Genomic DNA, 45,294 nt, shown 5'->3' with positions numbered 1-45,294 from the left:
CCCCGGAACAACCCCGCCCGAACCCGCCTCGAATGATCAATCGACCGGTACTGCAAGAGGTCGACGCAGCGACGCCGCCGCGGGCCGGCTGAACCCCGGCAACCAGTGCCTCAGCGGTCGCGAGGGTCCAGGCGCTGCACCAGGTCGAGCACCCTGATCGCGTGGGCCTTGTCCAGGGGCTCGTTGCCGTTCCCGCACTTGGGAGACTGAATACAACTGGGGCAGCCGAAGGGACAGCCACAAGCGGAAACGGCCTCTCCGGTGGCCCGGATCCACGTCGGAAAGGCGTCGTAGCCGCGTTCGGCGAAGCCGGCGCCACCCGGGTACCCGTCGTAGACGAAGACGGTCGGCAGACCGGTTCCCGAATGCAGATTGCTCGACAATCCACCGATGTCCCAGCGATCGCAGGTCGCGACCAAGCCGAGCATGCCGATGGCCGCGTGTTCGGCCGCATGCAGTGCTCCGGGGAACTTGTCGACGGGCACGCCGGCGGACACGAGCGCTTCGGGTTCGACGGTGTACATCACCGCCTTGGTCTCGAGTACTTCTTCGGGTAGGTCCAGCGGCACCGAGTCGAGGATCTCGCCGGAGAGCGCCTTGCGCAGATAGGCGACGACCTGATCGGTGACCCGGACCTCGGCCAGTGCGATCGTGAGCGGTCCGAAGGTCTCAGACCGCACGGTACGCAGGATCTCGACCTCGCTGTCCTCGCGGACCGAGGTGGTCCAGTCGGGCTCTTCCGGATGCGTCAATGCCAGCCCATCGTGCAGGTCCAGTTCATCGACCACGAAGCTCTCGCCTTGATGCAGGTAGACGGCACCGGGATGGACGGTGCGGGTGGCGCGGCCACCGTCGACGGTGCCCAGTAACCGGGAGGTGGTGGTGTCGACGATCAGGATCTGGCCGCCGATCCCGCCGCGGATATCGATGTCGGCGTGCGGGTCGAGTCCGGGCGCCGGATACCAGGCGGCTTTGCGCCGTCGCAGGAGCCCGTCGGCGGTCAGCTGGTCGACCAGTTCGGTAGCGTCCCAGGCTGTGACCTCGGCGCCGGTGAGGGGGGCTTCGGTGGCAGCACAGAGCAGGTGGGGGCCCAGAATGTACGGATTGGCCGGATCGGTCACCGTCGCTTCGACGGGACGGTCCAGCAGTGCGGCGGGGTGGTGGACCAGGTATGTGTCCAGCGGGTCGTCGCGGGCCACCAGGACGACCAGTGAACCCGCGCCGCGGCGGCCGGCCCGGCCGGCCTGCTGCCAGAATGAGGCGACCGTTCCCGGGTAGCCGGCGACGATCACCGCATCCAGGCCGCTGATGTCGATGCCCAGCTCCAGCGCATTGGTGGTGGCCACACCCAGCAGATCACCGTCGGCCAGTGCCTTCTCCAGCCGGCGCCGGTCGTCGGCCAGATAGCCCGCACGATAGGCCGCGACGCGATCGACGAGGGCCGGTGCCGCATCGGCCAGCAGCTGCTGTGCGCGCAGCGCCGTGACCTCGGTGCCGCGGCGACTGCGCACGAAGCACAGTGTCCGAGCGCCTTCGATGACGAAATCGGCGAGCAGGCGAGCGGCCTCGGCTCCGGCCGGCCGGCGGAGCGGAGTCCCCTGATCGCCGTGGCTGTTGTCCACGAAACCCGGCTCCCACAGCGCGACGGTCCGTTCGCCGTGCGGGGATGCGTCTTCGGTCACTGCCACCGCAGGCTCGCCGATCAGGCGGGACAGGGCCTGTTCCGGGTTGGCGACGGTCGCGCTGGCGCCGATGACGACCGGATCGGCGCCGTACCTGCGCGCCAGTCGCAGCAGGCGCTGCAGCACCAGGGCGGTGTGGGAGCCGAACACGCCTCGGTAGTGATGACACTCGTCGACCACGATGTAGCGCAGCCGGGCCAGGAACTGCCGCCATCGGGCGTGTGCCGGGTTGATACCGATGTGCACCATGTCTGGGTTGGTGAAGATCCACCGTGAATGCAGGCGGGCCCACTGCCGCAACTCCTGCTCGGTGTCGCCGTCGTACATGCACGGTTGCAGATGCGAAAAGTCCTTCCGCCCCGTGATCAACCGGGAGACCGCCCGTAACTGGTCGGTGCCCAGGGCCTTGGTCGGGGAGAGGTAGAGCGCTGTCGCGTTCGGATCCTCTAGGAACGTGGTCAGGATCGGCAGCTGGTAGGCCAGCGATTTCCCGGAGGCGGTCCCGGTGCAGATGGACACGTGCCGCCCGGCGACGGCGTGGTCGGCGGCCTGGACCTGGTGCTGCCACGGCTCGTTGATGCCGTGGTCGTTCAGCGCCTCACGCACCCGCGGATCGACCCAGTCGGGCCAGCGGCCGAATCGCGCCGTCTGGGTGGGGATGACGGCCAGATGCGTCAGCGGACTCTCGGTGTCCGGGTGTTCACCGGCGAGGGTCCGGCCGAGAAGTTCAGTACCGTAGGTGGTCTGTTCCATCACACCCCCTGGTTAGCGTCACGACCGAGTATCCATTCTAGGTCGCTGCGCCGACCGTCTGCCCCTCCCGCGTATCGTCAGGAGGGTGAGCCAGATGTCGCTGTTCTCCGCTGAGACGGAAGACGCCTCGATCGACGACCTGGCCGGTTTGCTTGCCGCACAAGGACAATCGGTTCATACCCCGGTCGGAGCACGAATCTCGGTCGTAGTGCCCGACACGTGGCGGGCACAGGCCATCTGCCTCGATATCGAGGAGACGGGGATCGAGGCCGAGGTGGGTCGTTCCGACGAAGGGTCGCCCCTGGCGCGGACCGAAGCCAACCCTCGGCTGACGGCCCTGCACCGCCGGTGGTCGGCCGGTGCGGTCAAAACCGTCCCGGACGGCTGGACACCGTCCCCGCGAGCCCTGCGGCTCTGGGTCCTGGCGTCGGGACGGCCCGAAGGAGTGCACTACGTCCTGGGCCTGGACCCGCACGCGCCGGACACCCACGGGCCGCTGGCCACGGCCTTGATGCGGGTCGGGATCGCCCCGACGCTGGTCGGTGCGCACGGACGGCATCCCGCGCTGCGGGTGACCGGTCGCAAACGGCGCAACCGGCTGTTGGAGACTGTCGGTGGGCCGCCGCTGGATCCCGATGCCGAAGCGGCGTGGCCGACGCAGGCGTGAACACGGCGGCCTGCCCGTCGGCAGACACTGCCGCTGACCTGTGATCCAGCCCGCATACCGGGAAGTTTGGCGGTGTCGGAACACATTCGATGTGCAGAAGACCCTAGACATAAGGTACAACGGCAACGAATAGCGATTCTTTTTACCGAAGGGCACCCGTGGCCGCCACCGACACCGCCTCCCCCGCCGTGCGGCGACTCGTCATCGTCGAGTCCCCGACCAAAGCCCGCAAGATCGCGGGCTACCTCGGCGCCAACTACATCGTGGAATCGTCCCGTGGCCACATCCGTGACCTTCCGCGCGGGGCAGCCGATGTGCCGGCCAAATACAAGGGTCAGCCGTGGGCACGTCTCGGGGTCAACGTCGACGAGGGGTTCGATCCCCTGTACGTGGTGTCGGCGGACAAGAAGTCGACCGTCTCCGAGCTGAAGGCGCTCCTTAAAGACGTCGACGAGCTCTACCTGGCCACGGACGGTGACCGCGAAGGCGAGGCCATCGCCTGGCACCTGCTCGAGACGCTCAAGCCGAAGGTGCCGGTCCGGCGGATGGTCTTCCACGAGATCACCGAACCGGCCATCCGTGCTGCCGCCGAGAATCCGCGCGACCTGGACATCGATCTGGTCGACGCCCAGGAGACCCGGCGCATCCTCGACCGGTTGTACGGCTACGAGGTCTCCCCGGTGCTGTGGAAGAAGGTCATGCCGAAGCTGTCGGCCGGCCGCGTGCAGTCGGTGGCGACCAGAATCATCGTCGAGCGTGAGCGCGAGCGCATGGCATTCGTCTCGGCGGACTACTGGGACATCGCCGCCACCATGGATGCCGGTGCCGAGGCGAGCCCGCGTACGTTCGCCTCCCGGCTACTGTCGGTGGACCAGGCGCGGGTGGCCACCGGCCGCGACTTCGGCTCCGACGGCAAGCTGCGGAAGAACGACGGCGTCGTCGTTCTCGATGCGGCGAAGGCCAATGCGCTCGTCGCCGGACTGCAGGGAGCTCAGCTCACGGTCAGCTCGGTCGAGGAGAAGCCGTATACCCGCCGTCCCTATGCGCCGTTCATGACCTCCACCCTGCAGCAGGAGGCCGGCCGCAAGCTGCGCTTCTCGTCGGACCGCACCATGCGCACCGCGCAGCGGCTGTACGAGAACGGCTACATCACCTACATGCGTACCGACTCGACCACGCTGAGCGAGTCGGCGATCACCGCCGCCCGCACCCAGGCGCGGGAACTGTACGGCCCCGAGTTCGTACACTCGAGCCCCCGCCAGTACAACCGCAAGGTCAAGAACGCGCAGGAGGCGCACGAGGCGATCCGCCCGGCCGGAGACGTCTTCAAGACCCCGGGGCAGCTGGCCTCGTCCCTGAACACCGATGAGTTCCGGCTGTACGAGCTGATCTGGCAGCGCACCGTCGCCTCCCAGATGGCCGACGCCAAGGGCACCACGATGAGCCTGCGGATCAGCGGCACCGCCAGCACCGGGGAGAACGTCGTGTTCTCGTCGTCGGGACGCACCATCACCTTCCCGGGTTTCCTGTCTGCCTACGTCGAGGGCGTGGAGGACTCGGCCGGCACCAAGGCCGACGACGCGGAGAACAGGCTGCCGAACCTGCAGGAGGGCCAGGCGCTGACCGCTTCGCAGCTGACCCCGGACGGTCACTCCACCAACCCGCCGGCCCGCTACACCGAAGCCTCGCTGGTCAAGGTCCTCGAAGAGCTGGGAATCGGTCGCCCGTCCACGTACGCCTCGATCATCGGCACCATCCAGGACCGCGGCTATGTGGTGAAGAAGGGCAACGCCCTGGTGCCGTCGTGGGTGGCGTTCGCAGTGATCGGACTGCTCGAAGGCTACTTCGAGAGCCTGGTGGACTACGATTTCACCGCGGCTCTGGAGGACGACCTGGACCTGATCGCCAGCGGTGACGCCGACCGCACCCGCTGGCTCAGCGAGTTCTACTTCGGCGACGCCGGCAACGAAGACGACGGCGCCGCCCACGTCATCGCCCGCCTGGGCGGGCTCAAGAAGCTGATCGGCGTGAACCTGGAGGGCATCGATGCGCGCGAGGTGAACTCGATCAAGATCCTCGACGACCGGGAGGGCCGCCCGGTGTTCGTCCGGGTCGGCCGCTACGGCCCGTACCTGGAGCGCAACGTCGCCGCCGAGGGAGCCGAACCGGATCTGCAGCGGGCGAACCTGCCCTCGGACATGACCCCCGACGAACTGACCGTCGACGTGGCCGAGAAGCTGTTCTCCACCCCGCAGGAGGGCCGGGTGCTGGGCGTCGATCCGGTCACCGGGCACCAGATCGTCGCCAAGGAGGGCCGGTTCGGCCCGTACGTGACCGAGGTCCTGCCGTCCGAGGACGAGGACGGCGACGACGATGCGTCGGCGCCGGCCACCATCCCGCAGGGGCCGACCCCGCGCGACGGCGGCGAGACCGTGCCCACCGGTGGCCCGGCGGGCGAAGAGATCGTCGCCCTCGACGATGTGCCGGCCGCAGGCTCGGTCGCCACCAAGGCTCCGGCCAAGAAGGCGGCGAAGAAGACCGCCAAAAAGGCGGCGAAGAAGGCCGGGCCCAAACCTCGCACCGGTTCGCTGCTGCGCACCATGGACATCGCCACCGTCACGCTCGAGGACGCGCTGAAACTGCTCTCGCTGCCGCGGGTGGTCGGGGTGGACCCCGAAAGCGGGGAGGAGATCACCGCGCAGAACGGCCGCTACGGGCCGTACCTGAAGAAGGGTGCCGACTCGCGTTCGCTCACCACCGAGGAACAGATGTTCACGGTGACGCTCGACGAGGCGCTGAAGATCTACGCCGAACCCAAACGCCGCGGTCGTGCCGCGGCGGCACCGCCGCTGCGGGAGCTCGGCGTCGACTCGGCCAGCGGCGAGAACATGGTGATCAAAGACGGCCGGTTCGGACCGTACGTCACCGACGGCACCACCAACGCCAGCCTGCGCAAGGGCGACGAGGTCGCCACCATCACCCCGGAACGGGCGATGGAACTGCTGGCTGACCGCCGTGCCCGCGGACCGGTGAAGAAGGCTGCCAAGAAGACGGCGAAGAAGACCACCGCGAAGAAGACGGCGGCGAAGAAGACCGCGGCCAAGAAGACGACGGCCAAGAAGACGACGGCCAAGAAGACGACGGCCAAGAAGACCACCGCGACCAAAACGGCGGCGAAGAAGACCGGCGCCAAGAAGACGGCCGAGTAGACCGAGACCGAGTGACCTGCTGCGGTGATCCGCAGCAGGTCACTCGTCGTGGGAATCGCTCTCGCTGACGAGCACGACGTCGTCGACATCGGCGATGACGTCCGGAGCGATCTCGATGAGGTTGGGCCGGGCCAGCAGCGTCTCGATACCGCGCCCACGCAGTTCCACTCCTTCACCGATCGTCCAGTGGTCGGCCTCGTCGTCTGAGGCCAGGAACACCGCGCGCGCCGAGCCCAGCACCCGGGTCGGCTCGTCCTTGGCCAGCTCGGTCAGTCGCGCGGCCTCGTTGACCGGATCACCGATCACCGTGTACTCCAGGCGCGCCTGTGCGCCGATGTGACCGGCGACGGCTTTGCCCGCCGAGATCCCGATGCCCATGTCTACATCACCCAGGCGACGGGCCAGTTCGATTCGCAACTCGCGGCCGGCGGCCAGCGCGGCCCCGGAGAAGTCCGGCAGATCCAGCGGCGCCCCGAAAATCGCCAGGGCCGCATCACCCTGGAACTTGTTGACGAAGCCGCCGTGCCGGCCGACCACCTCGACGACCACCTCGAAGAACTTGTTGAGCAACTCGACGATCTCGCGTGGTGGGCGGTCCACCGCCAGCCGGGTGGATCCGACGATATCGACGAACAGCACACCCACGTAGCGTTCCTCGCCGCCCAGTTCGGTCCCGGTCTCGATGGCCCGCCGCGCGACGTCTTCGCCGACATAGCGGCCGAACAGGTCGCGCAGCTGCTGCCGCTCCCGCAGATCGTCGACCATCTCGTTGAATCCGGCCTGCAGCAGACCGATGTCGGTGCCGTCGTAGATCTTGACCGCGACGTTGAGGTTGCCGGCCCGGATCTGGTTGAGCGCCATCCGCAGTTGTTTGATGGGGTCGGTGATCGACCTGACCAAGCGGAAGAACGAGAGCAGACCGAACAGGATCGCCGCGCCGGACAGCCACAGGATCGGCCGCTGAAGTTCCAGTGCGCTGGCCTCGATCACCGAGGTGCGCTGCAAGATGATCAGCACGATGATCACCGCCATCGGCATCGCGACGCCGACCAGCCAGAACACGAGAATCCGCAGGGCGATACCCGGTGCTTTGGCCTTCTCCGGTTCATTGGCCATCGCCGCGACGCTGATCGGGCGCAGGACCTTCTCGAACTGCTGATAGCTCATGACGGAGGTGACCACGGCGCCCGCAAAACTGGCGATGGCGACCACGATCGCGTCTTTGAACGATTCGCGCAGGTTCAGCACGGCCAGCAGCGCGCCGCCGATCAGCCACAGTCCTCCGTTGACCAGGGTCAGCAGCATCGGTAGCTGCAGTGCACGCCGCCGCGCATCTTCGTCGTCGAGCCGGGAGCGGCGACGATGCCACAGCAGCACCGGCATCGACAGCTGCACCGACGCCCACATGCCCACCACCAGCGCGATCGCCAGATAGACGGCGAAGGCGATCTGATTCTGGGTGTTGATCTCGTTGAGCACCACGCTGTCGGTGGTGGGCATACCGAAGCGCAGGAATCCGAAGGTGAACAGCGCTCCGATCAGATTCGAGCGCAGCATGTCCAGGACCAGTATCGGCCAGGGTGTGTGCGCCAGCCAGCGCAACGTGTGCGTTGCCCTGGTGAACTGCGACCGATGCTGGACCACATGACAACGGTACCGGGGTGCTTGCAAGAGTTAAACGTTTTGCCGGGAGTGTGCGTGTCTGAACTGCGCCTTACTCTGGGTGCTGTGACCAAAGTCTTTGAGGGGCTGATCGGGCAGGAGGCGCTGGCCGCCGAATTGACCGCCGCAGCCGGTGCGGCGCGTGGTGTGGCAGCCGGACTCGACCATGCCGAGTCCGGGGCGATGTCGATGTTCGGTGACGAGGCGCCCGAGGTGGGGAGCGGATCGGCGATGACCCACGCCTGGCTGTTCACCGGTCCGCCGGGCAGCGGCCGGTCGGTGGCCGCCGCCAGTTTCGCCGCGGCGCTGCAGTGCACCGACCCGCAGGTGGTCGGCTGCGGCGAATGCCGCTCGTGCACCACCGTGCTGGCCGGCACTCACGGCGATGTCCGGCACATCGTGCCCGAAGGACTGACCATCTCGGTCGCGCAGATCCGCGAGATCGTGCAGCTGGCCGCACGCCGGCCGACCACCGGCCGATGGCAGATCGTGAGCGTCGAGGATGCGGACCGGCTCACCGAACAGGGCGCCAACGCGTTGCTCAAGGCGGTCGAAGAGCCACCGGCTCGCACGATCTTCCTGCTCTGTGCCCCCTCGGTATCGCCGGAAGACATTTCGGTGACGCTGCGCTCGCGCTGCCGTCACGTGGCGCTGACGGCGCCGGCGGTCGAGGCCATCGCGCAGGTGCTGACCGTGCGCGACGGTATCGAACCCGATCGGGCCGCCTGGGCGGCTTCGGTGGCCGGCGGGCACATCGGGCGGGCGCGGCGGCTGGCCGTGGACGAGACCGCCCGTGCGCAACGGGAACAGGCGCTGTCGTTAGCTCGGGCGGCGGCTCGCGAAGGCGAGATGTACGCGGCCGGGGAACTGCTGGTCAGCTCCGCGAAGAAGGCCGCCGACGAGATCGCTGCAGAACTCAACGCTCCGGAAGTGGAAGAGCTGATGACGGCGCTGGGAGCCGGAGGCACGGGTAAGGGCACTGCCCGCCCGCCGCGTGGGACGGCCGGGGTGGTGAAGGAACTCGAGAAGCGGCAGAAGGCGCGGCACACGCGGATCATGCGAGACACACTGGACCGGGCGCTGGTGGATCTGGCGGCGCTGTTCCGGGATGCGCTCGTCCAGTCGATATCCGCGCCGGTGACCATGATGCATCCGGACAAGACGGAGACGCTCACCGCACCGATGGCCTCCTATGCCGCGCCGGAACGATTGCTGGGATGTGTGGAAGCGGTCCTGGAGTGCCGCACGGCGCTGGACAAGAACGTCAAGCCGCGGTTCGCGGTGGACGCGCTGATGGTGCGGTTGAGCAATGAGCTCTCGCGCCGGTCTCGGCCGGCGTGACAGGCCGCGCGGCGGCTCTGGAAACGGGCATCCCAGCCTCTGCGGATCCGGTTCTGCCGATATCGTCGTCGTCTGCGCTCGAGGTGACCGGATTAGAGTTGTGCCATGACCTCGCAGATTGATGGACCCGTCGAGGCTCCCGCACTCTTCGATCCAGACAAGCTGGGGGTCACACCGCAGACAGAACGTGGTCGCCGGACCCGCGCGGCGCTGATCGCCGCGGCGCGGCGAGTCTTCGAGCGAGACGGCTTCGTCGACTCTCGGCTGGTGGACATCGTCGCCGAGGCGAATTGCTCGATCGGGAGCTTTTACACCTGGTTCGAGAGCAAGGACGAGATCTTCGCTGCCGTCCTCCAGGAAGCACAGAGCGACATGATGCATCCGGGTACGGGCCGCATAGCAGCAGCGGCAGATCCCGTCGAGATCATCGCGGCGAGCAATCGCGCCTACTTCGAGGCGTACCGCCGGAATGCGCGACTGAACCATCTGCTTCAGCAGGTCGCCGCCGTCGATCCGCGGTTTCGGGCGTTGCGGATCGCCCGCAGCAATGCCTTCGTCGAACGCAACGCGCGGGCGATCGCGGACCTGCAAGCGCGGGGACTGGCAGATCGGGGTGTCGAGGCGACGATGGCGGCCAAAGCGCTCTCGGGAATGATCTCCCGCCTGGCGTATGACACCTACGTCATCGAGATCGACGCTGCTGTCGGGGCGCCCGATGCGGAGGCCGTGGCGACGACCACTCGGCTCGTGGACACAGCCACCCGGATGTGGACGAATGCGCTGGGCCTGACGACACCGGACCTGCGCGCCGACTGAGGCCGCCGGGCTACTCAGCGCGCGAGGTTCACTCCGCCGTCGACCACCAGCGTGCTGCCGACGACGTAGTCGCCGGCATCGGAGGCGAGGTAGACCGCGGCGGCGGCCATGTCCTCGTCCCGGCCGATTCGTCCGGCCGGAATACCGGCCGAGACCTCGTCGGCGTTGTCGCGGGCATCCTTGTTCATCCTCGAGGCGAAGGCCCCGGGTGCGATGGCCGAGACGATGATGTTCTCAGGCGCCAGGCGCACCGCCATCCGTTTGGTCAGGTGAATCAAGCCGGCCTTGCTCGCGTGGTAGCTGTAGGTTTCCAGCGGATTGAGGGACAGCCCGTCGATGGAGGCGGTGTTGATGACCTTCGCCAGGTGCCCCCGGCGGCTCCCTGCGCGGAGGAGCTCCTTGGCCGCCTGGGTCAGGAAGAAGGGCGACTTCACATTGAGGTCCATCACCTTGTCCCAACCCGCCTCGGGAAACTCATCGAAATCCTGACCCCATGCGGCGCCGGCGTTGTTCACCAGGATGTCGAGGTGACTCTCGTGCTCGCCGAAGGCCTCGAGGAGCTGGGTGATTCCCTCAGTAGTGGACACATCGGCGGGGAGAGCCACGCAGTGCCCCGAGGTCGAGAGCTCGCGTGCCGTCTGCTCGCACTCTTGCGCCTTGCGGGAGGAGATGTAGACACGGGCACCCTGGGCCAGGAATCCCTCGGCGATCATTCGGCCGATGCCGCGCGACCCGCCGGTGATCAGGGCGACGCGGCCGTCGAGTGAGAACAGAGAGTTGATATCCATCGAGTTCCTTCTCCTGGGCGGCCGGGAGGTGCCGCCGCGACTATGTGCTCCCACGATCCTAACCTGAATTCAGATTCAAGTTGTGGGCAGCCGAGCGTTGCGTGCCCGAGTGGGGCTGATCGTGCAGGTGTTCGCGGCAGCGTCGTTCTCTCCGGCGCCGATCGCTCAGTCGTCGTTCTCGCCGGTGGCGCCGGCATCCTCGTCGGAGGTGTGGTGAGCCAGAGGGTCGTCGCCCCCGGCCCCCTCCAGGACGGTCAGTTCGTTGTCGACGGCGGCCGAAACGGCGTGGGCGGCGTCTTTGATCTTGTCGGTGAAGTCGGACATGAGTCCTCCTGACTCGGACGTCGGTGGCGCCCACGCGGCGGGGCGGTCTCCTCGACTATAGGGAGTGTCCGGTCCGGTCGGAGTCGGTCACCACTCGTCGAGGGTGGTGTAGCCGTCCTGGATGGCGCGGGCGAACAGGGACATCTTGCGTTTGGCCGGACGGCCGGCTGCGCGGTACTTCGCGCGGATGCGAATGATGTGGGTGCTCACGGTCGACGGACTGATGAACAACTCCCGGGCGGCCTCGTCCTTCGACTCGGCACGCAGCCAGGCCAGCAGGACCTCGACCTCGCGGTCGGACAGTGCCGGACGCGACGGCGCGGCCGATGCGGAGGGGTGCGCCGGGATCGAATGCAGCCGACGCGGGAGTGTCTGATTTACCGGGTTCTGAACCGGCTGATGATCAGCGAGCACAATGGACTCCTGCAGACGAAGGGGCGAGGTAGTCTCATCCTGGTGTGCAGGCCGACAGCCGGCGCATCAAAACTGCACCGATCGGTAAGTCGATACACTTTTCGATACGCTGACCTGGGGCTATGGCGAGAGGGTCGATGGTCGCGGTGAAGACTCCGGACGCTGTCCACACCCGGGAAGACCTCGGAACGGCACTGACCGAATTGCGACTGACCGGCGATCTCAGCGTTCGCGAGGTGGCCGCCGAAGCCGATGCGCTGCTTGGGACCGTGGCCGGCTGGTTCGCCGGGCAGCATGCGCCCACCAGGGCCAGTCGCGAGATGTTCGAGCGTGTGCTCGCCGTCTGCGGGGTGACCGAGAAGGCCGAGCAGGAGCAGTGGTGGGCGGCCGTGGAGCGGACCGGGCGGCGGCGCGGACGCCGCCGGACGCCGACGCCCGCCCCATACCGGGGGTTCGACGCCTTCACTGTCGAAGACCATGACCGTTTCTTCGGTCGCGACGATGTCGTCGCCCGGGCGGTGAACCTGGTCCAGCGGCAATCGGCGGCCCGCCGTGCCGATCTGGCCGAGGACCCGAACGCCGATCCGTTGCGCCGGGCGGTGGTGATGGTCGGTGCGTCCGGGGCCGGCAAGTCTTCGCTCGTGCGCGCCGGGCTGCTTCCGCTGACCGCCGACGGCGAGGCGCTGGCCGGAATGTCCGCGGTACTTCTGGTCCCCGGCGATCAGCCGTTGGCCGCCCTCGAAGCGGCCCTGACGGAGCTGCGGGCGGCCGGTGGCGGTTCGCCGGCCGACGCGGCCGCAGGCGGATCCGAGTCGACCGCAGGGCTGCTGGTGATCGACCAGTTCGAGGAACTGTGGACCCAGAGCTCGGCGCAGACCCGGAGGGAGTTCCTGGTCGGGCTGACCACCGGGCTGGCCGGGCTGCCGGTCGTACCGGTGATCACCCTGCGCGCAGACTTCTATGCCCAGGCCACCGAGTTCGGGGGATTGGCCGAGGCCTTCGCCGAGGCGCAGGTGGTCATGCCCAGGATGACCGAGGCCGAGCTGCGCGAGGTGATCGTGCGTCCGGCCGAAGCCGCCGGAGCCGCCGTCGACGATGAACTGGTCGGCATGCTCCTGGCAGATCTGGCCGCCCCCGGTTCGGGTGGGCGCGTCGATGCCGGCGTCCTGCCGCTGCTGTCCCATGCGCTGCGCGCCACCTGGGAGGCCTCCGACGGACGGCGGCTGACCGTCGGTGATTACGTCAAGACCGGCCGGATCGGCGGGGCCGTCGAACAGACCGCCGAAGAGGTCTTCGCCGAGCTGCCCGCCGATGAGCAAGAGATCGCCCGCGAGGTGCTGCTGGCGCTGGTGAACGTCGACGAGGACACGGTGACCCGCCGACCCCTCTACCTGGACGAATTGGCCGGGGGGCCGGCGGACCGGGTGGTGGAGACCTTCGCCGATGCGCGTCTGCTGACCGTCGAGGCCAGCCGTGTACAGGTGACGCACGAGGCGCTGCTGACCGCGTGGCCGCGGTTGACCGGCTGGATCGACGCCGATCGGGAACGGCTGCTGCTGCGGCGCCGGCTGCGGGCACTGGCCGAGCCGTGGGAGGCCGACGGCCGCCCCGACGACCTGCTACCGGGCCGGGTCCGCCTGGAGATGTTCGCCCCGCTGGACGAGGACGACGACTCCGAGGCGGTCATCGACCGGTCCGGCCGGGAATACCTGGAAGCCGGCCGGGCGCAGGTGGCCGCCGACGTGCAGGCGGAACGACGACGGGCCCGGCAGCTGCGCCGGTTCGCCTGGTCGGCAGCCGCCTTCGGTCTGGTGGCGGTGCTGGCAGCGGTCGCGGCGGTGGTGGCCGGCGCCAACGCCGTACAGCAGCGCAACGATGCCGAACGCTCCCGGAACGAGACGCTGAGCCGGCAGCTGGCCATCCAGGCCGGGCAGATGGCGCCACGCGATCCTCTGCTGGCCGGCCAGCTGGCGATGATCGCCTATCGGCAGGCACCGACCGTGGAGGCACGTTCGGTGCTGATCGACACACTGGCCGACGGAGTGCCGAACCGCTTCAGCGGCGACGGCGGCTCGTTGCTGTTGGCCCGGGCCGGATCGCTGATCGCGGCAGCCAGTAACAGCGGCCAGGTGCGACTGTTCCGGGTCTCGGCGGACGGCATCGAAGAACAGATCGCCGACTTCCGCGGTGCCGAAGGCGCGGAGACGTACCTGGGCGGAGTGGCGTTGAGCCCGGACGGTTCCCGGCTGCTGCTGGGCGGTCACGGGCGGATCGACGTCTGGGACATCACCGATCCGCAGCAGCCGCGCCGGCAGGGTGCCGTGCCTGGGGTCCGCGGGGATGCCAATGCGCTGACGATGAGCCCGGATGGACAGTATCTGGCTGCCGCGGAACTCGGTGCCGGTCTGCAGGTCTGGCGCGCCGCCGGCGACGGCTGGCTGCCGGTGCGGGTGGACGGGCCCGTCGGTGATCTGGCCGGTGCCGTCGCCTTCTCCCCGGACAGCCGGGCGCTGGCCAGCAGCACCGTCAACCAGCAGATCGACCTGTGGGACGTCGCCGGGGACACGCTCACCCCGACCGGCCAGATCGGCCTGGGCTGGCGCGACAACCAGCTGGCGCAAGGCCTGGTCTACACCCCGGACGGCACCCGCCTGATCGCCGCCCTGCGCAGTCGCAGCGTCGACGTCTTCGATGTGGCCGATCCCGCCGCACCGCGACAGGTGGAACAGCTGACCGGGCACACCAGCTATGTCTCGGCGGTCGCGCTGTCCGAGGACGGCAGATCGCTGGTCAGCACGGGGGCGGACAACACCATCCGCCTCTACCGGCTCGATGATCCGGGCGCCGCACCCCGGGTGATGCCGACGGCGGCGAACTCGTCGTCGGTGCTGATGGTCGGGGACCGGGTGATCGCCGCCAGTGACGACGGCCGCGTGCAGGATTGGCCGCCCGCGACCGAGCGGACCGTCGTCGGGCGCAAGACGGTGTTCCAGATCCCCGTCGACGAGGCCGCCGGGCGCCTGCTCGCCGCCGACACCGAGATCGACGGGCGCATCACCCAATGGACGATGGGCTCCGGCGGGTTGCAGCGCGCCGGCCCGGACCTGCTTCCGCCGCCGGGGACCGTCTTCTCCGGGGCGGTGGTGCAATCGCCGGACGGGCGCTCCGCCGCCCTCGGCTCGGTCTCGGGCACGGTGTACTTCGCTGACTACAGCGATCCGGGGCACCCGGCGCTGGTCGGTTCACTGGCCGGGCATCCCGGACTCAACGAGACCGTCGCGTACAGCCCCGAGACGGGTCTGGTGATCACCGGCGGTACCGATCAGCGGATCCTGACGATCATGGATGCCTCCGATCTGCGAGCCCCGCGCATGGTGGGGACCTTCGATCCCGGTAGCGGCGTCTGGTGGGCCTCGTTGAGCCCGGACGGCAGACGGGCGGCCGTGGCCACCAATGCCGGTCAGGTGCGGTTGCTGGATCTGAGTGATCCCGCGGCACCGCGCGCCTTCCCCAATCCACTCGACTTCGACGGCTCGGCCCTGGCCGTACGCTTCGACGCCTCGGGCGACCGCCTGGTCGCCACCTCCGAGGACAAGACGGTGGCCGTGGCGGACATCTCCGACCCCGAGCGGCCCCGCCGGATCGCGACGATGTCCGGGCCCGCCGGGCAGCTCTACAGCGCCGCCTTCTCCCCGGACGGCACGCGGGTGGTGGCCGGCGGCGGCAACTCGGAGATCTGGGTGTGGCGACTGACGGATACCGGTGCGATCGACGAGGTGGTCCTGCGTTCCTTCCCCGGCACCGTTTTCGACGTCCGCTTTGTCGACGACGACCGGATCCTGGCCGCCGGTGAAGGCGGTCTGGTGGAGGCGTGGCAGCTGGATCCGGCGGGCCTGGTGGCGCATGAGTGCGCGCGCCCCGGGGATCAGATCAGCGAAACCGAGTGGGCCACCTATGTGCCCGGGGTCGCCTTCAACCCGCCCTGTTGACGGCCGCCCCCGGGAATCGGCGATCGTGGGCCGGAAGCCGCCGATCAGAAGAGGGTCAGAGCCGGTTCGGTGATCGCCGGCGGCCGTGACCGGCTGACCAGATCGGCAGGGGCGGTGCGGACCGGCCGGGCCAGGCCGTGCCGGGCGACCAGCGGCGCCATCTTCTCCCGCAGCCGGGCCGAATACTCCGGGCGCACGTAGCCGCCGCGGCTGTACAACGAGCGATAGTGACGCAGCAGGGCCGGGTGGGTCCGGCCGAGCCAGTCGAAGAACACCTCCCGGGTGGCTCCGCGCAGATGCAGGGGCAGTGCGGTCACCCGGGCGGCGCCGGCGGCGGCCAGCGCGCCGAGCAGCTCATCGAGCTGGGCGGTGTCGTCGGTCAGATACGGCACCACCGGTGCGACCATGACGTGCGGAGCGAAACCGGCCTCGGCCAGCGCCCCGACCAGTTCCAGCCGGGCCCGCGGCGACGGCGCCCCGGGGTCGAGCTGTGTGGCCAGGGCGTCGTCGAGCATGGCCAGGGAGACGCCGAGCTGGACGTCGACGGCCGCGCGGGCGGCGCGCAGCAGCGGCAGATCGCGGCGGAGCAGGGTTCCTTTGGTGAGGATGGAGATCGGGGTGCCCGATTCGGCGAGCGCCGAGATCACCCCCGGCATGAGCCGGTAGCGGCCCTCAGCCCGCTGATAGGGGTCGGTGTTGGTGCCCAGCGCCACCGTCTCCCGGCGCCAGGACCGTCGCCGCAGCTCTTTGCGGAGCACCGCCGCCACGTTCAGCTTCACCACCAGCTGGGAGTCGAAGTCGCCGGCCGGATTCAACTCGAGGTACTCGTGGGTGGGCCGGGCGAAGCAGTACCGGCAGGCATGGCTGCAGCCGCGCATCGTGTTGACGGTGTACTTGAACGGCAGCTGCGCCGCCTCGGGCAGCGCGTTCAGGGCGCTGCGCGCGAGGACCTCGTGAAAGGTGATGCCCTCGAAGTCGGGCGTGGTGGTGGTGCGCACCAGCCCGGCCCGGTCCAGACCGGGGAGTCCGCCATCGTCGGCGTCGGCCGTTTGCGCCGCCCATCGCATAGCCTCAATCCGAACATACGTTCGCATTGAGGTCAAGCGTCTGTGCTCGCAGCCGCCTCGCCGGGTGCGCCGGTGGGCTGGTGAGCGGCGTTCCCGAAGCACTGGACGACGCTGTCGTCGTTGGTAGCCTCGCATCGTATGGCCGCCACGACTGTCTCCCCGCACGGAATCGTCCGGGTGCCGCACTGGCACTTGACGCCGCCCGGCACCGCCTCCGGGATCGGGAGCGTGGCCGACCGCGGCCCGGTGGCGGTTCCGGACGCGCGGCAGCGATTTGCGCTCGGCGGGCTCTCCCGGTCGCTGCACTTTCTGCGGCATCAAGGTGATGTGCTCTTCGCCGATGCGGTCCGCGCCGGTGAGCGGGACGACGGTGTCCTGCGCTACGCGCTGCGCGGCGCGCCCCGGCCGATCGCCGTGCTCTACCGCCCCGATCACATCAAGCAGCTCATGACCGCCGACGAGGCCATCACGCCGTCGTCGACCCGGCTGTCGCCGCTGGCACCGATCGTCGGGCCGGACTCGGTGCTGACCGCTGTCGGAGAGCGGCACCGGCAGCAGCGTGCGCTGCTGCTGCCCCGCTTCCACGGGAAGGCTGTGGCGGCCTACCAGGCCAGTATCGAGCGGGCGACCGAGGCGGGTCTGCGGGCCTGGCCGACCGGCACGCCGGTGCCGCTGACCGGTATCGCCCAGCAGATCACCCTCGAGGTCATCATGTCGGCGATCTTCGGGATCGCCGACCCCTCCGAGGTGACGCCGGCCGAGAAATCGATGGGCGCGGCGATCCTGCGGCTGATGCGCCTGTCCAGCACCCCGCTGGGCACGATGACGCAGGTGATCAATATGCGCAGCAGCAGGCCGCTGGGCCTGCTCAAGCTGACGCTGGCACTGGTGGACCGGACGATCTACCGGGTGCTGGCCGAGCGTCGGGCGGCCGGTGATCACGATTCCCGCGACGACATCATGGCGCTGCTGCTGTCTGCGCAGACCGCCGACGGCGAACCCCTGTCCGACAGTGAGATCCGCGATGAGCTGATGACGCTGCTGCTGGCCGGGCATGAGACGACGTCCAACACGGTGGCGTGGATGTTCGAGCGCCTGACCCGCAATCCGGCCGTGTACGCCCAGGCCCGGGAGGCCGCGCGCGACGGTGACGACGCCTATATCGAGGCCCTGGTCAACGAGACCATGCGAGTGCGCCCCGTGGTGCCGTTCGTCGGCCGCGAACTGCTGGCGCCGTTCGACTTCGGCGGCCACCGGGTTCCGGCCGGGCACACCGCACTGGTGAGCATCCTGCTGCTCCATCACCGCGATGATCTATACGCTCAGCCCTTCGACTTCCGCCCGGAGCGCTTCCTCGGTGTCCGGCCGAACCCGCATGAGTTGATGCCCTTCGGCGGCGGGGTCCGCCGGTGTCTGGGTGCGCCGCTGGCGGTGGCCGAACTGCAGACCGTGGCCCGCGAGATCCTGCGGCGGGTGCAACTGCGGACCCACGACCGTCCGGGTGAAACCCCGCGGTACAGCAACGTCACGATGATCCCGGCCCGGGGTGGACTGGTCTACGCAGAGTCCATCGACTGAGCCGCATTCATCGATCGAGCCGCATTCATCGGTCGAGGGGCGGAACCGCGCAGCATGGTCAGGACGGGCACCAGCCGGCGAGGCTGCCCCCGGCCAGCGGCCCGATCGGACGTCCGTCGGTCATGTCGCCGACGCACAATTCCGAGAACCCGGGCGATGCATAGGTCACCGGATCGACGGGGATGATGTGACCGGTGCCGAGCCTGGGCGACGACGGATTCGCGATCGGCTGCGTGGTGAAGGCCTCCGGCAGCGGGGAGCCAATGAAGCCGTACCGCAGGGTGCCGGGCTTACCGTCGCGCGGAGAGTGCAGCCTCTTGAGCACCGGCAGATAGAAGATCGTCGGCCGCGGCGAGTTGACCAGTTCCTTCTTCACGGTCACCCGCTCGTAGACCTGCACTCCCACGGCGAACAACTGGTCGTAGACGAAGTCGCCGAGTTGGTCCACCTGCTGCGGCGGGGCGGCGGGTAACGGCGGCTGGGCGGCCGCCTGGGGGCTGCCGCTGAAAGCCACGCTCAGGGAGACTGCGGTGGCGGCTACGCCGACAACCGCGCGGCGCCGGGCTGCTGCCATCATCAGAAGATCCCTCGTCGTTGCTTCTATTTCACCCTCGACCCGATGGTGGCATCGACCCTACGCCGAAGCCCGGCCGTTCGCAGGGGCGGAAGCCGACGCCCACCGACGCCGTGGTGAAGCCGCATTGTCCGGCTCGAACCGTGCCCATAGTGTGCCCGGCCGACAAATAGAGCCGGTTTTCCGAACGAGGAAAACCGGCTCTAGCTGCATTGATCTGAGCCGCCTAGGAGAATCGAACTCCTGACCTATTCATTACGAGTGAATCGCTCTACCGACTGAGCTAAGGCGGCGTCGCCGTCGCGCACGACAGCGCTCACGATGGTACCGAGCCGCTGCGGGCTGGGGCAAAACGGGGTCGTCGCCGGTCAGTCGGAGCGGGCCATCCCCTCGGCCCGTGCGGCCCGGGCGACCGCCTGCGCGACCGCCGGGGCCACGCGTGTGTCCAACGGGAGCGGGACGATGTGATCGGCGGTCAGGTCGTCGCGCGCCACCTCGAAGATGGCCTCGGCGGCCGCCAGTTTCATCCCCTCGGTGATCCGCGCCGCGTCGACGTCCAGGGCGCCGGCGAAGATCCCCGGGAAGGCCAGCACGTTGTTGATCTGATTCGGGAAATCGCTGCGGCCGGTCGCCACCACTGCGGCGTATCGGGCGGCCACATCCGGATGGACCTCCGGATCCGGGTTGGACAAGGCGAAGATCACCGCATCGTCGGCCATCCCGGCGAGAGCCTCCTCGGGCACGGTGCCGCCGGAGACCCCGATGAAGACATCGGCGCCCTCGAGCGCCTCGCGCAGACCCCCGGTCAGCCCGCGGGGATTGGTCCACCCGGCCAGTTCCACCTTGTGGGCGATCAGGCCGGTGCGGTCGGGGCCGAGGATGCCCTGGGAGTCCAGCACGACCAGGTCGCCGACGCCGGCGGCCCGGAGAATGTCCGCACAGGCGACGCCGGCCGCGCCGGCGCCGGAGATGACGACTCGCAATCCGAAGGTGCTGCGGTCCAGGAGCGTCAGCGCCCCCTTGAGGGCGGCCAGGACGACGATGGCGGTGCCGTGCTGGTCGTCGTGCATCACCGGACAGTCCAGCGCCTCGATCAGTTGCTGTTCGATCTGAAAGCAGCGCGGGGCGGAGATGTCCTCCAGGTTCACCGCGCCGAAACTGGGGCGCAGCCGGATCACCGTCTCGACGATCTCGTCCGGGTCGGTGGTGTCGAGGACGATCGGGATCGCGTTCAGGCCGGCGAAACTGCGGAACAGGGCGGCCTTGCCCTCCATCACCGGCAGCGCCGCGCGCGGTCCGATGTCGCCGAGGCCGAGGACGGCGGTCCCATCGGAGACCACCGCGACCAGCCGGCCGGTCCAGGTGTAGCGGTCGACGAGCGCAGGATCGGCGGCGATGGCGCGGGAGACCTGGGCGACGCCCGGCGTATAGGTGATCGACAGATCACGTTTCGTCTCGATCGGAGCCGCGAGCTCGACGGTCAGTTTACCGTCGCGGTGCGCCTGGAAGATCTCGTCGTCGGTGATGGAAACACCTGCTCGGCCGGTTCCGGTACTGGTCAAAGCTTCCTCCCTCGGCGGCGGCGCCGGACGCTAACGGGCGGCGCCGGACGCTAACGGGCGTCGTCGGACGTCTCGATTCTTTCACCGCCGCGACGATCTGGGCCGGGGTTGCGCGGGAATGGACTGGACGAACGCCCTCCGGGCACGTAAAAATACATCTTGTGTCTAAGACGTATTCTGCCGCCGAGCGAGTGTACGACGAGGTCAAAGAGGCCATCTTGACCTGTGAGCTCCCCGGCGGCGAGCTGATCAGCGAGGGCGAGGTGGCCGAGCGCTGCCAGGTCAGCCGCACCCCGGTCCGCGAAGCCTTTCTGCGGCTGGCCGCCGAGGGCTGGATGCGGCTCTACCCCAAACGGGGAGCACTGATCGTGCCGGTCGGCGAGCGTGAATCGCGCGAGGTGCTCGAGGCGCGTCTGCTGGTGGAGTGCCACGCGGTGCGCGACATCGTCGCCAGGCCCGCCGCGATCGGACCGCTCGTGGATCGGTTGCGCGCCAATCTGGCGTTGCTCGAGGGCGCTTCCGGCGACGATTTCGCGCGGATCGACACCGAATTCCATCAGCTGATCGTCGAGGCCGGGCGCAACAGCATCCTGCAGGACTTCTTCACCTCCCTGGGGGAACGGCGCCGCCGGATGACAGCGGCCAGCATGCATCGGGACGCCGGGGTCACCGCGCGGATCCAGCGTGACCACATCGCGCTGGCCGATGCGGTCGCCGCCGGTGACGCCGACCTGTTCGCTCGGCTCCTGCGTGAACATCTGGCCGGAGTGCACGAGGTTGTCGAGGTGGACCGGTGAGCCGGCTGCGCGGCTGGTCCGCGGTCGCCCTGGCGGTGTTCACCGCAGCCTGGGGCGGGAACGAGTTCACACCGCTGCTGGTGATGTACCGGCAGACCGACCACGTCTCCGGGGTGGTGGTCGATGCCCTGCTGTTCACCTACGTGCTCGGCATCGTGCCGGCGCTGCTGGTGGGCGGTCCGCTCTCGGACCGGTTCGGGCGCCGCCCGCTGATGCTGCCGGCTCCGCTGTTCGCGGCGCTGGGCTCGGCCCTGCTGGCCGCCGGGGCGAACTCGGTTCCGCTGCTGGCGATCGGCCGGGTGTGCAGCGGCATCGCGATCGGCCTGGCGATGGCCGTGGGCGGCAGCTGGATCAAGGAGCTGTCCGACCGCGACGGGGCGGGAGTGACCGCCGGTGCCCGTCGCGCCGCACTGAGTCTGACGGCCGGCTTCGGGCTGGGCGCCGGAGTGGCCGCACTGCTGGCGCAGTGGGCGCCGTGGCCCAACCAGCTGGCCTACCTGATCAATATCGCGATGTCGACGGTGGCCTTCGTCCTGCTGCTGCCGATCCCGGAGACCCAAACCGGCACCCGTGAGGGGCGGCTGCGTGACGATCTGTCCATCCCGTCGGTGCGCAAGCCCGCCTTCTGGTTGCAGGTCGCCCCGGCCGCACCGTGGGTGTTCGGGACCTGTGCGGTCGCCTACGCGGTGATCCCCGCGTTGCTGACCCCGCACACGGATGGGTGGCAGATCGTCTTCGCCGGAATCTGCTGCGTCGTCGGGCTCACGGCGGGCTTCTTCGTCCAGACCCTGGGCCGCCGCATCGACCGGCCGGGTTCACCGCGGGCGATGGTGGTGGCACTGGTGCTGGTGGCGGTCGGCATGCTGCTGGCCGCCTACTCCGCGCAGATCCTCACCATCCCGATGGGTCTGATCGCCGCCGCCGTGCTGGGCACCGGATACGGCATGACCCTGATCTCCGGACTGCTGGCGACCCAGCGACTGGCCGGACCCAATGATCTTGCGGGCCTGACCGCCGTCTTCTACGGGCTGACCTATCTGGGCTTCGCGAGCCCGGCGATCCTGTCCTGGCTGCACCAGAGCTACGGCTTCGGCTACCCGGCGATGCTGACCTTCGGGGCCGTGGTCGCGTTGGTCGGGCTGGTGGTGGTGCTGTTGGCGCCGCGCCGGGCACCGGTGGCTGCACCGCTGGGCAGCGGACGCTTCCATGAGGAGGACGTGCTCGAACGGGCGCCGGCCTCGTCGTAGTCCCGGGGTGCGATCAGTCGGGGTATCCGTCCGGGTTCTGCGACTGCCACCGCCACGAGTCGGCGCACATGTCGTCGACCGTCCGGGTCGCCTGCCAGCCGAGTTCGGCGTTCGCCTTGGCCGGATCGGCCCAGTAGGCGGCCTGGTCGCCGGGCCGGCGCGGGACGATCCGGTAGGGGATCTCCCGTCCGCTGGCCCGGACGACGGCGTCGGCCAGCTGCAGCACCGACACCCCCTGACCGGTGCCCAGGTTCCACGCCGACCAGGCGTCCTGGATCCGGCCGAGCCGATCGAGGGCCGCGATGTGCCCGGCGGCCAGATCCTCCACATGGATGTAGTCGCGCACGCCCGTGCCGTCGACGGTGTCGTAGTCGTCGCCGAACACCGAGAGTTCCTCGCGCCGACCGACGGCGACCTGGGTCAAAAACGGCATCAGGTTGTTGGGGAATCCGCTGGGATCCTCCCCGATGCGCCCGCTGGGGTGAGCGCCGACCGGATTGAAATAGCGCAGCACCGCGATCCTCCAGCGCGGATCGGCAGCGGCCAGATCCGCCAGCACCTGCTCGATCATCACCTTGGTCCAGCCGTACGGGTTGGTGGCACAGGTCGGCATGTCCTCGGTGCGCTCCCGGACCGGATTGTCGCCGTAGACCGTCGCCGAAGAGGAGAAGACGAAGGTGCGCACCCCGGCGGCGTCCATCGCCTGCAGCACCGACAGGGTGCTGTCGAGGTTGTTCCGGTAGTAGTCCAGCGGCCGGGTCACCGATTCGCCGACCGCCTTGAAACCGGCGAAGTGGATCACCGCATCGACGGCTTCGTCGGCGAACAACCGTGTGGTGGCTGCCGCATCGGTGAGGTCGATCCGGTGCACCGGGATCGACTGTCCGGCGAGTGATTCCAGACGCCCGATCACCGAGGGTTTGGCGTTGCTGAAGTCGTCGGCGATCACCGCCTGGTGACCGGCCTCGAGCAGTTGCAGGACCGTGTGCGAGCCGATGTAGCCCGCTCCGCCGGTGACCAGAACTCGCATGTGTACTCCTGACAGAAAGACGCTAGGGCAGAGCGGGACTAGAGGGTGTGCTGGGTCTTCGCGTACGAGGCTTCCACGCCGGCCTTGACAGGCTCCCACCACTGCCTGTGCGTTGCGTACCAGTCGATCGTGTCGGCAAGGCCGGACCGGAAGTCGGTGTAGCGCGGCGTCCAGCCCAGTTCGGTGCGCAGGCGGCTGGCATCGATGGCGTACCGCCGGTCGTGCCCGGGCCGGTCGGTGACGAAGTCGAAGGCATCGGCGGGCCGGCCCATCAACTCCAGGATGTCGCGCACCACCGTGAGGTTGTCCACCTCGCCGTCGGCACCGATCAGATACGTCTGCCCCAGTGCGCCGCGGTCGATGATGGTCCACACCGCATCGTTGTGGTCGTGCACGTGGATCCAGTCGCGGACGTTGTGACCGTCCCCGTACACCTTGGGCCGGATGCCGGTCAGCACATTGGTGATCTGCCGGGGAATCAGCTTCTCCACATGCTGGTAGGGCCCGTAGTTGTTGGAGCAGTTGGAGATGGTCGCGGCCACCCCGAACGAACGCACCCATGCCCGCACCAGCAGATCGCTGCCGGCCTTGGTGGCGCTGTACGGACTGGAGGGGTCGTAGGCGGTGGCCTCGGTGAACCGGGCCGGATCGTCCAGGTCCAGGTCGCCGTACACCTCGTCGGTGCTGATGTGATGCAGCCGCACCCCGTGTCGTCGTACCGCCTCCAGGAGGGTGAAGGTGCCGACCAGGTTGGTGTCGACGAACGACGACGGGTCCTCCAGCGACCGGTCGTTGTGGGATTCGGCGGCGAAGTTCACCACCAGATCCGCAGCGGCCACCAGCGGATCGACCACGATCGCGTCGGCGATGTCGCCGCGCACCACCCGGATCTGTTGCGCCACCGGATCCAGGGTGTGCGGGTTGGCCGCGTAGGTGAACTTGTCCAGCACCGTGATCTCGACGTCGGGCCTGGTCGCCAGGGTGGACAAGACAAAGTTCGCCCCGATGAAACCGGCTCCGCCGGTCACCAGCATTCGCATGGTCCCACCTTCTGTTCGCGTGCTCGGATCCGGTGCCCGACTCTACCGATAGGCTTTGCCCATGCGCGGAATCATCCTGGCCGGCGGTACCGGGTCGCGGCTGTACCCGATCACCCAGGGGGTGAGTAAACAGCTGGTCCCGGTCTACGACAAACCGATGGTCTACTACCCGTTGTCGACCCTGATGCTCGCCGGCATCCGCGACATCCTGGTGATCACCACCCCGCACGACCGCCCCGCCTTCGAGCATCTGCTCGGCGACGGTTCCCGGTTCGGGATCACGCTGTCGTATGCGGTGCAGGAACACCCCGAAGGGCTGGCGCAGGCCTTTGTGCTCGGTGCCGAGCACATCGGCGACGATTCGGTGGCGCTGGTGCTGGGGGACAACATCTTCTACGGTCCCGGGCTGGGCAGCCAGCTGCAGGGGTTCGGCGACGTCGACGGGGGAGCGATCTTCGCCTACCGGGTCGCCGACCCGTCGGCGTACGGCGTGGTCGACTTCGACGCCGACGGCACCGTGCTGTCGCTCGACGAGAAGCCTGCCCAGCCCAAATCGAACTACGCGGTGCCGGGTCTGTACTTCTACGACAACGAGGTGGTCCAGATCGCCCGGTCGCTGACCCCCTCCGGGCGCGGTGAATACGAGATCACCGATATCAACGCCGAATACCTGCGCCGGGGAAAGCTGCGGGTCACCGTGCTGCCGCGCGGCACCGCCTGGCTCGATACCGGCACCTTCGATTCGCTGCTGGATGCGGGTAACTTCGTCCGCACCGTCGAACAGCGGCAGGGACTCAAGATCGCCGTGCCCGAGGAGATCGCCTGGCGGCTGGGCTATCTGTCCGACGACGAGCTGCGCACCCGGGCCCGGGAACTGGCCAAGTCCGGGTACGGCGGCTACCTGCTCGACATCCTCGACCGCGGACTGGAGCTCTGAGGATCCGGTGCAGATACGCGAACTGTCCATCGCTGGCGCGTGGGAATTCACCCCGGCCCAGTACGGGGATCCGCGCGGGGTCTTCCTGGAGTCGTTCCAGGCCGGGCCCGTCGCCGAACTGACCGGGCACCGGTTCACCCTGGCGCAGGTCAACACCTCGGTGTCGGCGGCCGGGGTGATTCGCGGGGTCCACTTCGCCGACGTCCCGCCGGGGCAGGCCAAGTACGTCACCTGCGCGAGCGGGGCGGTCCTGGACGTCGTAGTCGATCTGCGGACCGGCTCACCGACGTTCGGTGCCTACGACGCGGTCCTGCTCGACGACGCCGACCGCAAGGCGGTGTACCTGTCGGAGGGCCTGGGCCACGCGTTCTGTTCCCTGCAGGACGGGTCCACGGTCACCTATCTGTGTTCGACCGCCTACAACCCGGCGGCCGAACACGGCGTCCATCCGATGGACCCGGATCTGGCGATCGCCTGGCCGACCGTCGGACGAGACGGTGCTCCGCTGGAGTTCGAACTCAGTGCCAAGGACCAGATCGCGCCGTCGCTGGCCGAGGCCGCCGACAGGGGGATTCTGCCCCGCTATGGGCAGGTCACGGCGTATCTGCGCGGACTCGCCGACGACGACTGAGAGCGATTCGGCACCGGCGACCCCGGAGCAGAGACCGGTCGATCAGAATCAGGGCGCCGGGTACGGCGGCAGCGTGGGGACAAAGACCCAGTCGCGCCAGAACTCGGTCAGCGACTCGTCGGTGTACGTCCCGGCGAGGGCGATGAAGTCCTCGGTGGTGACGCAGCGGTACCGGTATTTGTCGGTCCAGCGGTGCAGGAGCTGGAAGAAGGCCCCGTCGCCCAACCGCAGCCGCAGCGCATGCAGGGTGACGGCGCCGCGTTTGTAGACCCAGTCGTCGAACATCTCGCGGGGACCGGGGTCGGTCAAGGGCGTCGTGACCGGTTCGGACTGCAACTTTTCGTAGTAGTGCCGGGCCCATTCGTCGGCGGAACGACCGCCGCTGCGCTGACTCCACAACCATTCGGCGTAACATGCGAAGCCCTCGTTGAGCCAGATGTCGCGCCAGCGGGCCAGGGTCACCGAGTTGCCGAACCACTGGTGCGCCAACTCGTGGGCGATCAGCCGTTCGCTGTCGCGGGTGCCGTCGCAATGGTTGGCGCCGAAGGTGGCGAAGGTCTGTGCCTCCAGCGGGATGTCGAGGTCGTCGTCGACCACCACCGCGGTGTATCGGGGGAACGGATACGGGCCGAACAGTTCGCTGAAGACCTCCATCATGGCCACCTGGGCGGCGAAGCTGCGATCGAACTGCTCGGTGAGCCTGCGCGGATGCAATGCGCTGATCGGGACCGGCCCGGCCGCCAGTTCGCGCCGGGTGTACTCGCCGATCTGGATCGAGGCGAGATAGGTGGCCATCGGCTCGACCTGTTCGTAGACCCAGGTGGTCTGTGCGGCACTGCGCTTCTTGTCGATCAGCACCCCGTTGGCCAGCGCGTAGTACGGGCTGTCGGTGGTGATGGTGATCTGGAACGGCGCTTTGGCCTCGGGGTGGTCGTCACAGGGGAACCACGACGGTGCGCCGTTGGGCTGATTTCCGCACAGCACCCCGTTGGACAGTTCCTCCCAGCCGACCTCTCCCCAGGGGCTGCGGACCGGCCGCGGGGTGCCCCCGTAGCGGACGGTGACCGTCATCGCCGCACCCGGCGGAATCGCGACGGCCGGGGTGACGGAGAGTTTGCCGCTGCGATGGGAGTAGCGGGCGGCCTTCCCGTTCACACCGACGCGGTCGACGCGCATGGCGCCGGCCAGATCGAGGGTGAACCGGTCGAGCTGCTGATACGAGGTCGCCGTGATCGTCGCCGTGGCGCGCAGCCGATTCGCATTGACCCGGTAGTCCAATTGCAGATCGTAGCGAGAGACCCGGTATCCCAGGTTGCCGTTGCGGGGCAGATACGGATCGAGTTCGTGGGAGGTCCCGCTCAGGGTGGGGGTGTGCGCGGTGCTGCGACGGGATCTGCTGGGCACGGCCCAACCGTACCGGGGTGTGGCCGGGCCGGAGGCGTCTCGGGGCTGCCCTGGGGGTCACCCGCGCCGAACCGGACCGCTACCGCGGCCACGGCGCGATCGGATTGCCCTGCCAGCGCGTGTGGGCGGGCACATGGTCCCCGCGCATCACCAGTGACCCGGGACCGACCGTCGCGGCCTGCCCGAGCCGGGCGGCCGGCAAGGCGACGCTGTGCGGTCCGAGGGTCGCCCCCGGTTCCACGATGACGGCGTCGATGGCCATCACCCGATCGTGGAACAGGTGGGTCTGCACCACGCAGCCGCGCTGCACATTGGCCCCGTCGCCGAGTTCCACCAGATCGGCCTCGGGCAGCCAGTACGACTCGCACCACACGCCGCGACCGATCCGGGCGCCCAGGGCGCGCAGCCACAGGTTCAGGACCGGCGTTCCGGTGGCGGCATTGGCGAACCAGGGGGCGGCGACCGTTTCGACGAAGGCATCGGACAGTTCGTTGCGCCAGATGAACGAGCTCCACAGCGGATGTTCGCCGGCCCGCACCCTGCCGATCACCAGCCACTTGGCGGCGGCCGCGACGATGCCGGCCACGATGCCGGCCGCCAGCAGAATCAGGCCGCTGACGGCGGTGGCCACCGCCGCGTTCTGGGCGGTCGCCACCCACTGCAGCGCGAGCAGCACCCCGGTGCCGATCACGAACGAGGTCCACACCGCGGTCAGGCGCAGGGTCTCGACCACCGACCGGGCGATCCGCAGACGCAGCGACGGGGCGAAGGTTCGGGCGTCGTCGGTGGTCTCGGCGGTGCGGCGCAGCCGCTGCGGAGGACTGCCCAGCCAGCTGGAACCGGACTTGGCCTTCTCCGGTGCGGCCGACAGCACCGCCACCAGACCGCCCTTGGGGACTTTGCGGGCCGGGGCCACCATGCCGGAGTTACCCAGGAAGGCGCGTTTACCGACGCGGGCCTGCCCGATCCGCATCCAGCCGCGGCGGAGCTCGTAGGAGGCGACCATGGTGTCGTCGGCCAGGAACGAGTCGTCGCCCACGACGGTGAACTTGGGGACCACCAGCGCGGTGGAGATCTCGGCGCCCTTGCCGATCCGGGCACCCAGGGCGCGGAACCACCACGGAGTCAGCAGGCTGGCGTACAGCGGGAACAGGTAGGTGCGGGCCGAATCCATCACCCGCTCGGTCAGCCACATCTGCCAGCCGATCCGGCTGCGGACCGGGTACCAGCCCGGGGCCAGGCCGATCGATGCCAGCCGCACGACGAGCAGTGTGCACAGCGCGAAGGCCGCCAGAGCGGCCAGAACGCCGGCCGGACTCAGGGCCAGTGCCCGCAGGGCCGCCGTACCCAGGTCGCCGGCGCCCAGCGCCCAGGAGAAGGTGACCACCAGACCGGCGGCCAGGGCCAGCAGCGGGATTCCGGCGATCAGCAGCGCGCTGAGCGCATAGACCGGAACCCAGCCGCGGCGGGCCGGCGGCGGATCCGCGGGGCCGCGAGAGGGGGCTTTACCGATCCGGGTGGCCGGGGATCCCGCCCAATGCTGTCTGGCCTTCACCTTGTGCAGCACCGTCGAACCCGGGTCGACGACGGCGCCGCGGCCCACGACCGCCCCGGGCAGCAGCACCGAACGGGCACCGACGGTGGCCGCCGATTTGATCTCGATCGTGCCCACCTGCAGAACATCCCCGTCCAGCCACCAGCCCGACAGGTCGACCTCCGGTTCGATGGCGGCCAGGTCGCCGATCGTCAGCAGCCCCGTGACCGGTGGCAGTGAATGCAGGTCGACGCCCTTCCCGACGGTGCCGCCCAGCGCCCGGGCCAGCACCGGCATCCACGGTGCGCCCGACATGTTGTGCACCCCGCTGGCCTCCATCAGCCGTTCGGCGGTCCACAGGCGCAGATGCATCGATCCGCCGCGCGGGTAGGCGCCGGGCCGCACATTCGACAGGAGCAGCCGGGCGCCGCCGGCGGCGATCAGCAGCCGCCCGAACGGGGTGACGAAGAGCCCGAACGCGACCGCCAGGAGCCACCAGGGGATCGCCACCAGCCACGGTGCCGGATATCCGAGGGCGTCGGCGACGATGCGGCCGATGTTGTTGGCCACCCCGAGCCAGGTCATCCAGGCCACACCGGTCAGGGTGGCCAGCGGGAGGGCGGCCGCGGTCTGCACCATCCCGGTCCAGGGCGGGATGGGTGTCACCTCGCGGACGGAGACCTGGGCCGGCGGGGCCAGCGAGTCCAGCAGCTCGGCCAGTGACCCCAGGCGAGGATGGTCGTACAGTTCGGCGACCGTGATCTCCGGATGCCGGGTACGCAGGGCGCTGACCAGCTGCGCGGCGGCCAGTGAGCCGCCGCCTTCGGTGAAGAAGTCGGCGTCGGCGCTGTGCACCGGCATACCGAGCACCTCGGTCCACTGCGCGGCCAGCCAGGCCTGGGTGGGGGTCAACTCGTCGGCCGGCGCGCCGTCGGGGGCGGCGGGCGATTCGGCACCGGGCACCGGCCACGGCAACGCGTCGCGGTCCACTTTCCCGGAGGTGCGGGTGGGCAGGTCATCCAGCAGCACCAGGCGGGGCACCATCGCCGCGGGCAACTCGTCGCGCAACCGGTGCTGGGCAGCGGTCAGGTCGAACGCCGAATCGGTGGACGCCACATAGCCGATCAGCATCGCGTTGCCGGCGGCGTTCTTGCGGACCGCGCAGGCGCCGCCGCTGACACCCGGCAGGTTCTGCAGCGCGTTGTCGATCTCACCCAGTTCGATGCGGCGTCCGCCGATCTTCACCTGATCGTCGGCCCGGCCGACGAACAGCAGGCCCGCGCGATCCAGCCGCACCACATCGCCGCTGCGATAGGCGCGGTCCCAGCCGAGGGATTCCAGGGGGGCGTACTTCTCGGCGTCTTTGGCCGGATCAAGGTAGCGCGCCAAGCCCACGCCGCCGATCACCAGCTCGCCGGTCTGCCCGATCGGAACCGGTTGCCCGTCGGCGTCGACCACGGCCAGGTCCCAGCCGGCCAGCGGCAGCCCGATCCGCACCGGTTCACCGCGGCGCATCTGCGCGGCCGAGGCGACGACGGTCGCCTCGGTGGGGCCGTAGGTGTTCCACACCTCACGATCGCCGGTGGCCAGGCGGTCGGCCAGCTCCGGCGGGCACGCCTCACCGCCGAAGATCAGCAGCCGCACCGCCTCCAGCGCCTCGGCCGGCCACAGGGCCGCCAATGTCGGGACCGTGGAGACCACGTTGACATCACGCATCACCAGCCACGGCCCCAGATCCATACCGCTGCGGACCAGGGCGCGGGGCGCCGGAACCAGGCAGGCGCCGTTGCGCCAGGCCAGCCACATCTCCTCGCAGGAGGCATCGAAGGCCACCGACAGACCGGCCAGCACCCGGTCGCCGGGACCCAGCGGAGCGTCCTGCAGGAACAACAGGGCTTCGGCGTCGACGAAGGCGGCGGCATTGCGGTGGGTCACCGCCACACCCTTCGGGGTGCCGGTGGAACCGGAGGTGAAGATGATCCAGGCGTCGTCGTTCAGGTGCGCCGGGGACTGGTTCAACGGCGCCCCCGAACCCAGCGCGCGGTGCCGGCCCGCCCGCGCGTGGATACCGGCGCCGTCGATGATGGCGTCGACCTGGGCTTCGCCGAAGACGAGCTGGGCCCGCTCATCGGGATCGTCGGCATCGACGGGCACGTAGGCGGCGCCGGCGTACAGGGTGGCCAGGATCGCGATGTACAGGTCACGGTGGCCCGAGGGCATCCGGATCCCGATCCGGTCGCCCGGGCCGATCCCTTCGGCGCCGAGCCGGCCGGCGAGCCGGCGCACCACCGCGACGAGTTCGTCGTAGGTCAGGACCTGGTCGCCGTCGTCGATCGCCGGGGCGTCCGGGTGCGCGGCGGCCGTGGACAGCAGGATGTCGACGAGGGTGCGCGGGGGTGTCGCCGCATCGGCGAGCAGGAACTCCCTGGGTATGGGCACAGCGTAGATTCTGCCCCACCGCCGCGGCGTGACCGATGCCGACCGGCGGGTGCACCGGACGGATTCGGCATGGACGTCGTCGCCGCGGCCGGGGCGAGTCGTAAGGTGGGTCACATGAGTGAGCGCAGGAGTGTTGAGCAGCTGTTCGGCGTCGATCGATTGCTGGACGACGACGAGCGTGCGATCGCTGCGACCGTCGCCGACTTCGGCGCCAAGCGGCTGCGGCCGCACATCGCCCAATGGTTCGAGGACGGCGCTCTGCCGGTGCGTGAACTGGCCGTCGAACTCGGCGAACTGGGACTGTTCGGCATGCACCTGGACGGCTACGGGTGCGCCGGTACCTCGGCCACCGCGTACGGGATGGCCTGCCTGGAGGCCGAGGCCGTCGACAGCGGGCTGCGCAGCTTCGTCTCGGTGCAGGGTTCGCTGTCGATGTTCGCCCTGCACCGGTGGGGCAGCGAGGAGCAGAAGCAGCAGTGGCTGCCGGCGATGGCCAAGGGGCAGGCCCTGGGCTGCTTCGGGCTGACCGAACCGGACTACGGGTCCAACCCCGCGGGCATGCGCACCCATGCCCGCCGCGACGGCGGCGACTGGATCCTCAACGGCGCCAAGATGTGGATCACCAACGCTCCGGTCGCCGATGTGGCGATCGTTTGGGCCCAGACCGGCGAACACGGCGTGGGTCGCGGGGTCCGCGGGTTCGTCGTACCGACCGACACCCCCGGTTTCAGTGCACCGGAGATCACCCACAAGATGTCCCTGCGCGCCTCGGTGACCGGGGAGATCGTGCTCGACGATGTGCGCCTGCCCGCGTCGGCGCAGCTGCCCCGGGCCGAGGGTCTGCGCGGTCCGCTCAGCTGTCTCAACGAGGCCCGCTTCGGCATCGTCTTCGGCGCCGTCGGCGCGGCCCGGGACTGCCTGGAGACCGCGATCGACTACGCCGGCACCCGCGAGGTCTTCGACAAACCGCTGTCCGGCTACCAGCTGACCCAGGCCAAGATCGCCGATATGGCGGTGGAACTGGGCAACGCCTATCTACTGGCGATCCAGCTGGGACGCATCAAAGATGCCGGCGGTATCGCCCCGGAACAGATCAGCCTGGGCAAACTGAACAATGTGCGCGAGGCCATCGCCATCGCGCGCCAGTGCCGCACCATCCTCGGCGCCAACGGCATCACCCTGGAGTATCCGGTGATCCGGCACGCCAACAACCTCGAATCGGTCCTCACCTACGAGGGCACCAGCGAAATGCACCAGCTGATGATCGCCAAGGCGCTCACCGGCCAGGACGCCTTCCGCTGAGGCTCGGTCCCGGCCCTGCCGGCCAACACCGACGAATCCAACCAGCGACGAACAACCAGCGACGAAGAGGTATCCCTATGCCCGCAGGACTCAAACTCGGACTCAAAGCTTCGGCCGAACAGTTCGGCCCCCGAGAGCTGGTCGAGATCGGGTGCGCCGCCGAAGAGTTCGGCCTGGACTCGGCGACCGTCAGCGACCACTTCCAGCCGTGGCGGCACAACGGCGGCCACGCACCGTTCTCGCTGGCCTGGCTGGCTGCGGTCGGTGAGCGCACCGAGCGGATCCAGCTGGGCACCTCGGTGCTGACCCCGACCTTCCGCTACAACCCGGCGGTGATCGCGCAGGCCTTCGCCACCCTCGGCATGCTGTATCCGGGACGGATCATGCTCGGGGTGGGAACCGGTGAGGCGCTCAACGAGTACGCCACCGGCTTCCAGGGGGACTGGCCGGCCTTCAAGGAGCGGTTCGCCCGGTTGCGGGAAGCCGTGCGGCTGATGCGGGAACTGTGGACCGGAGCCGAGGTCGAGTTCGACGGCGAGTACTACTCCACCCAGGGCGCCTACATGTACGACGTGCCCGCCGACCCGATCCCGGTGTACGTCGCCGCCGGTGGACCGGTGGTCGCACGCTATGCCGGGCGGGCGGGCGACGGCTTCATCTGCACCTCCGGGAAGGGGATGGACCTGTACACCGAGAAGCTGATTCCGGCCGTGCGTGAGGGCGCGGCCAAGGCCGACCGGAACTTCGCCGACCTGGACCGGATGATCGAGATCAAGATCTCCTACGATCCGGACCCGGCCCGGGCGCTGGAGAACACCCGGTTCTGGGCGCCGCTGTCGCTGACGGCCGAACAGAAGCATTCGGTGAACAGCTCGGTGGAGATGGAACGTCTGGCCGACGAGCTGCCGATCGAGCAGGTGGCGCAGCGCTGGATCGTCGCCTCCACCCCGGAGGAGGCGATCGCGCAGATCAAGCCGTACATCGACGCCGGCCTCAACCACTTGGTCTTCCACAATCCCGGCGCCGACCAGCGCCGGTTCCTGGAGGCCTTCACCGCCGAGGTGGTGCCGGCGCTGCGCGACCTGCCGGTCGTGGAGCGATAGCGCCGGCGGGATCCGGCGCCGGGACGCCGCCGCCGAGGCTACTCCTCTTCGGGTGCGTCCGGGGTCAGGGTTTCCGTGGTGGTCACGGTCCTGGTCGCGGTGCGGGTGCTGGTCTCGGTGACCGTGCTCGTCTGGATCTGTGTCTCGCGTTCGGTCTGCGTCACGGTCTGGGTCTGCCACTCGGTGCGCACCGCGGTCTCGGTGGTGTCCGCGCCCTGGAATTCGGTCACCTCGGTGATCGTCGTGGTGGCCGGGGCGGCGCTGGAGCCGCGGCCCTGGAGACCGACCAGAACCAGACCGACGATGCTGAGCACGGCGGCGGCCAGGGCCAGTGCGGCGATGGTCTGCCAGCGGCGGACCGCACGACCGGAGGGCTGCGGGGTCAGGGTGGTCGCGGCCTCGTCGTACTCGCCGGTGTCGTAACCCGGACTCGGATATCCGGCGTTCGGTGACGTCCCGTAGTCGCTGACCGGCTGGGGCTGGGAGTAGGCGGCCGATGCGGACTGGTCGGACTCGGAATACGGCGGGTAGGCAGGTCCGGCGGACTCGTCCGGCGGTTGCGGAGGTTGCGGCTTGCTCACGTCAGTCAGGCTACAGCGCCGACCGGATCGGCCCGGTCGTCGCGAGTCATTCGTGACGAGTTACTGGCAATCCGTGTCATTTCTGAGGTATCGGAGCCGAGTCGCATCCGAGGAGCATGCCGACCTGGTTAGCTACCCTTCATGGACTTTCGCTGGACCCGTTCACGGCGTGGCCGCCGTCTAGCCTTGGTGACGGCCGCCGCTGCACTGATTCTTCCGCTCGCCGCCGCACCGACTGCTCCGCCGGCCCGCGCCGACGACGTCGTCTCCGTCGGGATCCCGAATTGGTCGGGACTGGACGTCAGCGACTACGCCGGGCCGATCCCGGCGCGTGCCGGCACCTTGATGGCTCAGGTGCCGCTGGCGTCCTCCCTGACCCTGCCGGCCGCCGGTGACGCCTACCGCGTGCAGTTCTCCAGCCGTAACCAGCACGGCAAGATGGCCTCGAGCACCGGCGCGGTCTTCCTGCCCAAGGGCCAGGCTCCCGCCGGCGGCTGGCCGGTGATCTCGTGGGCGCACGGCACCGTCGGTATCGCCGACCAGTGCACGCCGTCGGCCCATCCGCGCAGCGCCCGGGACATCGAATACCTGGGGCACTGGCTCGAGCAGGGATATGCGGTCGTCGCCAGCGACTACGTCGGGCTGGGTACCCCCGGGCTGATGGCCTACCTGAACGGGAAGACTGCCGCGCACTCGATCGTCGACGTGGTGGTCGCCTCACGGCAACTGCAGTTGCCCGCCGGTGCCAAACTCGCCAAGCGCTGGGCCATCATCGGGCAGTCACAGGGTGCGGCGGCAGCCCTCAACGGGGCCCGGTACGCCACCGAGTTCAGCCGCGGCCGCGGGCTGGACTACCGCGGGGTGGTCGCCACCGGCATCCCGGCGAACCTGGAGAACCTGTATCAGCTGATGGGACCGGCCGTGCCGCCGACCAAGCTGCCCGGTGCCCTCAACGCCTACACCGGGTTCATCCTCGCCGGACTCAACAACACCCGCCCGGACCTGCACCTGACCCGGGTGCTCACCCCGCGCGGAAAGCAGCGGATCAAGCAGGCCGTGACCACCTGCTATCCGCAGTTCCGTCAGCAGCTGACCGGGGAGGACATCCGGACCTGGTTCAGTGCGCCGCTGATGTCGATCCCGGGTCTGCCCGAGGCGATGCGCCAGTACATGCAGACCCCGTACAAGGGCTACGACCGGCCGATCTTCCTGGGTCAGGGGCTGCGGGACGTCGACGTCCCGGCGCCGTCGGCACTGTCGCTGTATCTGCAGATGAAGGCGAACAACCAGCCGGTGACGCTGCACGTCTACCCCGATGACGACCACTCCAGCGCGGTGCTCTCCTCGATGCCGGACTCGACCCCCTGGCTGGCGCAGATCCTGCGTTGAGTCGCCGCGTGCCACCGATCGGATCGGGCCCGATAGCGGCCGGGCGTACGATGATCGGCGTCGGCTCCGGCTCGGTCGCGTCCGGCGATACTGATGCGATCTGTGGTGGGAACCCCCCGGCGGACAACCGACAGCAACAAGGAGGAACTGCAACCTGATGGCAACGACCGAACCTTCGACCGGAGCGCTGCCGGATCCGGCTACCGCACCGCTGACCGTGGGCGGGGACGACGTCCTGTTGACGGCTTCCGGGATCGGGGTCAACGCCTCGTGGGGCCACATCTACGGCCCGGTGGATCTGCGGGTGCGCCGCGGCGGAGTGACCGTTCTGGTCGGCTCCGGCGGTCGTGGCCGATCCGCACTGCTGCTCACGCTGGCCGGCCGGATGAAACCCAGCAACGGCACGCTGACGGCCTTCGGGAAGACCAACGACGCGCAGCACCTGTTCGGGCATGCGGCCCTGGCCTATATCGACGAGGTCGACAAGATCGGCCAGACCATCCGGGTGCGTGATGTGCTCACCGAGCAGCTGCGCTGGCGGGCTCCCTGGTACAAGTTCGTGGGACTGGGGAACGAGGACGATCTGGAGCGGCTGTGTCGCCCGGTCTTCGGTCCGCTGACCCTGCCGAGTCTGGATTCCTTCGTCGAAGAGCTGCCGGAACTGACCGCGGCACTGCTCCGCGTGGCCATGGCCAATCACCGTCAACCGGAGTTGCTGGTGGTCGGTGGCATCGACAAGCTGACCCGCATCTCCAGCAGTCACCGATTCCTGGAGCGACTGATCGACCTGGGCCGGCGGCAGACCGTCATCACCTGTGACATCAACGGAGTGGTGCCGCAGGAGGGCGTCACCGATGTCATCGAGGTGGACAATCTGACCGACGGCGAGTTCGTCCGCATCGAGCGGGAGGACCGGAAGCTGTGAAAATGCTGGCGGCCTTCTCTCCGGGCAGTGACTTCAAACGGTATTACCGGGGGCGTATGCCCCGACTGGCGCTCGCAGTCATCATCCTGATGCCGCTGCTGTACGGCGCGCTGTACCTCTGGGCGTTCTGGAACCCGTTCAACGAGGTCAACAAGATGCCGGTGGCTTTGGTCAACGTCGATCAGGGTGCCACCGTCGAGGGGCAGCGGGTGGAAGCCGGCCGGCAGGTCGTCGACGGCCTGGTGGCTTCCAAACAGCTCGATCTGCATGTGGTCTCCGAACAGGAGGCCGCCGCCGGGGTCTCCGGCGGTCAGTACTACTTCTCGATCACGTTGCCCGCCGACTTCAGCCAACGGCTGACCTCGGCGACCACCGGTGACCCCAAATCGGCAGACCTGATCTTCACCTACAACGACGCCAACAACTACCTGGCCACGATCATCGGGCAGGACGCCGCCTCCCAGGTGGTCAATCAGGTCGGGGCACAAGTCGGTGCCAACACCTTCGACGTGATCTTCGAGCAGGTCGATCCGATGCTCGGCAAGGTGACCCAGGCCGCCGACGGCGCCGGGGAACTGGCCGCCGGCCTGCAGCAGGCCAAAAGCGGTGCCGATGAACTCAACGGTGGTGTGCAGCAGTTGGCCGGCGGGGTCCTGAGCGCCACCGACCCGCTGCTGGACGCGGCTCGCGCACACAGTCAGAGCGGTCTGAATGCGGCACAGCTCAATGCGATGGCTGATCGTCTCGGCACCAACATCGACACGGTCAGCAGCCGGCTGGATTCGGCGGCGACCGCGCAGTCGCAGGCCTATCAGGCGGTGACGGCGCTGAGCGCGCAACTCAAGGCCAGCCCGGACGCCAACATCCGCGCGCTGGGTTCGGCCCTGGATCCGGTCAAGCACTTCTTGCAGACCGAGGGCCTGGGCCCCGATGCACACGGTGAACTCGCCGGAATCCAGCAGGATTCGGCGCTGCTGGCTGGGCAGTTGAATGATCCGAACAGTCCATTGCGCACGCTGCTGGCACTGATGGAGTCGGGCGGTCTGGTCACCGACATCGAGAAGGTGCGCGGGGCGGTCACCGAATTGAGCAACGGCACCGCGCAGCTGGCAAGCGGTCTCGGTGAGTTGAGCAGCGGCGCCGACGAACTGGCAGCGGGACTCCAGGAGGGTGCGGACGCGTTGCCGCACTGGAGCAAGCAGCAGCAGGAGCAGCTGGCCAAGGTACTCGGCCAGCCGGTGGCGCTGCAGGAGCGCTACGAGAACCGCGCCAGCACCTTCGGCGAGGGTTTCGCACCCTTCTTCTTCGGTCTGGCGCTGTTCGTCGGCAGCATCATCGCCTGGATGCTGTTCACGCCGCTGCAGGCGCGACCCATCGCGCAGGGCCTGAACTCGTTCCGGGTCGTGCTCGCCTCGTACGTGCCGACGCTGGGCATCGGCATCCTGCAGGCGGCGATCCTGTATCTGGTCACGGCCGTCGGACTGGGACTGTCACCGGTGCACCCGTGGGCGACCTTCGGTTTCATGGTGCTGATGGTGGCCACCTTCCTGGCGATGATCCAGATGTTCAACGCCGCTTTCGGTTCGTCCGTGGGGCGCGTGGTGACCTTGGCCTTCCTGATGCTGATGCTCACCTCGGCGGGCGGTATCTATCCGGTGCAGACCACCGCCAAACCGTTCCAGTACATGCACTGGGTCGACCCGATGACGTACACGGTCAACGGACTGCGTCAGCTGCTCGTCGGCGGTGTCGACGACCGGCTCTGGATCGCCACCGCGGTCTTGATCGGGCTGACGGTAGCCTTCCTGGCCATCTCGACCTGGGCGGCCCGCCGCAACCGGCAATACAACATGGATCGTCTGTATCCGCCGATCGAAGTCTGAGCTACGAGTCGGAAGTCAACCCACCAGTCACAACCTGTGAAACGGAGTCAAGATGACATACAAGAGTGATCGCATCGAGCTCGGCCCGGTGTTCACCGAGTCCGGCGAGGCCACGTCCCTGCCGCGCAATGAGCTGGCGACCCACATGCTGCCCCCGGCTGTGGCCTACCAGGTGGTGCATGACCAGGCGATGCTCGACGGCAACGCCCGGCTGAACCTGGCGACGTTCGTCACCACGTACATGGACAAGGAAGCCAAGCTCCTGTACGCGCAGACCGTCGACAAGAACATGATCGACAAGGACGAGTACCCGGCCACCGCGGCCATCGAGGAGCGCTGCTGGCGGATCCTGGGCGATCTGTGGCACGTCCCGGATGTCAACGACACCATCGGCACCTCGACCATCGGCTCCTCGGAAGCCTGCATGCTCGGCGGCCTGGCACTCAAGCGTCACTGGCAGGAGAAGCGCAAGGCCGCCGGCCTGTCGACCGAGAAGCCGAACATCGTGCTCTCGACCGCAGTCCAGGTCTGCTGGGAGAAGTTCTGCAACTACTTCGAAGTGGAGCCCCACTGGGTCCCGGTCACCGAGGAGCATCTGTTCCTCGACGGCCACGAGCTGGAGAAGTACGTCGATGAGAACACCATCGGCGTGGTCGCCATCATGGGCCAGACCTACACCGGCGCCTATGAGCCGGTGAAGGAGATCGCCGCCAAGCTCGACCAGATCGAGAAGGACACCGGCCTGGATGTGAAGATCCACATCGACGGCGCCTCCGGTGCGTTCATCGCGCCGTTCTGCCAGCCGGAACTGGAGTGGGACTTCCGCGTCGAGCGGGTCGCCTCGATCAGCACCTCGGGCCACAAGTTCGGATTGGTCTACCCGGGTGTGGGCTGGATCGTCTGGCGCAACAACGAGCGCCTGCCCGAGAGCATGGTCTTCCACTGTGCCTACCTGGGCGGCGATATGCCGACCCTGGCGCTGAACTTCTCGCGTCCGGGGGCACAGGTGCTGCTGCAGTACTACCAGTTCTTGCGTCTGGGCCGCGACGGCTACCGTGCGGTCCAGCAGGAATGCCTGGACGTGGCGCAGTACCTGTCCGCGGCGATCGCCGACATGGGCCCGTTCGAGTTGATCAGCAAGGGTGACACCATCCCGGTGTTCGCCTGGCGGCTGAAGAAGGACGCGAGCCCGAACTGGACCCTGTACGACCTGCAAGACCGGCTGCGGATGAAGGGCTGGCAGGTGCCGGCCTACCCGCTGTCGGACAACCTCTCCGATGTCACTCTGCAGCGCATCGTCGTCCGGAACGGCGTGAGCCGGGATCTGGCGGGCAAGCTGCTGGCCGATATCGAAACCGAGGTGAAGTTCCTGGAAGGGCTCGACGGTCCGATGCCGCACGGGGACGCCGCCTTCCACCACTGAGCCTTCCCTCACCGAGTCGATGCCGGGACAGACCCGCGGGCTTTCGCTGCGCCGCGGGTCTGACCCGCAGGAGACATGAATCTTGATGACGACCGACGTTTCGCACCCAGATCAGGCCGGGGACCATGATCCGCGTGCCCTGCCGAGCCGTATTCTGACGCCGACCCTGGCCAAGCAATGCTGGGGTTTCATCATCGGCTCGGCGCTGTTCGCACTGGGCTCGGCGCCCGGCTTCGCCGAAGCGACCAGCGCGAACATCGCCAACCTCTGTTATTTCGTCGGTGCGTGGTTCTTCACCGGCGCCGCCCTGATCCAGCTGGTCCTCAGCGGCAAGATGACCGTGCCGGTCTCCTATGCCCCCGGGGTGATGTTCCGGGCCGAATGGCTGGCCGGATCCATCCAGTTCTTCGGAACCTTGCTGTTCAACGTCAGTACCACCGCAGCGCTGATGGCGCATACCGTCAAGGGTGAACAACGCCTGGTCTGGAACCCGGATGCGGGCGGGTCGGTGGCGTTCCTGCTCAGCGGCGGCTTCGTGCTGCTGGCCTTCGTACGGGCCGGTAACGACTTCCTGTCGCCGCGGAAGGTGGATTTCTGGTCCGGCCAGATCAACTGGCTGGGCTGCGTGGCCTTCGGCGTGGCCGCGGTCGGCGGCTTCGTCAGCAACACGGGCACGGTGATGGACAACACGCTGGCCAACTGGGGCACGTTCATCGGCGCCCTGTGCTTCCTGGTCGCCTCGGCCATCGCTCTGCCGCGTCTGCCGTGGAACAGAGTCGATGGGTCCGGCGCAGGTGCCTGAGCAGCGACCGAGCGGACTGAGCAGCGACCATATCCGGGACTGGCAGCGGCGGCTGCGTGCACTCGGCGGCGCCCCGGCCGCCGAGCCGCATCAGCGCCTCGCCGGCGCCCGGGCCCGGCGGTTCTACGGCCTGGCCGAGGGTACCAGCGTTCTCGGCGACGGATTCGAGTTGTACATGTACTCCGGTGCACTGACGGTAATGGATTCGGCCGTCGCAGTTCTGCACACCGCGGTGCGCCCGGCCGATCGACCGGTCCGCGACCGCCGAGCCGTCCCGAAGATGAACGACGACCTGGTGGTTGCCGCGCTGATCAACAGTCCCAGCCGTACCCTGCTGGTGGGCAGCCACGCGATCGGTCCGGCCCGGGAGTCGGCGAAGCCGCAGGAACTGGCCGGGCTGGTGATCCCGCGTGATGCGTTCGGTGACCGGCGTCTGGCCGACGGACCTCCCGAGGGGTTGACGATGGTCGCCGACACGTTGCTGACCAACGCAACGGCGGCGTTTGTGGCCCGTTCGCGGTGGGTGCGGCCACCGGCGCCGATGTGCACCGCGATGCGGTCGGCGAACAGGCCGCCGTCGACCTGATCGCCCAGTCCGTCGGTGATCCGGCCGGTGCCAGGGCGCAGTTGCGGGACAGCCCGGTGCTGCTGCGCGAGGCGGTCCGCGACAGCATCGAACGGCGCTACCGGGATCCGGGGTTCGACGTCGATGCCGTCGCTGCCGAACTGTTCCTCTCGCGCAGACATCTGTATCGCGCCTTCGAGGGGGCCGAACAGTCGATGGCCGGACTGATCGCCGAACGACGCATCACCGCCGCTCAGGAGCTGTTGCGAACCGAACCGCAGACATCGCTGGCGATGGTGGCGCGCCGTTGCGGGTTCGCTTCGGTGGAGCCGGACCCAGTGACTACCGCGCCGCGATCCTGGCCGGCGAACAGATCAGCGAACGCGCCACAGCGGACTGACCGGGCCGTGGCCGGCACCCAAGGGATAGGCCGCGGCCAGGGCGCGGGTGACCCACTCCTTGGCGAAGGCCACCGCCTCGGGGAGGCTGTGGCCGTGGGCCAGTGCGGCGGCCGCGGCCGCTGCGAGGGTGTCGCCGGCGCCGTGATCGTGCGGTGTGTCCATCCGCGGGCCATCGAAACGGTGGAACTGCTTCCCGTCGTACAGCAGGTCGGGGCTGCGGTCACTGGTGCGCAGATGCCCGCCCTTGATCAGCGCCCACCGTGCGCCCAGCCGGTGCAATTCCCGCGCGGCCGCCTGCTGGGTGACCTCGTCGACCACGTCGATGCCGGTCAGCAGGCGCACCTCGTCGAGGTTGGGGGTCACCAGGGTTGCGCGGGGGAACAGCACCTCCACCAGCGTGCTGCGGGCATCGGCGGCCAGGAGGGCATCACCGTGCATCGACGCGCACACCGGATCGACCACCAGGGGCAGTCCGTCGCCGCCGATGCCGGCCGCATCGAAGGCGGCTGCGACGGCGTGGATGATCGGCGCCGAGGCGAGCATGCCGGTCTTGACCGCCTGCACACCGATATCTGAGGTGACCGAGTCGATCTGCGCGGCGACGATCGGCGGTGCGATCTCCTGCACATCGGACACGCCCACCGAGTTCTGCACCGTCACGGCGGTGACGGCCACGCAGCCGTGCACGCCCAGGAGCGCGAAGGTGCGCAGATCCGCCTGGATGCCGGCACCGCCGCCGGAGTCGGAACCGGCGACGGTCAGCACCCGGCGCGGGGCGGTGCCTGCCGGGGGAGCGGTCAGCATCACAGCGCTTCCAGCGGCAGCGTCATTGAGGCCGGGTGCTTCTGGGCATAGGCGCGCACATCGGCGGAGATCCGCATGGAGCAGAACTTCGGGCCGCACATCGAACAGAAGTGCGCGGTCTTGGCCTGCTCGGCCGGCAGAGTCTCATCGTGGTATTCGCGGGCGGTGTCCGGATCCAGGGCCAGATTGAACTGGTCGGTCCACCGGAACTCGAAGCGGGCCCGGCTCAGGGCGTCGTCACGCTCCTGCGCCCGCGGATGTCCCTTGGCCAGGTCGGCGGCGTGCGCGGCGATCTTGTAGGTGATCACCCCGGTCTTCACATCGTCGCGGTCGGGCAGGCCCAGGTGCTCTTTGGGCGTGACGTAGCACAGCATCGCGGTACCGGCCTGAGCGATCATCGCCGCCCCGATCGCCGAGGTGATGTGGTCGTAGGCCGGTGCGATATCGGTGGCCAGCGGTCCCAGCGTGTAGAAGGGGGCCTCCTCGCAGAGCTCCTCTTCCCGGCGCACGTTCTCGGCGATCTTGTCCATCGGAACGTGTCCGGGCCCCTCGATCATGACCTGCACGCCGTGGTGCTTGGCGATCTTCGTCAGTTCACCGAGGGTCTCCAGCTCGGCGAACTGAGCTGCATCGTTCGCGTCGGCGATCGATCCGGGACGCAGGCCGTCGCCCAGCGAGAAGGTGATGTCGTAGCGGGCGAAGATCTCGCACAGTTCGGCGAAGTGGGTGTACAGGAACGATTCGCTGCGGTGGGCCAGGCACCAGGCCGCCATGATCGAGCCGCCGCGGGAGACGATGCCGGTGACCCGGTCGGCGGTGAGGGGGACGTACCGCCACAGGACACCGGCGTGCACGGTCATATAGTCCACACCCTGTTCGGCCTGCTCGATCACCGTGTCACGGAAGATCTCCCAGGTCAGGGCTGCCGGATCGCCCTTGACCTTCTCCAGCGCCTGATAGATCGGGACGGTGCCGACCGGGACCGGCGAGTTACGCAGGATCCACTCCCGGGTCAGGTGGATGTCGTTGCCGGTGGACAGATCCATGATGGTGTCGGCGCCCCAGCGCGTGGCCCACACCATTTTCTCGACCTCTTCCCCGATCGAGGAGGTGACCGCCGAGTTGCCGATGTTGGCGTTGATCTTCACCGTGAAGGCCTTACCGATGATCATCGGCTCGGATTCGGGGTGACGATGATTGGCCGGGATCACCGCACGCCCGGCGGCGACCTCGCTGCGCACCTTTTCGGCCGTGCAGCCTTCGCGGGCGGCGATGAAGCGCATCTCATCGGTGATCAGGCCGGCGCGGGCCCAGGCCAGTTGGGTGGCGGCGGGATGGCCGGCCGCGGTCTGGAGCGGCTCGGGCCGCGGCCACTGTGCGCGGACCGGCGGCAGTCCGGCGTGCACATCGATGTCGGCGGTCTCGTCGGTGTAGGGCCCGGACGTGTCGTACAGGTCGAGATGTTCGCCATTGGTCAGGTGGACCCTGCGCTGTGGAATCCGCAGGTGATCGACGTGCAGATAATGTTTGGTGCTGCCGGCGATCGGGCCGCGGGTCACCGCGCCGGCGGCGACGTCGTCGGCCGAACGGCTTGCTGAGGACAGATCAGTGCTCATAAGAGTCTCCCTACGCCGGCATTATCCGGACAGGTTCGTACGGTCGGCGACCGCCTGTCGCCCTCTCAGCCCTCGGTACGCGAGAGCCCCCGTGTGTGTGGTTGTCAGCTGCACCCTACCGGTCGCCGACCCGATCCTGTCGAGGGTGGGGTCAGGACGCCCGTGCCAGACGCGGATGCGATTGCAGGTGGTGACGGGTGAAACTGCACACCGCCACCACCGTCATCCCCTGGCTGCGTAACTGTCCGACGGCGTCGGCGCTCAGTCGCGTCGCCAGGCCGTGGCCGCTGTATTCGTCGTAGAGAACGGTGTGCAGCACCGTCGCGGTCGGCCGCACGCCGGGGTCGATGCGGTAGCCCAGAACGCCGACCAGGTCGCCTGCCACCCACAATTCGAAACGTTCGCGGACGGGGTTGTGGACGACTTCGGCGATCTGATGCAGGATCGCTCGCGCCGACTGCGCGGGCCTCTGACGGCGGCGTTTGCGGCGCATGAGATACCTCCTGTGAATTACCTCACATCAGGTATAGCTCGATTCCCTCATGGAACACAAGCAACTTCAGTCACAGCCGTGTCACGGTGTGTCGGCTCGGCTGTCACGGTGACCTACGGCACGCACTTAAAGTAAGGCTAGACTATCCTTCTCTCGGGCTGTTTCAATGAGCGCATGAGCAACCAAGACGAGGAGACCGTCGAGTTCGGCATCGATGCGGCGCAGGCCGGCTACGACGAAGGGCCGGCGGCCGGCGGCAGCATCGAAGTGTTCCACGTCGGCGAGAGTCTCGCCGACGCTGCGCCCGCGGTGGAGGGTCGGCCCGCGGTGGCGGGTCGGCCCGGGGCGGTGGATCCGTCCGGCGGGATCAACTGGCCCACGGTCGCGGTCGCAGCGGGGATCTCGGCCGTCGTCTCGGCGGTGGTCCTGGCGATCGGCATGGGCGGGCTGCTGATGGCCAATGCCGCCGCCGGTGACGCTGACGCGCCCCAGCCCACGGTGGTCAACCTGGGGGCGGCGGCC

34 protein-coding genes, 1 tRNA gene, 2 pseudogenes and 1 riboswitch are annotated in these 45,294 nt (G+C 68.6%); of the genes and pseudogenes, 20 read left to right on the top strand and 17 right to left on the bottom strand.

The features are described from left to right. Window positions 1–110: 110 nt before the first annotated feature. On the bottom strand, window positions 111–2,435 hold the full coding sequence (locus tag GOHSU_RS06110; protein ID WP_005938438.1) for a DEAD/DEAH box helicase: 2,325 nt from the start codon (window positions 2,433–2,435) through the stop codon (window positions 111–113). 85 nt (window positions 2,436–2,520) lie between these two features. On the opposite strand from GOHSU_RS06110, the gene GOHSU_RS06105 reads away from it, so the two are divergent. Together GOHSU_RS06105 and topA are read left to right on the top strand one after the other, a co-directional pair. Beyond that, window positions 2,521–3,102, top strand: a complete 582-nt coding sequence (locus GOHSU_RS06105) for a hypothetical protein (RefSeq protein WP_024332509.1) — start codon at window positions 2,521–2,523, stop codon at window positions 3,100–3,102. 158 nt (window positions 3,103–3,260) lie between these two features. Further along, a complete protein-coding gene (gene topA, locus GOHSU_RS06100; RefSeq protein WP_005938434.1) occupies window positions 3,261–6,311 on the top strand; it encodes a type I DNA topoisomerase in 3,051 nt (1,016 codons plus the stop codon). A gap of 39 nt (window positions 6,312–6,350) precedes the next feature. On the opposite strand, the gene GOHSU_RS06095 is transcribed toward topA, so the two are convergent. Then, on the bottom strand, window positions 6,351–7,868 hold the full coding sequence (locus GOHSU_RS06095) for an adenylate/guanylate cyclase domain-containing protein (RefSeq protein WP_005938432.1): 1,518 nt from the start codon (window positions 7,866–7,868) through the stop codon (window positions 6,351–6,353). Window positions 7,869–8,039: 171 nt separating this feature from the next. On the opposite strand from GOHSU_RS06095, the gene GOHSU_RS06090 reads away from it, so the two are divergent. Both GOHSU_RS06090 and GOHSU_RS06085 read left to right on the top strand, forming a co-directional pair. Continuing rightward, window positions 8,040–9,314 (top strand): DNA polymerase III subunit delta', encoded by a 1,275-nt coding sequence (locus GOHSU_RS06090; protein ID WP_024332507.1) that lies wholly within the window; start codon window positions 8,040–8,042, stop codon window positions 9,312–9,314. A gap of 105 nt (window positions 9,315–9,419) precedes the next feature. Then, a complete protein-coding gene (locus GOHSU_RS06085; RefSeq protein ID WP_005938426.1) occupies window positions 9,420–10,130 on the top strand; it encodes a TetR/AcrR family transcriptional regulator in 711 nt (236 codons plus the stop codon). A gap of 14 nt (window positions 10,131–10,144) precedes the next feature. On the opposite strand, the gene GOHSU_RS06080 is transcribed toward GOHSU_RS06085, so the two are convergent. The 3 genes from GOHSU_RS06080 to GOHSU_RS06075 all read right to left on the bottom strand — a co-directional run bounded on the left by GOHSU_RS06080 (window position 10,145) and on the right by GOHSU_RS06075 (window position 11,599). Next, window positions 10,145–10,918: a glucose 1-dehydrogenase gene (locus GOHSU_RS06080; RefSeq protein ID WP_005938424.1), complete on the bottom strand. Its 774-nt coding sequence runs from the start codon at window positions 10,916–10,918 to the stop codon at window positions 10,145–10,147. A gap of 165 nt (window positions 10,919–11,083) precedes the next feature. Next, window positions 11,084–11,242, bottom strand: coding sequence for a hypothetical protein (locus tag GOHSU_RS17010; RefSeq protein WP_005938421.1), 159 nt, complete (start codon window positions 11,240–11,242; stop codon window positions 11,084–11,086). Between the two features lie 87 nt (window positions 11,243–11,329). After that, on the bottom strand, window positions 11,330–11,599 hold the full coding sequence (locus GOHSU_RS06075; protein ID WP_428829733.1) for a response regulator transcription factor: 270 nt from the start codon (window positions 11,597–11,599) through the stop codon (window positions 11,330–11,332). 194 nt (window positions 11,600–11,793) lie between these two features. On the opposite strand from GOHSU_RS06075, the gene GOHSU_RS06070 reads away from it, so the two are divergent. Further along, window positions 11,794–15,645: a WD40 repeat domain-containing protein gene (locus GOHSU_RS06070; RefSeq protein WP_005938414.1), complete on the top strand. Its 3,852-nt coding sequence runs from the start codon at window positions 11,794–11,796 to the stop codon at window positions 15,643–15,645. Window positions 15,646–15,689: 44 nt separating this feature from the next. Here the strand turns inward: GOHSU_RS06070 and GOHSU_RS06065 are convergent, their stop codons facing one another. Next, complete coding sequence (locus GOHSU_RS06065; RefSeq protein ID WP_005938411.1) at window positions 15,690–16,712, bottom strand: Rv2578c family radical SAM protein; 1,023 nt, start codon at window positions 16,710–16,712, stop codon at window positions 15,690–15,692. A 138-nt stretch (window positions 16,713–16,850) separates the two neighbouring features. On the opposite strand from GOHSU_RS06065, the gene GOHSU_RS06060 reads away from it, so the two are divergent. Further along, entirely contained in the window at window positions 16,851–18,290 is a 1,440-nt protein-coding gene (locus GOHSU_RS06060; protein WP_005938408.1) for a cytochrome P450, read from the top strand. 58 nt (window positions 18,291–18,348) lie between these two features. On the opposite strand, the gene GOHSU_RS06055 is transcribed toward GOHSU_RS06060, so the two are convergent. From GOHSU_RS06055 to GOHSU_RS06045, 3 genes are all read right to left on the bottom strand, one after another. Then, window positions 18,349–18,867 (bottom strand): hypothetical protein, encoded by a 519-nt coding sequence (locus GOHSU_RS06055; protein ID WP_005938405.1) that lies wholly within the window; start codon window positions 18,865–18,867, stop codon window positions 18,349–18,351. A 217-nt stretch (window positions 18,868–19,084) separates the two neighbouring features. Further along, a tRNA-Thr gene (locus GOHSU_RS06050) sits at window positions 19,085–19,157 on the bottom strand. Window positions 19,158–19,232: 75 nt separating this feature from the next. Beyond that, window positions 19,233–20,426 carry an NAD(P)-dependent malic enzyme gene (locus tag GOHSU_RS06045; RefSeq protein ID WP_005938402.1) on the bottom strand — a complete coding sequence of 398 codons (1,194 nt, stop codon included), beginning with the start codon at window positions 20,424–20,426 and terminating at the stop codon, window positions 19,233–19,235. 161 nt (window positions 20,427–20,587) lie between these two features. On the opposite strand from GOHSU_RS06045, the gene GOHSU_RS06040 reads away from it, so the two are divergent. Continuing rightward, window positions 20,588–21,223 carry a GntR family transcriptional regulator gene (locus tag GOHSU_RS06040; RefSeq protein WP_005938399.1) on the top strand — a complete coding sequence of 212 codons (636 nt, stop codon included), beginning with the start codon at window positions 20,588–20,590 and terminating at the stop codon, window positions 21,221–21,223. Beyond that, entirely contained in the window at window positions 21,220–22,470 is a 1,251-nt protein-coding gene (locus GOHSU_RS06035) for an MFS transporter (RefSeq protein ID WP_005938396.1), read from the top strand. The genes GOHSU_RS06040 and GOHSU_RS06035 overlap by 4 nt, the downstream gene beginning before the upstream one ends. Window positions 22,471–22,483: 13 nt before the next feature. Here the strand turns inward: GOHSU_RS06035 and galE are convergent, their stop codons facing one another. After that, window positions 22,484–23,500 carry a UDP-glucose 4-epimerase GalE gene (gene galE, locus GOHSU_RS06030; protein WP_005938392.1) on the bottom strand — a complete coding sequence of 339 codons (1,017 nt, stop codon included), beginning with the start codon at window positions 23,498–23,500 and terminating at the stop codon, window positions 22,484–22,486. A 38-nt stretch (window positions 23,501–23,538) separates the two neighbouring features. Continuing rightward, window positions 23,539–24,540 carry a dTDP-glucose 4,6-dehydratase gene (gene rfbB, locus GOHSU_RS06025; RefSeq protein WP_005938389.1) on the bottom strand — a complete coding sequence of 334 codons (1,002 nt, stop codon included), beginning with the start codon at window positions 24,538–24,540 and terminating at the stop codon, window positions 23,539–23,541. 61 nt (window positions 24,541–24,601) lie between these two features. Between rfbB and rfbA the strand changes: the two genes are divergently transcribed. Beyond that, complete coding sequence (gene rfbA, locus GOHSU_RS06020; protein ID WP_005938386.1) at window positions 24,602–25,477, top strand: glucose-1-phosphate thymidylyltransferase RfbA; 876 nt, start codon at window positions 24,602–24,604, stop codon at window positions 25,475–25,477. Window positions 25,478–25,484: 7 nt separating this feature from the next. Continuing rightward, on the top strand, window positions 25,485–26,108 hold the full coding sequence (locus tag GOHSU_RS06015) for a dTDP-4-dehydrorhamnose 3,5-epimerase family protein (RefSeq protein ID WP_005938384.1): 624 nt from the start codon (window positions 25,485–25,487) through the stop codon (window positions 26,106–26,108). Between the two features lie 48 nt (window positions 26,109–26,156). Here GOHSU_RS06015 and GOHSU_RS06010 read toward each other — a convergent pair whose 3' ends face one another. Together GOHSU_RS06010 and GOHSU_RS06005 are read right to left on the bottom strand one after the other, a co-directional pair. Continuing rightward, the gene (locus GOHSU_RS06010) at window positions 26,157–27,512 is read right to left on the bottom strand and encodes a M1 family metallopeptidase (RefSeq protein ID WP_005938382.1); all 1,356 of its coding nucleotides are present in this window, start codon (window positions 27,510–27,512) and stop codon (window positions 26,157–26,159) included. 79 nt (window positions 27,513–27,591) lie between these two features. Next, the gene (locus GOHSU_RS06005) at window positions 27,592–31,485 is read right to left on the bottom strand and encodes a Pls/PosA family non-ribosomal peptide synthetase (RefSeq protein WP_005938380.1); all 3,894 of its coding nucleotides are present in this window, start codon (window positions 31,483–31,485) and stop codon (window positions 27,592–27,594) included. A gap of 114 nt (window positions 31,486–31,599) precedes the next feature. Between GOHSU_RS06005 and GOHSU_RS06000 the strand changes: the two genes are divergently transcribed. Further along, complete coding sequence (locus GOHSU_RS06000) at window positions 31,600–32,787, top strand: acyl-CoA dehydrogenase family protein (protein ID WP_024332506.1); 1,188 nt, start codon at window positions 31,600–31,602, stop codon at window positions 32,785–32,787. A 77-nt stretch (window positions 32,788–32,864) separates the two neighbouring features. Next, the gene (fgd, locus tag GOHSU_RS05995) at window positions 32,865–33,890 is read left to right on the top strand and encodes a glucose-6-phosphate dehydrogenase (coenzyme-F420) (protein ID WP_005938375.1); all 1,026 of its coding nucleotides are present in this window, start codon (window positions 32,865–32,867) and stop codon (window positions 33,888–33,890) included. Between the two features lie 38 nt (window positions 33,891–33,928). On the opposite strand, the gene GOHSU_RS05990 is transcribed toward fgd, so the two are convergent. After that, window positions 33,929–34,471 (bottom strand): hypothetical protein, encoded by a 543-nt coding sequence (locus tag GOHSU_RS05990; RefSeq protein WP_005938373.1) that lies wholly within the window; start codon window positions 34,469–34,471, stop codon window positions 33,929–33,931. A 141-nt stretch (window positions 34,472–34,612) separates the two neighbouring features. On the opposite strand from GOHSU_RS05990, the gene GOHSU_RS05985 reads away from it, so the two are divergent. The 7 genes and pseudogenes from GOHSU_RS05985 to GOHSU_RS17355 form a co-directional block, all read left to right on the top strand. After that, entirely contained in the window at window positions 34,613–35,860 is a 1,248-nt protein-coding gene (locus GOHSU_RS05985; protein WP_005938371.1) for a lipase family protein, read from the top strand. A 157-nt stretch (window positions 35,861–36,017) separates the two neighbouring features. Then, on the top strand, window positions 36,018–36,785 hold the full coding sequence (locus GOHSU_RS05980) for an ATP-binding cassette domain-containing protein (protein ID WP_005938368.1): 768 nt from the start codon (window positions 36,018–36,020) through the stop codon (window positions 36,783–36,785). Between the two features lie 2 nt (window positions 36,786–36,787). Further along, complete coding sequence (locus GOHSU_RS05975) at window positions 36,788–38,668, top strand: YhgE/Pip domain-containing protein (RefSeq protein WP_005938366.1); 1,881 nt, start codon at window positions 36,788–36,790, stop codon at window positions 38,666–38,668. Between the two features lie 52 nt (window positions 38,669–38,720). Continuing rightward, window positions 38,721–40,091 (top strand): glutamate decarboxylase, encoded by a 1,371-nt coding sequence (gad, locus tag GOHSU_RS05970; RefSeq protein ID WP_005938363.1) that lies wholly within the window; start codon window positions 38,721–38,723, stop codon window positions 40,089–40,091. An 85-nt stretch (window positions 40,092–40,176) separates the two neighbouring features. After that, window positions 40,177–40,893 carry a hypothetical protein gene (locus tag GOHSU_RS05965; RefSeq protein WP_005938360.1) on the top strand — a complete coding sequence of 239 codons (717 nt, stop codon included), beginning with the start codon at window positions 40,177–40,179 and terminating at the stop codon, window positions 40,891–40,893. Then, window positions 40,886–41,479 carry a hypothetical protein gene (locus GOHSU_RS05960; RefSeq protein WP_040534293.1) on the top strand — a complete coding sequence of 198 codons (594 nt, stop codon included), beginning with the start codon at window positions 40,886–40,888 and terminating at the stop codon, window positions 41,477–41,479. Before GOHSU_RS05965 ends, GOHSU_RS05960 begins: the two co-directional genes overlap by 8 nt. Continuing rightward, window positions 41,413–41,772, top strand: a pseudogene (locus GOHSU_RS17355) (hypothetical protein); the annotation flags it as partial. The gene GOHSU_RS05960 and the pseudogene GOHSU_RS17355, both read left to right, overlap by 67 nt. Window positions 41,773–41,832: 60 nt before the next feature. Here the strand turns inward: GOHSU_RS17355 and thiD are convergent. The 3 genes from thiD to GOHSU_RS05945 form a co-directional block, all read right to left on the bottom strand. Beyond that, window positions 41,833–42,663 carry a bifunctional hydroxymethylpyrimidine kinase/phosphomethylpyrimidine kinase gene (gene thiD / locus GOHSU_RS05955; protein WP_005938355.1) on the bottom strand — a complete coding sequence of 277 codons (831 nt, stop codon included), beginning with the start codon at window positions 42,661–42,663 and terminating at the stop codon, window positions 41,833–41,835. Next, on the bottom strand, window positions 42,663–44,279 hold the full coding sequence (gene thiC, locus GOHSU_RS05950; RefSeq protein ID WP_005938353.1) for a phosphomethylpyrimidine synthase ThiC: 1,617 nt from the start codon (window positions 44,277–44,279) through the stop codon (window positions 42,663–42,665). The genes thiD and thiC overlap by 1 nt, the downstream gene beginning before the upstream one ends. Further along, window positions 44,270–44,382: riboswitch (TPP riboswitch) on the bottom strand. (Overlaps the previous gene by 10 nt.) A gap of 48 nt (window positions 44,383–44,430) precedes the next feature. Then, entirely contained in the window at window positions 44,431–44,772 is a 342-nt protein-coding gene (locus tag GOHSU_RS05945) for a GNAT family N-acetyltransferase (RefSeq protein ID WP_005938350.1), read from the bottom strand. Between the two features lie 174 nt (window positions 44,773–44,946). Between GOHSU_RS05945 and GOHSU_RS05940 the strand changes: the two are divergent. Next, a pseudogene (locus GOHSU_RS05940) lies at window positions 44,947–45,294 on the top strand (hypothetical protein); the annotation flags it as partial.

The organism is Gordonia hirsuta DSM 44140 = NBRC 16056, assembly GCF_000333015.1.
GTDB classification, from domain to species: Bacteria; Actinomycetota; Actinomycetes; order Mycobacteriales; family Mycobacteriaceae; genus Gordonia; species Gordonia hirsuta.
Note: the sequence above shows the minus strand (reverse complement) of the source record. Positions and strands in the feature narration are given on the sequence as shown.

What these genes read in the sequence shown, in the direction of transcription:
- GOHSU_RS06110 (WP_005938438.1), bottom strand. Translation starts at nt 2,435, where the DNA reads ATGGAACAGACCACCTACGGTACTGAACTTCTCGGCCGGACCCTCGCC.
- GOHSU_RS06095 (WP_005938432.1), bottom strand. Translation starts at nt 7,868, where the DNA reads ATGCTGCGCTCGAATCTGATCGGAGCGCTGTTCACCTTCGGATTCCTG.
- GOHSU_RS06085 (WP_005938426.1), top strand. Translation starts at nt 9,420, where the DNA reads ATGACCTCGCAGATTGATGGACCCGTCGAGGCTCCCGCACTCTTCGAT.
- GOHSU_RS06080 (WP_005938424.1), bottom strand. Translation starts at nt 10,918, where the DNA reads ATGGATATCAACTCTCTGTTCTCACTCGACGGCCGCGTCGCCCTGATC.
- GOHSU_RS17010 (WP_005938421.1), bottom strand. Translation starts at nt 11,242, where the DNA reads ATGTCCGACTTCACCGACAAGATCAAAGACGCCGCCCACGCCGTTTCG.
- GOHSU_RS06070 (WP_005938414.1), top strand. Translation starts at nt 11,794, where the DNA reads ATGGTCGCGGTGAAGACTCCGGACGCTGTCCACACCCGGGAAGACCTC.
- GOHSU_RS06065 (WP_005938411.1), bottom strand. Translation starts at nt 16,712, where the DNA reads ATGCGATGGGCGGCGCAAACGGCCGACGCCGACGATGGCGGACTCCCC.
- GOHSU_RS06060 (WP_005938408.1), top strand. Translation starts at nt 16,851, where the DNA reads ATGGCCGCCACGACTGTCTCCCCGCACGGAATCGTCCGGGTGCCGCAC.
- GOHSU_RS06055 (WP_005938405.1), bottom strand. Translation starts at nt 18,867, where the DNA reads ATGATGGCAGCAGCCCGGCGCCGCGCGGTTGTCGGCGTAGCCGCCACC.
- galE (WP_005938392.1), bottom strand. Translation starts at nt 23,500, where the DNA reads ATGCGAGTTCTGGTCACCGGCGGAGCGGGCTACATCGGCTCGCACACG.
- rfbB (WP_005938389.1), bottom strand. Translation starts at nt 24,540, where the DNA reads ATGCGAATGCTGGTGACCGGCGGAGCCGGTTTCATCGGGGCGAACTTT.
- rfbA (WP_005938386.1), top strand. Translation starts at nt 24,602, where the DNA reads ATGCGCGGAATCATCCTGGCCGGCGGTACCGGGTCGCGGCTGTACCCG.
- GOHSU_RS06000 (WP_024332506.1), top strand. Translation starts at nt 31,600, where the DNA reads ATGAGTGAGCGCAGGAGTGTTGAGCAGCTGTTCGGCGTCGATCGATTG.
- fgd (WP_005938375.1), top strand. Translation starts at nt 32,865, where the DNA reads ATGCCCGCAGGACTCAAACTCGGACTCAAAGCTTCGGCCGAACAGTTC.
- GOHSU_RS05985 (WP_005938371.1), top strand. Translation starts at nt 34,613, where the DNA reads ATGGACTTTCGCTGGACCCGTTCACGGCGTGGCCGCCGTCTAGCCTTG.
- GOHSU_RS05980 (WP_005938368.1), top strand. Translation starts at nt 36,018, where the DNA reads ATGGCAACGACCGAACCTTCGACCGGAGCGCTGCCGGATCCGGCTACC.
- GOHSU_RS05975 (WP_005938366.1), top strand. Translation starts at nt 36,788, where the DNA reads ATGCTGGCGGCCTTCTCTCCGGGCAGTGACTTCAAACGGTATTACCGG.
- gad (WP_005938363.1), top strand. Translation starts at nt 38,721, where the DNA reads ATGACATACAAGAGTGATCGCATCGAGCTCGGCCCGGTGTTCACCGAG.
- GOHSU_RS05965 (WP_005938360.1), top strand. Translation starts at nt 40,177, where the DNA reads ATGACGACCGACGTTTCGCACCCAGATCAGGCCGGGGACCATGATCCG.
- thiD (WP_005938355.1), bottom strand. Translation starts at nt 42,663, where the DNA reads ATGCTGACCGCTCCCCCGGCAGGCACCGCCCCGCGCCGGGTGCTGACC.
- thiC (WP_005938353.1), bottom strand. Translation starts at nt 44,279, where the DNA reads ATGAGCACTGATCTGTCCTCAGCAAGCCGTTCGGCCGACGACGTCGCC.
- GOHSU_RS05945 (WP_005938350.1), bottom strand. Translation starts at nt 44,772, where the DNA reads ATGCGCCGCAAACGCCGCCGTCAGAGGCCCGCGCAGTCGGCGCGAGCG.